Origin of the sequence: Nannocystis sp. (assembly GCF_016714285.1) — a bacterium.
Taxonomy (GTDB): domain Bacteria; phylum Myxococcota_A; class Polyangia; order Nannocystales; family Nannocystaceae; genus Nannocystis.
The window spans coordinates 1-57436 of record NZ_JADJNN010000014.1 but is presented as its reverse complement, the minus strand read 5'-3'; the positions used below and the strand labels follow the sequence as shown (position 1 = coordinate 57436).

49 protein-coding genes and 1 pseudogene (1 of these 50 cut by a window edge) are annotated in these 57436 nt (G+C 72.1%); 30 read left to right on the top strand and 20 right to left on the bottom strand.

The window, feature by feature from the left end; translation table 11 throughout:
• Positions 1-537: the end of a prolyl oligopeptidase family serine peptidase gene (locus tag IPJ59_RS23580; RefSeq protein ID WP_293273391.1), read on the top strand. It extends 1626 nt beyond the left edge of the window; only the last 537 of its 2163 coding nucleotides appear in the window; its start codon lies beyond the left edge, outside the window; its stop codon occupies positions 535-537.
• A gap of 147 nt (positions 538-684) precedes the next feature.
• Here IPJ59_RS23580 and IPJ59_RS23575 read toward each other — a convergent pair whose 3' ends face one another.
• A complete protein-coding gene (locus IPJ59_RS23575; RefSeq protein ID WP_293273390.1) occupies positions 685-2706 on the bottom strand; it encodes an eCIS core domain-containing protein in 2022 nt (673 codons plus the stop codon).
• A 70-nt stretch (positions 2707-2776) separates the two neighbouring features.
• Positions 2777-2971: a hypothetical protein gene (locus tag IPJ59_RS23570; RefSeq protein WP_293273389.1), complete on the bottom strand. Its 195-nt coding sequence runs from the start codon at positions 2969-2971 to the stop codon at positions 2777-2779.
• Between the two features lie 170 nt (positions 2972-3141).
• Here IPJ59_RS23570 and IPJ59_RS23565 point away from each other — a divergent pair, with 170 nt between their 5' ends.
• From IPJ59_RS23565 to IPJ59_RS23550, 4 genes are read left to right on the top strand one after another with little or no spacing between them, the layout of a single operon-like run.
• Positions 3142-3537 carry a VOC family protein gene (locus IPJ59_RS23565; protein ID WP_366524668.1) on the top strand — a complete coding sequence of 132 codons (396 nt, stop codon included), beginning with the start codon at positions 3142-3144 and terminating at the stop codon, positions 3535-3537.
• Positions 3538-3560: 23 nt separating this feature from the next.
• Positions 3561-4421, top strand: a complete 861-nt coding sequence (locus IPJ59_RS23560) for a peptidylprolyl isomerase (RefSeq protein WP_293273387.1) — start codon at positions 3561-3563, stop codon at positions 4419-4421.
• Positions 4421-5389 carry a HupE/UreJ family protein gene (locus IPJ59_RS23555; protein ID WP_293273386.1) on the top strand — a complete coding sequence of 323 codons (969 nt, stop codon included), beginning with the start codon at positions 4421-4423 and terminating at the stop codon, positions 5387-5389. The genes IPJ59_RS23560 and IPJ59_RS23555 overlap by 1 nt, the downstream gene beginning before the upstream one ends.
• Positions 5386-7248 (top strand): DUF3604 domain-containing protein, encoded by a 1863-nt coding sequence (locus IPJ59_RS23550; RefSeq protein ID WP_293273385.1) that lies wholly within the window; start codon positions 5386-5388, stop codon positions 7246-7248. The genes IPJ59_RS23555 and IPJ59_RS23550 overlap by 4 nt, the downstream gene beginning before the upstream one ends.
• 51 nt (positions 7249-7299) lie before the next feature.
• On the opposite strand, the gene IPJ59_RS23545 is transcribed toward IPJ59_RS23550, so the two are convergent.
• The 5 genes from IPJ59_RS23545 to IPJ59_RS23525 all read right to left on the bottom strand — a co-directional run bounded on the left by IPJ59_RS23545 (position 7300) and on the right by IPJ59_RS23525 (position 11035).
• Positions 7300-7701 (bottom strand): hypothetical protein, encoded by a 402-nt coding sequence (locus IPJ59_RS23545; RefSeq protein WP_293273384.1) that lies wholly within the window; start codon positions 7699-7701, stop codon positions 7300-7302.
• A gap of 119 nt (positions 7702-7820) precedes the next feature.
• Complete coding sequence (locus IPJ59_RS23540) at positions 7821-8921, bottom strand: POTRA domain-containing protein (RefSeq protein ID WP_293273383.1); 1101 nt, start codon at positions 8919-8921, stop codon at positions 7821-7823.
• Entirely contained in the window at positions 8922-9461 is a 540-nt protein-coding gene (locus tag IPJ59_RS23535; RefSeq protein WP_293250671.1) for a SurA N-terminal domain-containing protein, read from the bottom strand.
• Positions 9458-10600 (bottom strand): acyl-CoA dehydrogenase family protein, encoded by a 1143-nt coding sequence (locus IPJ59_RS23530; protein WP_293250668.1) that lies wholly within the window; start codon positions 10598-10600, stop codon positions 9458-9460. The genes IPJ59_RS23535 and IPJ59_RS23530 overlap by 4 nt, the downstream gene beginning before the upstream one ends.
• Before the next feature lie 3 nt (positions 10601-10603).
• Positions 10604-11035, bottom strand: coding sequence for a thioredoxin family protein (locus IPJ59_RS23525; RefSeq protein ID WP_293273382.1), 432 nt, complete (start codon positions 11033-11035; stop codon positions 10604-10606).
• 94 nt (positions 11036-11129) lie between these two features.
• On the opposite strand from IPJ59_RS23525, the gene IPJ59_RS23520 reads away from it, so the two are divergent.
• From IPJ59_RS23520 to IPJ59_RS23500, 5 genes are all read left to right on the top strand, one after another.
• Positions 11130-11900, top strand: coding sequence for an alpha/beta hydrolase (locus IPJ59_RS23520; RefSeq protein WP_293250662.1), 771 nt, complete (start codon positions 11130-11132; stop codon positions 11898-11900).
• Between the two features lie 163 nt (positions 11901-12063).
• Positions 12064-12852, top strand: a complete 789-nt coding sequence (locus IPJ59_RS23515) for a L,D-transpeptidase family protein (RefSeq protein WP_293273381.1) — start codon at positions 12064-12066, stop codon at positions 12850-12852.
• Between the two features lie 209 nt (positions 12853-13061).
• The gene (locus IPJ59_RS23510) at positions 13062-15104 is read left to right on the top strand and encodes a hypothetical protein (protein ID WP_293273380.1); all 2043 of its coding nucleotides are present in this window, start codon (positions 13062-13064) and stop codon (positions 15102-15104) included.
• Positions 15105-15154: 50 nt separating this feature from the next.
• Positions 15155-16111: a ferritin-like domain-containing protein gene (locus tag IPJ59_RS23505; protein WP_293273379.1), complete on the top strand. Its 957-nt coding sequence runs from the start codon at positions 15155-15157 to the stop codon at positions 16109-16111.
• A 41-nt stretch (positions 16112-16152) separates the two neighbouring features.
• The gene (locus tag IPJ59_RS23500) at positions 16153-16908 is read left to right on the top strand and encodes a hypothetical protein (RefSeq protein WP_293273378.1); all 756 of its coding nucleotides are present in this window, start codon (positions 16153-16155) and stop codon (positions 16906-16908) included.
• Here IPJ59_RS23500 and IPJ59_RS23495 read toward each other — a convergent pair.
• Positions 16809-18011, bottom strand: coding sequence for an inorganic phosphate transporter (locus tag IPJ59_RS23495; protein ID WP_293273377.1), 1203 nt, complete (start codon positions 18009-18011; stop codon positions 16809-16811). The two genes, IPJ59_RS23500 and IPJ59_RS23495, sit on opposite strands and share 100 nt — an antisense overlap.
• Position 18012: 1 nt before the next feature.
• Positions 18013-18651 (bottom strand): DUF47 domain-containing protein, encoded by a 639-nt coding sequence (locus IPJ59_RS23490; protein WP_293250643.1) that lies wholly within the window; start codon positions 18649-18651, stop codon positions 18013-18015.
• Positions 18652-18750: 99 nt separating this feature from the next.
• On the opposite strand from IPJ59_RS23490, the gene IPJ59_RS23485 reads away from it, so the two are divergent.
• The 3 genes from IPJ59_RS23485 to IPJ59_RS23475 are packed head-to-tail and all read left to right on the top strand — an operon-like array spanning position 18751 to position 20901.
• A complete protein-coding gene (locus IPJ59_RS23485) occupies positions 18751-19548 on the top strand; it encodes a mechanosensitive ion channel domain-containing protein (RefSeq protein ID WP_293273376.1) in 798 nt (265 codons plus the stop codon).
• A 19-nt stretch (positions 19549-19567) separates the two neighbouring features.
• Positions 19568-20278 carry a metallophosphoesterase family protein gene (locus IPJ59_RS23480; protein WP_293273375.1) on the top strand — a complete coding sequence of 237 codons (711 nt, stop codon included), beginning with the start codon at positions 19568-19570 and terminating at the stop codon, positions 20276-20278.
• Positions 20279-20298: 20 nt separating this feature from the next.
• Positions 20299-20901, top strand: a complete 603-nt coding sequence (locus IPJ59_RS23475; protein WP_293273374.1) for a hypothetical protein — start codon at positions 20299-20301, stop codon at positions 20899-20901.
• 49 nt (positions 20902-20950) lie between these two features.
• Here the strand turns inward: IPJ59_RS23475 and IPJ59_RS23470 are convergent, their stop codons facing one another.
• Entirely contained in the window at positions 20951-22507 is a 1557-nt protein-coding gene (locus tag IPJ59_RS23470) for a DUF4215 domain-containing protein (RefSeq protein ID WP_293250631.1), read from the bottom strand.
• A gap of 191 nt (positions 22508-22698) precedes the next feature.
• On the opposite strand from IPJ59_RS23470, the gene IPJ59_RS23465 reads away from it, so the two are divergent.
• The gene (locus tag IPJ59_RS23465; RefSeq protein ID WP_293250628.1) at positions 22699-23445 is read left to right on the top strand and encodes an esterase family protein; all 747 of its coding nucleotides are present in this window, start codon (positions 22699-22701) and stop codon (positions 23443-23445) included.
• 7 nt (positions 23446-23452) lie between these two features.
• Positions 23453-24076 carry a hypothetical protein gene (locus tag IPJ59_RS23460; RefSeq protein ID WP_293273373.1) on the top strand — a complete coding sequence of 208 codons (624 nt, stop codon included), beginning with the start codon at positions 23453-23455 and terminating at the stop codon, positions 24074-24076.
• On the opposite strand, the gene IPJ59_RS23455 is transcribed toward IPJ59_RS23460, so the two are convergent.
• The 4 genes from IPJ59_RS23455 to IPJ59_RS23440 all read right to left on the bottom strand — a co-directional run bounded on the left by IPJ59_RS23455 (position 24066) and on the right by IPJ59_RS23440 (position 29990).
• A complete protein-coding gene (locus IPJ59_RS23455; RefSeq protein ID WP_293273372.1) occupies positions 24066-25904 on the bottom strand; it encodes a hypothetical protein in 1839 nt (612 codons plus the stop codon). The two genes, IPJ59_RS23460 and IPJ59_RS23455, sit on opposite strands and share 11 nt — an antisense overlap.
• A gap of 28 nt (positions 25905-25932) precedes the next feature.
• A complete protein-coding gene (locus tag IPJ59_RS23450) occupies positions 25933-27621 on the bottom strand; it encodes a hypothetical protein (RefSeq protein ID WP_293273371.1) in 1689 nt (562 codons plus the stop codon).
• Positions 27585-29003 (bottom strand): hypothetical protein, encoded by a 1419-nt coding sequence (locus IPJ59_RS23445; protein WP_293273370.1) that lies wholly within the window; start codon positions 29001-29003, stop codon positions 27585-27587. The genes IPJ59_RS23450 and IPJ59_RS23445 overlap by 37 nt, the downstream gene beginning before the upstream one ends.
• Positions 29004-29192: 189 nt before the next feature.
• Positions 29193-29990, bottom strand: a complete 798-nt coding sequence (locus IPJ59_RS23440) for a BtpA/SgcQ family protein (protein WP_293250616.1) — start codon at positions 29988-29990, stop codon at positions 29193-29195.
• Between the two features lie 66 nt (positions 29991-30056).
• Here IPJ59_RS23440 and IPJ59_RS23435 point away from each other — a divergent pair, with 66 nt between their 5' ends.
• Positions 30057-31235 (top strand): hypothetical protein, encoded by a 1179-nt coding sequence (locus tag IPJ59_RS23435; protein ID WP_293273369.1) that lies wholly within the window; start codon positions 30057-30059, stop codon positions 31233-31235.
• 27 nt (positions 31236-31262) lie between these two features.
• Here IPJ59_RS23435 and IPJ59_RS23430 read toward each other — a convergent pair whose 3' ends face one another.
• On the bottom strand, positions 31263-33350 hold the full coding sequence (locus tag IPJ59_RS23430) for a YfaP family protein (protein ID WP_293273368.1): 2088 nt from the start codon (positions 33348-33350) through the stop codon (positions 31263-31265).
• A 188-nt stretch (positions 33351-33538) separates the two neighbouring features.
• On the opposite strand from IPJ59_RS23430, the gene IPJ59_RS23425 reads away from it, so the two are divergent.
• Entirely contained in the window at positions 33539-34315 is a 777-nt protein-coding gene (locus tag IPJ59_RS23425; RefSeq protein ID WP_293273367.1) for a YkgJ family cysteine cluster protein, read from the top strand.
• Positions 34316-34390: 75 nt separating this feature from the next.
• Here the strand turns inward: IPJ59_RS23425 and IPJ59_RS23420 are convergent, their stop codons facing one another.
• Entirely contained in the window at positions 34391-35374 is a 984-nt protein-coding gene (locus IPJ59_RS23420; protein ID WP_293273366.1) for an exonuclease/endonuclease/phosphatase family protein, read from the bottom strand.
• An 82-nt stretch (positions 35375-35456) separates the two neighbouring features.
• Here IPJ59_RS23420 and IPJ59_RS23415 point away from each other — a divergent pair, with 82 nt between their 5' ends.
• From IPJ59_RS23415 to IPJ59_RS23395, 5 genes are all read left to right on the top strand, one after another.
• Positions 35457-37973, top strand: a complete 2517-nt coding sequence (locus IPJ59_RS23415; protein WP_293273365.1) for a serine/threonine-protein kinase — start codon at positions 35457-35459, stop codon at positions 37971-37973.
• Positions 37974-37983: 10 nt separating this feature from the next.
• Positions 37984-39171 carry a PEGA domain-containing protein gene (locus IPJ59_RS23410; protein WP_293273364.1) on the top strand — a complete coding sequence of 396 codons (1188 nt, stop codon included), beginning with the start codon at positions 37984-37986 and terminating at the stop codon, positions 39169-39171.
• 57 nt (positions 39172-39228) lie between these two features.
• Positions 39229-40329 carry an AAA family ATPase gene (locus IPJ59_RS23405; RefSeq protein ID WP_293273363.1) on the top strand — a complete coding sequence of 367 codons (1101 nt, stop codon included), beginning with the start codon at positions 39229-39231 and terminating at the stop codon, positions 40327-40329.
• Between the two features lie 10 nt (positions 40330-40339).
• Entirely contained in the window at positions 40340-41029 is a 690-nt protein-coding gene (locus IPJ59_RS23400; RefSeq protein ID WP_293250595.1) for a DUF4276 family protein, read from the top strand.
• A gap of 122 nt (positions 41030-41151) precedes the next feature.
• Positions 41152-41772, top strand: coding sequence for a hypothetical protein (locus IPJ59_RS23395; RefSeq protein ID WP_293273362.1), 621 nt, complete (start codon positions 41152-41154; stop codon positions 41770-41772).
• A 33-nt stretch (positions 41773-41805) separates the two neighbouring features.
• Here IPJ59_RS23395 and IPJ59_RS23390 read toward each other — a convergent pair whose 3' ends face one another.
• Positions 41806-43194, bottom strand: coding sequence for an ATP-grasp domain-containing protein (locus IPJ59_RS23390; RefSeq protein ID WP_293273361.1), 1389 nt, complete (start codon positions 43192-43194; stop codon positions 41806-41808).
• A 62-nt stretch (positions 43195-43256) separates the two neighbouring features.
• On the opposite strand from IPJ59_RS23390, the gene IPJ59_RS23385 reads away from it, so the two are divergent.
• Positions 43257-44411, top strand: a complete 1155-nt coding sequence (locus IPJ59_RS23385; protein WP_293273360.1) for a tail fiber domain-containing protein — start codon at positions 43257-43259, stop codon at positions 44409-44411.
• Positions 44412-44789: 378 nt separating this feature from the next.
• Here the strand turns inward: IPJ59_RS23385 and IPJ59_RS23380 are convergent, their stop codons facing one another.
• On the bottom strand, positions 44790-49064 hold the full coding sequence (locus tag IPJ59_RS23380) for a tetratricopeptide repeat protein (protein ID WP_293273359.1): 4275 nt from the start codon (positions 49062-49064) through the stop codon (positions 44790-44792).
• Between the two features lie 307 nt (positions 49065-49371).
• Between IPJ59_RS23380 and IPJ59_RS23375 the strand changes: the two genes are divergently transcribed.
• Positions 49372-49971 (top strand): hypothetical protein, encoded by a 600-nt coding sequence (locus IPJ59_RS23375; protein WP_293273358.1) that lies wholly within the window; start codon positions 49372-49374, stop codon positions 49969-49971.
• Positions 49972-50047: 76 nt separating this feature from the next.
• Here the strand turns inward: IPJ59_RS23375 and IPJ59_RS23370 are convergent, their stop codons facing one another.
• On the bottom strand, positions 50048-50935 hold the full coding sequence (locus IPJ59_RS23370; RefSeq protein WP_293250574.1) for a class I SAM-dependent methyltransferase: 888 nt from the start codon (positions 50933-50935) through the stop codon (positions 50048-50050).
• Positions 50936-51055: 120 nt separating this feature from the next.
• Between IPJ59_RS23370 and IPJ59_RS23365 the strand changes: the two genes are divergently transcribed.
• Together IPJ59_RS23365 and IPJ59_RS23360 are read left to right on the top strand one after the other, a co-directional pair.
• The gene (locus IPJ59_RS23365; protein WP_293273357.1) at positions 51056-52354 is read left to right on the top strand and encodes an MgtC/SapB family protein; all 1299 of its coding nucleotides are present in this window, start codon (positions 51056-51058) and stop codon (positions 52352-52354) included.
• Between the two features lie 122 nt (positions 52355-52476).
• On the top strand, positions 52477-54459 hold the full coding sequence (locus IPJ59_RS23360; RefSeq protein WP_293273356.1) for an SDR family oxidoreductase: 1983 nt from the start codon (positions 52477-52479) through the stop codon (positions 54457-54459).
• Positions 54460-54475: 16 nt separating this feature from the next.
• On the opposite strand, the gene IPJ59_RS23355 is transcribed toward IPJ59_RS23360, so the two are convergent.
• Positions 54476-54937 carry a hypothetical protein gene (locus tag IPJ59_RS23355; protein WP_293273355.1) on the bottom strand — a complete coding sequence of 154 codons (462 nt, stop codon included), beginning with the start codon at positions 54935-54937 and terminating at the stop codon, positions 54476-54478.
• 22 nt (positions 54938-54959) lie between these two features.
• Between IPJ59_RS23355 and IPJ59_RS23350 the strand changes: the two genes are divergently transcribed.
• From IPJ59_RS23350 to IPJ59_RS23335, 4 genes and pseudogenes are all read left to right on the top strand, one after another.
• Entirely contained in the window at positions 54960-55967 is a 1008-nt protein-coding gene (locus tag IPJ59_RS23350) for a cytochrome P450 (RefSeq protein ID WP_293273354.1), read from the top strand.
• 10 nt (positions 55968-55977) lie between these two features.
• Positions 55978-56382 carry a SpoIIAA family protein gene (locus IPJ59_RS23345; protein WP_293250563.1) on the top strand — a complete coding sequence of 135 codons (405 nt, stop codon included), beginning with the start codon at positions 55978-55980 and terminating at the stop codon, positions 56380-56382.
• Positions 56379-57002: an STAS domain-containing protein gene (locus tag IPJ59_RS23340; protein WP_293250560.1), complete on the top strand. Its 624-nt coding sequence runs from the start codon at positions 56379-56381 to the stop codon at positions 57000-57002. The genes IPJ59_RS23345 and IPJ59_RS23340 overlap by 4 nt, the downstream gene beginning before the upstream one ends.
• A gap of 118 nt (positions 57003-57120) precedes the next feature.
• A pseudogene (locus IPJ59_RS23335) lies at positions 57121-57436 on the top strand (hypothetical protein); the annotation flags it as partial.

Here is a 57436-nt window from a genome sequence, read left to right as displayed (position 1 = left end):
ATGCGCGAGCACAAGCAAAACGCCTTCGACGACTTCGCCGCCGCCGCGCAATATCTCATCACCCACGATTACACCCGCCCGCAGCAGCTCGCCGTCTACGGCGGCAGCAACGGCGGCCTCCTCGTCGGCGCCCTGATGACGCAACACCCGGAGCTGGTCCGCGCGGTCGTCTGCGCGGTGCCCCTCCTCGACATGCTCCGTTACCACCGCTTCGGCGCCGGCCGCACGTGGATCCCCGAATACGGCGACCCCGACATCGCCGCCGAGTTCGCCTGGCTCCACCCCTATTCACCCTACCACCATGTCCCAAAGGACAGCCCCCTCCCCGCCCTCCTGATGCTCAGCGCCGACAGCGACGACCGCGTCGACCCCATGCACGCCCGCAAATTCACCGCCGCCGTGCAGCACGTCAGCGATCGCCCGGCCTGGCTCCGCGTCGAGCGCAACGCCGGCCACGGCGGCGCCGATCTCGTGCAGCAGACGATCGCCCGCGAGGCCGATGCGCTGGCGTTCCTGCTGGCCGAGCTCGGGGCGTGAGGCCGGCAGTGCCACACGCCACATCGTACACCCGCGCCACGCCGGTGCACGGCACGACGCGACCCATCACATGAGACCTGTGTCGCTACGCGGTCGCGCGCCGGGTATGTAGATATCGCGGGCGGCCGGGTATCCGGCACCACGCCCTCACAGGGGGATCGAGTCCCGCCGTTCGCTGAATTCTCTGGCCAGCTCAGGCGGCAGCGCACCGCCGAATGCGACGTACATCGTCATGATCTCGTCGCTGTAGCTGCGCCCGTACACGAGGCCGAGGAACACCTCGGCGACGAATTCCCGCGGGTTGCCCGCGCCGTACTCGCTGACCTGACCGCAGACGGCCGCGCGCTGCGTGTCGTCTTTCAATGCCGTGAAGAACAGGCCGTGGAAGCGCTCGGGCGAATTGGCGTAATGGAAGGCGTGGCCCATCTCATGGATCATCGTCGCCACGCCGCTGGGATCGAGGACGGTCGAGGAGTACTTGTAGCCGTTGTTGAGACCGGTGTCGGCGGCCTTCCAGCGGACGGGGTCGAGCAAGGGCAGGCCGAGGGCATTCGAGCTGATGTGGAGAAAGTCGGGGGCGTGAAAGACGGCGCGCTCGGTCTTGTCCTTGACCGTGCACTCCCCACCGACGCTGAGCGTGCGGCCAAATTTCGGGAGGTGCAGGCGCAACACCGGCGGACGAAAGCCGCGGGCCGTGATCTTCTCGATCGCCGAGCGGACCGCGGCCAGCTTGGTCTCGAGGTGGACGTCACTGGGGTTGTACGTGACAGGCCAGGACACGCCCGCGAGGTCGAGCGACTCGGTGACCACCTCATCGGCCTCGTCGTTGGGCGCGTAGGCGTTCTCCAGCTCGGGGAAGCTGCTGGTGCCCGTGACCTCGTTGCGGTACTTCTCGGCCAGCTTGGCGAGGCCGGCGGCGTCGAGCTCGGAGTCCTCGATGCCCGAATCCTCGCTCTGCGCGATGATCTTGGCGATGTCGTCGGCGGCGACGGCGTTGATCCCGCCCACGGCCTCGTCGCTTAGCTCGCCAGCCGGGCCGCGCGGCCTGCTGAGCCAATCGAGGATGCTGCCCTCGTCGACATCCTCCCAGCGGTCGTCCTCGACTGTGCGCTTGGCATAGTCGGCAAAACGCGGGTCCATGGCGACGCCGACGGCGCGCCGCTCACGGCCCCGCGCCACGCGCAGCTCCTGGTCCCGAAGCCGCGCGCGCTCGTCGTGCAGCAGGGCCCGCGCGCTCGTCTCGAGGGTGTCCGCCGCGGTCTCGCGGGTGCTGGTCGTCCACCACTTCGAGGTCGCTCGCAGGCCACGCGCGTCCCGCCAGTCGTCGATCGCTGCCACGATCGCCTCGAGGGCCCTGACACGCTCAGCGAACTTGCCGGGCACACCCCGCACCTCGTCCCACTGGGCCACCGCCGCGTCGATGACGACGAACTCCGTCGAACGCTTGCTGCCGTATACATAGGACTCGCTCGTCCACAGCTCGGGCGAGAGGTCGTTCATCGCGGGGAAGCGCTGGACGACCAGACCGCCGCAGCCCTGACAGCCGCAACCGTGACCATGCAGATCGGCGAGGCGCTGGACCACCGGGGCCCGGCTGCGAACCGCGGCGGGCACGGCGAGCGGGGCCACCTCGCCGGCGACGACACGCCGCGCGGCGAGGTCGGCGGCCCGTTCAAAGCGGTCTCCGGGGTCGCTGACCCGCACGCCGCCGCCGACCTGCTTGCCGTCGACCGAACCGCGTGCCTGCTGCAAGGTGTGGCTGGCCTCGTGCGCGAGCACGTGGAGCCCCGCGGGCGTGCCCGGATCGTAACTACCGGCGCGGAAGAAGATATCGCTGCCCGTGGTGAAGGCGCGGGCCGCCAACGACCGGGCGAGACGATCGGCCGCGCCGTCGGTGTGGACGCGGACATGGTCGAGCCCGCCGCCGAGGCCGTGCTCGAGGCGCTGCTGGACATCCGTGGCCAGCCGACCACCCGCGCCGAGGCGAGCCCGGATGCGGCCGGCGAGCGTGTCGTCGCCGCCGGGGCGATGCAAGGCGCGCTGGACGGCGTCGTTGCCGATGCTCTGGTGCAGCCGCTGGATCGCCGTCGGCGACCCAGCCAACTCGGGCTCCTCCTGCCGCGCCGGGCCCGTCATCGCCAATGCCGTCGCCCTTGGTTCCTTCGCCATCGCCACCTCCCTGCGAACCACCCGAGGCTATCACAATGGCATTGTCAGCGAGCACCGGGCACGAGCGCGCTCACTGCATCCGCACGGCCCCCGTGCGCGCGTCCACGTCCGCGACCCAGGTGCGACCGAAGCCGGCCAGGCGCCGAAAGACCAGCCGCACGCGGCCAGGATGGCGCTCGTGGCCAGAGAGCGGACTGTCCATGGCCGCGACCTCGTGCATCAAGATCCCGCGGCTGATGTAGATGATCGAGCCATCCCGAACCACGGGCTGACGGCATACACCGTGACCTGCCCGAAACTCCGGCAAGCTCGCGACCGCGCCCGAGCGCCGATCGCAGGGGCGTCCCCCGCGTCCCGGTGATCGTGACGCGCCACCCCGGCCTCGCCTGCCGCGTGCGTAATCGCGCAATATCGTGTAGCGTCCCCCGAATGAGCATCCTCGACCACCTCACCCTGAATGTCCGCGACTACGCCCGCAGCAAGGCCTTCTACCAGCAGGCCCTCGCCCCGCTCGGCATCACCCTGGTGATGGAGTACGGCGAGGCCTGCGGCTTCGGCCGCGGACCCAAGCCCGACCTGTGGATCGGCGGCCGCCCGTCGAGCTTCCACACCAGCGAACAATGGGCTGTCATCACCCCGATCCACCTCGCCTTCGCGGCCCGCAGCCGCGACGAGGTCGATGCATTCCACCGCGCAGCCCTGGCCGCCGGTGGCCGCGACTTCGGCGCGCCCGGGCCGCGGCCGGCCTACCACGCCAATTACTACGGCGGCTTCATCCTCGACCCCGACGGCCACAACATCGAGGCCGTCTACCACGCGCCCGTCGCTTGAGCGCGGCCCCGCGCGGTGCCATCATGCGCCGCGTGCCGCGGCGTGTGCTCTCCGAACCCCTGGTCCACTTCGCGGCCCTCGGGCTGTTGTTCTTCGCCGTGCACGCGGCGCTGACCTGCGAACGCGGCGAGCCGCTCGCGGTCGACGGAGCCAGGGTGCAGGCGACCGGCAACGCGCTGGCGCGCCGCCTCGGCCGCGTGGCGACGCCCGCCGAGCTCGCGGAGGCGCTGCAGGTCGAGCTCGACGAGGAGCGCCTGTATCGCGAGGCGCTCGCGCTGGGCCTCGACCGGGACGACCCGATCGTGCGCCGCCGCCTGATCCAGAAGCTCCGCTTCGTGCACGAGGATCTCGCGGAACAGGGCGAGCCCGACGACGCCGCGTTGCTCGCGGTCCGCGACGCTGACCCCGCGCGCTACTCCCTCCCGGCCCGTTACGCCCTGACCCAGGTGCTCGCCGCACGCGATCGACATCTGGACCCGCGGGCAGCCGCGCAAGCGCTGCAGCAGCGCCTGCTCGCCGGCGCGGACCCGGTCGGCCTCGGCGACCTCTGTGTCCACGGCCAGCGCTTCGGTGAGCGCACCGCCGCCGCCTACGCGGGCATCCTCGGCGAGTCCTTCGCGGCTGCACTTTCGGACATGACCCCGGGGACATGGTCGATCGCCCCGTCAACCCTCGGCTGGCACGTCGTCCGCGTCGATGCCGTGCGCGCCCCGAGCCTGCCCGAACTCGCCACCCTCCGCCCGCGCCTGCGCGCCGACTGGGAGGCCGCCCGCCGTGACGCCAGCAGCCAGGCCGCCATCCGCGAGCTGCGGGCCCGCTTCCCCGCGTCGCTCCACGAGCTCCCGGCCGAGGTGGCGAGCGCCCTCGCGGAGCGCGAGCGCTGATGCATCGCTACGCCCGCAATCCGCACCGCCCGCGCCGTCGCGGGGCCTCGCTGGTCCTCGCCATCACCCCCGCGCTGCTCCTGCTCGCCGCGCCGGCCCACGCCCACGAGTTTCGTGCCGGCGTCTTGCTCGTCGACATCGACCCGGACGGCGCCCTCGAGCTGCGCCTCGAGCTCCCACCGGACGCGCCGCGCCCACGCCTCGAGCTCCCCGTCGGCTGCGAGATCGTCCGCGCCGCGCCGACCCAGCGCGCGACCTGCTCGCCCGCCGCCCTGCGCGGCGCGGTGACCGTGCACGACCTCTCACCGGAGCTCGAGCTCGTCGCCCACCTGCGCCAGCCCGGGCAGCCCGCCCGCACCCAGCTGCTGCACCACGACGCGCCCTCGCTGCCGCTGACGCCGAACCACACCGGGCTCGCCGGCTACCTCCGCCTCGGGGTCCAGCACATCCTCGGCGGCCCCGACCACCTCCTCTTCGTCGTCGGCCTCGCGCTGTGGGTCCGCGGTCTCGGCCCGCTGCTCGCCACCCTCACCGCCTTCACAGCGGCGCACAGCCTCACCCTCGCGCTCGCGGCCCTCTCGCTGGTCCGCCTGCCTCAGCCGCCGGTCGAGGCCTGCATCGCCGTCTCGCTGGTGCTCCTGGCCCGCGCGATCGTCCGCGGCGACCTGTCCCAAAGGACACCCTGGCGCTTCGCCGGCGCCTGCGGCCTGCTCCACGGGCTCGGCTTCGCCGGCGCCCTCGCCGACATCGGCCTCCCGCCCGACGCCGTCGTCGGCCCCCTCGCGGCGTTCAACCTCGGCGTCGAGCTCGGTCAGGTCGTCGCCCTCATGCTCGTCGGCCTCGTCGCCGCCGCGCTGCTGCGCCTGGCCCCGCGCGCGCCGCTGCGGCTGCTCACCGCATATCTCATCGGCGGACTCGCCACCACCTGGACCGTCCTGCGCCTGCTCGCCCTCGGGAACCCCGTATGACCCGCCTCGCATTCCTCCCCCTCGCCCTCCTGCTGGCCTGCAACAGCGAGCCCCCGCGCCACTACGACGATCCACGCGAGCCCTGCGCGGACCACAATCCCCGGCGCAACCTCTACTTCGGCGACCTCCACGTGCACACCGCATATTCCTTCGACGCGTGGATCTCCGACGTGCGCACCGACCCCGCCGGCGCCTATCGCTTCGCCCGCGGGGAGACCGTCGCCGGCGAGCGCCTCCCGCGGCCGCTCGACTTCGCGGCCGTCACCGACCACGCCGAGTACCTCGCCGAGGTCGAGGGCTGCACCACGCCCGGCTCCGCGATCTACGACACCGACCGCTGCGTGGGCTTCCGCGCCGCCGAGCAGAGCGCGCTGGTCCAGTTCGGGCTCGGCCTCAACACCGAGACCCCCAAGCGCTTCGACGACCTCTGCGGCCCCGGCGGCATCGACTGCCCGGCCCGCGCCGCCGCCGTGTGGCAGCGCGTCCAGGACGCCGGCGAGCAGGCCTACGACCGCAGCGCCGCCTGCGAATTCACCAGCCTGATCGCCTACGAATGGTCGGGCGCCCGCGAGCTCGCCAACCTCCACCGCAATGTCATCTTCCGCACTCGCAACGTGCCCGCCGCCCCGATCAGCCACTTCGAGGCGCCGACCGCCTTCGAGCTGTGGACCCGCCTCCAGTCCGAATGCCGCGAGGGCCTGCCCGGCTGCGACGTGCTGGCGATCCCGCACAACAGCAATTGGAGCAACGGCAATATGTTCGTACCCGAGACCCCCGCCGGCAGCGACCCGGCGACCCTCGCCCAGCTGCGCGCCGACCTCGAGCCATTGCTCGAGGTCTATCAACATAAGGGCGACTCGGAGTGCATGAACGGCATCAGCGGCCTCGGCGAGCCCGACGAGCTGTGTGACTTCGAGAAGCTGCGCACCGGCGCCGTCGAGGACTGCGGCGAGGCCGCTGGCAGCATGGGGATCGTCGCCCGCGGCTGCGTGTCGCGGCTCGACTTCCTGCGCGGCGTCCTGCTCAAGGGCATGCAGGAGCAGGCCAAGCTCGGCGTCAACCCCTATCGACTCGGCGTGATCGCCAGCACCGATACCCACAATGGCACCCCCGGCAAGGTCGAGGAGGTCAATTACAGCGGACACTTCGGCAACCTCGAGAGCGACCCGGTCGCGCGCCTGACCGCGGCGATCCCCGCCGGCCCGCGCAACAGCGGCGGCGGCCTGGTCGCCGTGTGGGCCGAGGAGAACAGCCGCGAGGCGATCTTCGACGCATTGCGCCGCCGCGAGGTCTACGGCACCAGCGGCCCGCGGATCGCCGTGCGTATGTTCGCCGGCTGGGACTTCCCCGCGGATCTGTGCGAGCGCGCCGACCTCGTCGAGGTCGCCGACCCGCGCGGCGTGCCCATGGGCGGCGTGCTCGGCGAGCGCCCGCAAGGCGCCGCCCCGCAGATCGTCGTCGCCGCCCAGCGCGACGTCGGCACCCCCGAGCAGCCGGGCACCGGCCTCGCCCGCGTGCAGATCATCAAGGGCTGGCTCGACGCCACCGGCGACGGCCACATCGCCGTATTCGACGTCGCCAGCGCCGCCGAGCCGGGCAGCGTCGACGAGATGACCTGCGAGCCCAAGGGCGCCGGCGCCGACGCGCTGTGCAACCTGTGGACCGACCCGAACTACGACCCCGCGTCACCGACCTTCTATTATGCGCGCGTGCTCGAGAACCCGACCTGTCGCTGGAGCTGGCGCGATTGCCTGGGCCTCCCGGCGAGCGAGCGCCCGCCGATCTGCGACGATCCAAGCTTGCCGCGAACCATTGAGGAGCGAGCCTGGACCAGCCCGATCTGGGTCGACCCGAGCTGATCCCGGCGATGCCCGGGTCGCGCCGGGTCAAGCCGAGCGCATGGCGTCACGCTATTTCGTGTAGGTGCCGCCGCTGCCATCGCGCAGCGTCACGAGGTTCGTGCACGAGTTCTTGAACACCGAGTATTGATCGGAGAGCAGCGGGCCGACCGTCGACGGATCGATCGTCAGTGCGACCGAGTTACCCGTGATGACGAAGGTCGCGTCGCCGCCGATCGACGAGTTCCCGCAGCTGACCGGATCTCCCTGGGGGTTGAAGCAGTTGGCCAGCGTGTGCGCCTTGTCCGGAGCCTCGAAGCTCACCTGCCCCTGCCAGCTGTCGACGACCGGCGTCTTCCACGTGCCATAAAGCTCGCTCGCGGCGACGGCGTAGGGGTTGTCGACGCAAGGCGCCGGGCCCCCGGCGCTGGCGAAGCCGAGGCAGAAGATTGCGAGCAGTCGTCGGTGCATCATGGAGAATCCCCCATCGATTGGGCCACGGATGCGCCGAGCCGGCAAGCGGCGCGGCCGGCAAAGGCTGCACCGCGCCAGCGCTCGCTTTGGGCCGCTCAGCGAGCCAGCATCCCCCGTGGTCAGCGATCCGGGTGTTTCTCCACCGCGAACGACAGCTCGATCGTCGCCCTCGCCGCGTCGCGCACCGTCCGCGGGGTCACCTCGACGCGCTCCCCGCGGGCCTCGTAGTACAGTTTCAGGCGCGCCACGTCGTCGGCGACCGCGCTGCGGGCATACGCCTGGCCCGCCCGCGCCTGCACCACCTCGGCGAGCAGCTGCGCCTCGATCGCCGCCGCGATCCCGGTCGTGTGCAGCGCCGCAAACGTATACACCCGGCCCTCGTCGATGACGAAGGTCAGCGGCAGCGCGCCGTCGGCCGCGCCCCCCTCCTCGACCATCACCCGCGCGTCGAGCATGCCACGCGAGCGATACGCCGCGAGCAGGCGCTCGCACGCCTCCCGGGCCCGCGCCCGGACCAGGGGGCGACCCGCGAGCAGGCTGTGGACCTCGCGGCGCTCCGCCTCCAGCGCCTTGCCCTGCCCGCGAAAGTTCACGGCGGCGACGCGCCGCTGCGGCCCCGCGTCGACCGTGATCCGCAGGCGCACATCGCCGGTCGGCAGCGCCAGGGCGGCGTGATCCACTCGACATTCGCTGTGCCCCTGATTCACGTACTCCTCGCGCACCAGGCGGGTGATCGCATGGACCCGGCGGATATCGAGGGGAGCGTCCGGGTTCAACGAATTGGCGACGAGCTCCGCGGCCACGCCCCGATCGTCGCCCACAAACACGACCTCACGCAGACGCGGCCGCTCGCGCACTGCATATAACAACAGCAGCCCGCGCGCCGTCGCTTGCCCATACGCCGCGACATCGTCGAAGCGGCCGAGCCCGTACAGCAGCGCCAGATCCTCGCGCACCCGCGTCGGGTCGAGCGGCTCACCCGCCTGCACCTGCAGCGAGCGCTCGGCGCTCGCGCGCGACTCGAGGCTGACCCCGAGCACACACACCCTGGCGATCGCCGTCCCCCAAAACCCGTCCGGCGGAGCAACTGTGGCCTCTGCGAGCGCTTCAGGACAGGGAACCTGCGTCGACACCGGCGGCGCCGCCTTCGGCGGGATCAGCGGGCCACGGCAGGCCAGCAGGCCCAGGCACGCCGACAGCAGCCCCGTGTACCCCCGCATTCAGCGGACCTCGATGAACGCCCGACTGCGCAGCGCCTCGACCAGGATCCGCCGCTGCGCGGCATACGCGGCAGTATGGCTCGCCTCGTCCGGAAAGAGATAGGGGTCCATCGCCTCCGTGTGGCTGATCAACCACTTCTGCTCGAGGAGATAGCTTCGCAGCTGCGCCTCGTATTCCTCGTAGCTCATGCCCGCTCGTCGGATCTGCGCCTCGAGCCCGGCGCTGTCGATCCCATTCATGTCGCGGACCATCGCCAGCGCCCCGGCGAGCTCGGCCTCGGTCACGGCGATGTGCAGGCGCGCCGCGTCGGCGGCGATGAGCGCCTCCTCGATCATCTGCGCGAGGACCTCCCGCTCCAGCGCCTCGCGCTCCGCCGGGCCCGCGTCCGCGTGCTGGGTCAGCTGCGGCCGGGCGCGCGCGATCACCTCGCTGCGGAAGATCAGCGCGTCATCGACGATCGCCGCGATCCCGTCGATCGGCGCCACCCCCTCAAAGGCCGGCGCCGCCAGCAGCAGCGCCAGCGTCAGCGCCTGGATCACAGCCCCATCTGCTTGGCGATGATGATCTTCATGATCTCGTTGGTGCCCGCGTAGATCCGCTGCACCCGCGCGTCCATGTAGGCGCGCGCAATCGGGTACTCGAGCATATAGCCATACCCGCCGTAGAACTGCAGGCAGGTGTCGACCACCCGCCCCACCATCTCGGTGTGCCACAGCTTGGCCATCGAGCACTCCTTCACCAGGTATTCGCCGCGCATGTGCTCCTCGACCAGGCGGTCGAGGAACACGCGCCCGATCTCCACCTCGGTCGCGCACTCGGCCAGCTTGAACTGCGTGTTCTGGAACTTGGCGATCGGCTTGCCGAAGGCCTTGCGGTCCTGCACGTACTTCAGCGCGTCCGCGAGGACCACCTCCGCGGCCGCCTGCGAGCCCGCCGCGACCACCAGGCGCTCCTGCTGCAGCTTCTGCATCAGCATCAAGAAACCACCGCCGGGCGGGCCGAGCATGTTGTCGGCCGGCACCCGGCAGTCCTCGAAGGCCAGCTCCGAGGTGTCCTGCGACGCCATGCCCATCTTCTTCAGCTTCTTGCCCTTGTGGAAGCCCGGCGTGCCCGCCTCCACCGCGAACAGCGAGAGGTTCTGGTGCGGGTTATCCCCGGACTCACTGCGCGCCGCCACCACGCATAGATCGCAGAGGATCCCGTTGGTGATGAAGGTCTTGGCGCCGTTGAGCACATAGTGATCGCCGTCGCGGCGCGCCGTGGTCGCGATCGCGGCCAGGTCGGAGCCGGTGCCTGGCTCGGTCATGGCGATCGCCGTCACGATGTCACCCGACACACAGCCCGGCAGGTAGCGCCGCTTCAGCGACTCGCTGCCGAAGCTCGCCAGGTACGGCACCACGACGTCGCTGTGCAGCGAGATCGCAAGGCCCGACTCGTAGACCCGCGCCTGCTCCTCCATGATCACCAGCGAGTGCAGGAAGTCACCGCCCGGGCCGCCGTCCTGCTCGGGCAGCCACGGGCACAGCAGCCCGGCCGCGCCGGCCTTGCGCCACACCTCGCGGTCGACGATCCCCGCCTCGGCCCAGCGCTCCTGGTGCGGCACCACCTCGCGGGCGAAGAAGGCGCGGACGCTCTGGCGGAAGATCTCGTGCTCGGGGGAGAAGAGGGTGCGTTTCATGGCTCAGAGATACGGCGCGACGACGTTCTCCAGATCGGCGCCGAACACCGCGCCAGTCTGGCGGCGGACCAGCCCGCCATCCTTGTATACACAGAGCAGGGGGATCCCGCGCACGTCGAGCGCACGCGCGAAGCCCTGGTGCTCCTCCGTGTTGAGCTTGACCACGATCAGCGCCCCCGCGTGGCGCAGCGCCAGCGCCTCCACGTGCGGCGCGAGCTGGCGACACGGCCCGCACCACGGCGCCCAGAAGTCGACCAGCACCGGCACCGGCGACGACTCGATCAGCCGCTGCAGCGCCGCGTCATCGACCTCCGCCGGATGGGCCGAGAGCCGGCCGCTGCAGCGGCCGCACTTCGGCCCCTCGCGCAGGCGTTCGGCCGGGATGCGGTTGATCGCCCCGCAGGCGGCGCAACGCAGGTGCAGCTTGTCGGCCATGCGGGAGCACGCTATGCCCGCGCCGCGCCGCTGACAAGGCCCCCGGGCGCGCCAGCCTTGCGTCCCGCACGATCGGCCTTAAACCCTCGCAGCCATGACCGCCCACGCCCTCGACACACTCGGCCCCTTCAAGGTGCCGTGGCTGACCGGCGAGCGCCGCGTCCGCGTGTATGTGCCGCGGCCCCTGGCGCCCGGCGCCCGCCTGCCGGTGCTCTACATGTTCGACGGGCAGAACATCTTCGACGACGGCCCCTCGTTCTGCGGCGGCTGGCACCTGCACGAGACCGCCGCCGCCCTGGCCGCCCGCGGTCGCACCATGCCGGTCATCGTCGGCATCGATCACGGCGGCCCGCGCCGCATCGACGAGCTCTCCCCATTTCGCTGCCGCATGAGCCGCGGCCAGCTGCCGCGCCTGATCACCTGGATGCGCAAGACCCTCATGCCGCGGATCCAGCTCGACTACCCCGTGCGCAGCGACCTCGCCGGCACCGCGATCGGCGGCGCCTCGCTCGGCGGCCTCGCGGCCCTGCACACGCACCACCGCCACCCGGATCTGTTCGGCGCGGCGCTGGTGATGTCGCCGTCGCTGTGGCTCGCGCGCGGCAAGATGTTCCGCGAGCTCGGCAAGCACGGCCGCCCGTGGACCACGCGGATCTACCTCGACGCCGGCGCCAAGGAGCCCCGCATGCTGCGCGACGCGGCCCGCCTCGCCGACGAGCTCCACCGCCGTGGCCACGGCGCGCACGACCTGCTGTGGCGCCCCGACCCGCAGGGTCGCCACGGCGAAGCCTGCTGGCGCCGCCGCGCCCCGGCCGCGCTCGAGTTCCTGTTCTCACCCGACCACGCCCGCGAGCGCGCCGCCTGAAACCTCGGTGTGGGCAATCACGATTGCCCACACATCGCCACGCGCCACGACCCGGGCCTAAAACGTCGAGGCCAACAGCCACGCGAGCCCGCGAGCCCTCGCATCCGCGCCCGTGCGATCGACCACGTGAGACCGTCGAGCTCGCCGCCGCGTTGCAGCCGGCATGTCGCGTCTGCCTCGCCTCGCCCTGCTCGCCGCGCTCCTCGGACTCGCCGCACCCGCGACCTCCGCCGACGCTGGCGACTTCGCCGCGAAGCAGCGCCGCTATCCGCGGGTCAAGGCCGCCGCCGCCGACCGCCTCGCCGCCGTCGAGACCAGCTTCCGCGACGTCGGGGCCGCCTGGCCCCCGCGCGGTGTGTACATTCGCGGCTTCAAGACCGAGGGCCAGGTCGAGCTGTGGGCCGCCACCGCGAAGCCGGACGAGGCCTGGGTCCTGGTCCGCAGCTTCGAGGTCTGCGCCGCCAGCGGAGCGCTCGGTCCCAAGCGTCGAATGGGCGACCTCCAGGTCCCCGAGGGCTTCTATCATGTCAGCCTCTTCAACCCCGTCAGCGACTTCCACCTGTCGCTGGGGGTCAGTTACCCCAACGCAGCCGACCGCTTTCACAGCCGCGGCCACGCGCCCGGCAACGCGATCATGGTCCACGGCAATTGCGTGACGATCGGCTGCCTCCCGCTGCAGGACGGCCCGATCGAGGATCTCTACCTCGCCGCGATGATGGCCCGCGACGCCGGCCAGCAGACGATCCCGATCCACATCTTCCCCTGTCGCCTCGACGAGCAGAGCTGTCAGGATCAGCTCGCCACCCTCGCCGCCACGCGCCCCGACCTCGCCGACTTCTGGGCCGGCCTGCGCCCCGGCTACGACGCCTTCACCGACACCGGCACCCCGCCGGTCGTGCGGGCCAACCGCGACGGCAGCTACACTCTCGTCCGTCCGCGCACCCGCAGCTGAGCCGCCGCTGAGCCCCGCTGCCACACGGCAAGCTCGTCCCTCCGCGCACCCGCAGCTAAGTCACCACGCCCCGCCGCTGAGCCCCGCCGCAAGCTCGTCCCTCCGCGCCCGCAGCTGAGCCGCCGCGCCTCACCCGTGCACCCGTCTGCACGCCGCAGCCGCGAGCCCGCGAGTGGTCGGCACACACCCCGCTGGTTTATCCTCGCGCCGTGTCTCGTTCGCCCCTGTCCCTCTCCTGCGCGCTGCTCGGCGGCGTCACGCTCACCGCCTGCCTGAACCCGGGCGGCACCGACCTCAGCACGACCGCCGGCAGCACCGGCGCCAGCGACAGCGCCAGCGACACCGGCACACCGACCACCGGCGACACCACCGGCGAGCCGCCGATCGACGAGCCACCGCCGGCCCAGGAGTGGCCCACCCTCGACTGCGACCCGTTAGTCCCCAGCTACTGCGCCTTCCCCTTCCCCTCCAACGTGTTCACCGCCGCCGACGCAGCCAGCCCGACCGGCCGCCGCCTGGCCCTCAGCGACACCCTGATCCCCGACGGCCGCAAGAACGCCAGCGGCCCGCCCGACGTGTGGAACAAGGCCGACGGCTTCTCGCCCGGCCTCGCTATGATGGCCCACCTCCCCGGCGCCACGATCACCGGCCTGCCCGATCCGCTGCATATCGCCGACTCGCTCGCCGGCGACTCGCCGACCGTGCTCATCGACGCCGCCACCGGCGAGCGCGTGCCCCACTACGCCGAGCTCGACGCCTCGCACGCCGACGACGCCCGCCGCACCTTCGTGATCCGCCCGGTCATCCGCCTGAAGGACGCCACCCGCTACATCGTCGCGATCCGCGGGGTCGTCGACGCCGCCGGCGAGCCGCTCGCCCCCTCGCCCGCCTTCCAGGCCCTGCGCGACCTCCAGCCCCTCAGCGACGAGCCCTCCGTCGACGCCCGCCGTCCGCTCTACGCCGACATCTTCAAGCGCCTCGGCAAGATCGGGGTCGGCCGCGACGACCTCCAGCTCGCCTGGGACTTCACCACCGCCAGCCGCGAGCACAACACCGCCGGCATGCTCAAGATGCGCGACGAGGGCCTCGCCATGGTCGGCCCCGACGGCCCCGCCTTCGAGATCACCAAGCTCACCGCCGACCCGAGCCCCGAGATCGCCCTGATCGTCGAGGGCATGATGACGGTGCCGAGCTACCTCGATCAGCCCGACCAGCCCGCCCACCTCGTGCTCGGCAAGGACGGCCTCCCGACCCAGAACGGCACCGCCGAGTTCGTGTTCACCGTCGTCATCCCCGCCAGCGCGCGCATGGCCCCCGCCGCCGCCCTGCAATATGGCCACGGCCTGCTCGGCTCCGGCGGCGAGGAGATCCAGTACGACTACCGGGTCGCCTTCGCCAACCAATACAACTACGCCCTCTTCGCCGTCGACTGGATCGGCATGGCCGAGAGCGACTACCTGCATATCGCCGACCTCGTCGACAAGGGTCGCCTCAACGACTTCATCACCGTCGTCGACCGCGGCCAGCAGGGCATCCTCAACAGCCTGCTCGCCATGCGCCTCGTCACCGGCGGCCTCGCCAAGCACCCCGACCTCCAGGCCAAGAACGGCCCGATGATCAAGAGCGACGAGCGCTACTACCACGGTAACAGCCAGGGCGGCATCTTCGGCACCACCTACATGGCCCTCACCACCGACGTCGAACGCGGCATGCTCGGCGTGCCCGGCATGCCGTACAGCCTGCTGCTCAACCGCAGCAAGGACTTCGACGAGTTCTTCGTCCTGCTCAAGAACGCCTTCCCCGACCCGATCGACCTCCAGCTGGTGCTCGGCCTGTACCAGATGCTGTGGGACCGCACCGAACCCGCCGGCTACGCGCCGTATGTCCGCACCAACAACCTGCCCGGCACGCCAGCCCACGAGGTCCTGATCGAGGTGGCGATCGGCGATCATCAGGTCAGCACCCTCGGCGCCCACATCCTCGCCCGCACGATCGGCGGCGTCCCCAACCTCGCCCCGAGCAACCGCACGATCTGGGGCCTCGACGAGCTCATGGGCCCGCTGCAGGGCTCGGCCATGATCGAGTACGACTTCGGCCTCGCCCCCGAGCCCACCCAGAACATCCCGCCCGACGACGGCGAGGACCCGCACGGCAAGGTCCGCAAGCTCGCCAGCGCCCAGAAGTCGCTCGATCAGTTCCTGCGCACCGGCACGATCGAGTCGTTCTGCGACGGCCCCTGCGACCCGGAGTGAAGCCGACGCCGGCGCTTGCGCGGCGCCAGCGTTTGCTCGAAGCTCGGCAGATGCGCATGCATCTGCTGGTCGCCGCCACCCTCGCCGCCGCCGGCTGCAGCGAAGTCTCCACCGGAGACTGCGACGCCATGCAGGAGGACTTCACGCTCGACCCGCAGATCACCGCGGCGAGGCTGAAAGAGCTGCTCACCGAGTTCGGCGCGACCGACCCCGCCGAGCTCGACTGCGACGCCGTCTGCACGAGCCTCTACCGTCGCGGTGACAAGAGCAGCTGGGAGGTCATCGTCACGAGTTGCACGCTCAGCATCGCCGACGATGCGATGGGTGACCCCGCGGGCACCATCGCCTGCGACGGCGAGGCCGCCGAGTATTACTGCCTCGGCCGCCGCCCCCTCGGCCACATCGAACATTCACTCGCCGATGCCGGACTGCCCACATTCCTCGCCCACTGCGCCCGCCTCGAGGCCGCCTCCGTGCTCGCCTTCTCCCAGCTCGCCGAGCGCCTGCAGCTCTGGGGCGCCCCCGCGGCGCTGATCGCCCGCTGCCGCCAGGCCGCCGCCGAGGAGGCGAGTCACGCCGAGATCCTCGGCGCCCTCGCCCGCGAGGCCGGCGCGACGGTCCTACCCGCGACCCAGCACGACATCCCCGTCGACATCGCCGCCGCCGCCCGCGACAACGCGATCGAGGGCTGCGTGCACGAGGCCTGGTCCGCCCTCAGCTGCGCCGTCACGGCCCGCGGCGCCGCCACCCCGGCCCTGCGCGCCGCCTTCGCCCGCCTCGCCGCCGACGAGGCCGGGCACGCCCAGCTCGCCTGGGATCTACACACATGGTTCTTGGGACAGGTCACCACATACCAGCGCAGCGAGATCGTCGCGGCCCAGCGCGCCGCGATCGCCGGCCTGCCCGCCCTCGCACGCGCCCAGTCCCGCGCCGCCCCGCCCGCCCTCGCCCTGCCCGACGGCCGCCTCGCGACCCGCTTCGCTATTGGCCTCGCCCGCGCCGCCTGATCGCCACGCATCCGACCACTCCCGGACCCCGCCTGATCATCATGCATCTACCCACTCCCGGACCCCGCCTCGCCTGCGCCCTCGCCACGCTCCTCGCCTGCGGCCCCGCCATCGGCCCCGGCCCGGAGACCAGCGCGACCACCGACGCGAGCACCACCCAGACGGTCGCTAGCACCAGCGGCGCCTCGACGAGCGACACCACCAACCCCACCACCACCGCCACGCCGACCACCGATCTGAGCACCACCGACGCACCCGCGAGCACCAGCACCTCTGCCACCACCGACGCCGAGACCGGCGCCGACCCGCTGTGCGAGGGCGCAGGCATGACCTCGCTGCCCGGCGTCACGATCGAGTTCCCGCCGCAGGACTGCAGCTTCACCCTCGCCGAGGCCGCCGCCGGCCTCGGCATCGACTTTACTGTCACGATCGCCGACCCCGTCGACAAGGTCACACCATCCCCCGGCGACGCCGGCGGCTGCGAGCAGCCCGGCCCCAGCGGCCTGATCCTGTTCGCCGAAGTGCTCGGCAACGACCAGCACTACTGCATCTGCGACCAGGGCCTGTGCCCACCGGGCGGCACCGCGATCACCCTCGCCGCCGGCATGTACCCCGGCACTTTCATGTGGACGGGGGAAAACTGGAGCGGCCCCTCGGACACCAACAACCCGAAGGGCCCACCCTTCCCGCCCGGCACCTACGAGCTGCGGATCGTCGCGCGCGGCCAGTGGCTGCCCTTCGGCGAGCCCCAGCCCTTCGAGGTCCTCGGCACCTTCCCGATCACGCTGACGCCCTGACACCCTCGCCTCAAGGCCGCGTCGCGCATGTCCATGCAGCCATGCCGTCGCAGCGTCGCAGTGTCGAGGTCCCAGGCCGCGTCGCCGAATACCGCCCGCAGCCCGTACAGCGCCGCGTAGGCGAAGCCCGCGCTCATCGGGATCGTCAGCACCCACGCCAGCACGATGTTGCCGGCCACGCCCCAGCGCACCGCCGACAGCCGCTTACTCGCGCCGACGCCCATGATGCACGCGCTGATGCAGTGCGTCGTCGACACCGGCACGCCGAAGGCGCTCGCGGTGAGGATCGTCGCCGTGCCGGCGGTCTCGGCCGCGAAGCCCTGCAGCGGGGTGATGCGGATGATCTTGGCGCCCATCGTCTTGATGATGCGCTTGCCGCCCGCCATCGTGCCGAGCCCGATCGCCGCGGCGCAGGCGAGGATCACCCACTGCGGCACGTCCTTGCCATCGGGCAGCATCCACGCCGGCATCGCCGCGTGCCCGGCCGCGATGTAGGCCACCAGCGCGAGGGTGATGATGCCCATCGCCTTCTGTGCGTCGTTCGACCCGTGCGAGAAGGCCATCGCGCAGGCCGAGACCAGCTGCAAGCGTCGCGAGCCGCGCTGCACCGCCGCCGGTCGCATGCGCCGGACCAGCCACAGCAATCCGACCATGAACAGGAACGCGATCGTGAAGCCGGCCAGCGGCGAGGCGATCAGCGGGATCAGCACCTTGGTGCCGAGCGTGCCCCAGTTGAACGCCGACAGCCCCGCGTGAGCGACCACCGCGCCCGCGAGCCCGCCGATCAGCGCGTGCGACGAGCTCGACGGGATCCCGTACCACCAGGTCAGCAGGTTCCAGATGCTCGCGCCGATCAGCGCCGCCAGCACCACCACCTGGGTCACGATCGCCGCGTCGGCGAAGCCCGCCGCGATCGTCTTGGCCACCGCCGTGCCGGTCATCGCCCCCGCGAAGTTGAGGATGCCGGCCAGGATCACCGCCGTGCGCACCGGCAGCACCCCGGTCGACACCACCGTGGCGATCGCGTTGGCCGCGTCGTGGAAGCCGTTGATGTAGTCGAAGATCAGCGCGGCGATGATCACCGCGATGAGCAGCCCGAGCATGCTAACCATGCTTCACCGCGAGATTCTTGAGCCGCTCGGCGACCGTCTCGCACCTGTCGATCGCGCTCTCCAGGTCCTCCAGCACCTCCTTGTCGCGCAGCAGCACCTTGGCGTCGATGTCAGGGTCGTGGAACAGCGCCCCGACCGCGTTGCGAAACACTTGATCGCCCTTCTTCTCGTGGTCCTTGATCACCCGCCCGGCCGCGATCAGGGCCGCGTAGTCGTGCCGGCGCAGCGCCGGCAGGGCCTCACGGATCACCCCCGCCATCACCACCAGGAGCTCCATCAAGGCGACCATCGGCGGGGTCGGCTTCGGCACCCCGAACAGCACGAAGGTCCGCGCCGTCAGGTTGATCAGGTCGACGATGTCGTCGATCGAGGCGCACAGTAGCTGGATGTCCTCGCGGTCGATCGGCGTGACGAACACCCGCGCCAGCTGCTCCTCGGTGTCGTAGACGATCGCGTCGGCCTTGTGCTCGATGTCCTGGACCAGCTCACGGATGCGCTCGGCCGAGTCGCCCTTCCCGAACTCCGCCAGGGCCTTCGCCGCCTCCTCGAGCAGCACGCCCTGCTGCTCGATCAACGTGTAGAACACGTCCTCTCGCGGCAGGATCCATCGGATGACGTCTTGTAGGCCCATGGGCGCTTCTCCGCGCGGGACCCTATCCGACCCCCCCTGTGCCTGTCCATCACGGGATCGCGCGGCCACCGCGCGGAGCCTTCGTGGCATCCTGACGCCATGTTCAGCGGCACCGCCCTGGTCGCCTCGCTGCTGCCCATCCTGTACGTGGGTGGGCTGCTGACCGCGGGCTTCGCCGTGAGCCTGCTGCTGCGCCGGATCTCCCACGTCGGCGCCTTCCGCCAGCTCCACCCGTGGATCCCGCTGCTGCACATCGCCGTGTGGGGCCCGATCGTCTTCATCCTCGAGGGCCGCCTGGTCCCCGACTTCGACGGCCCCCGCGCCCTCGGCCGCGCCCTCGGCCTGGTCGTGCTGGCGATCGCCGCCCTGCCCTGGCTGCGCAACGTCTTCCACGGCCTCGTGTTCGCCCTGGAGCTGCGCTACCACATCGGCGACGACCTCCAGGTCGGCCTGGTCAAGGGCCGCGTCGTCGCCCTCGGCGTCCGCGCCCTCACCCTCCGCGCCCCCGACGGCACCGACGCGATCGTCCCCTACGAGCGCTTCACCAGCGAGACCGTCATCCGCCTCAACGTCGTCTCGCGCGACACCCCCTGCGAGATCGAGGTCGAGATCCCCGCCGACCTCGAGCCCGCACGCGCCACCCTGCTCGCCCGCCAGGCCGCCGCCCTCAGCCGCTTCGCCTCACCCCGCGTCGCGCCCGAGGTCTACCTCGCCCCGCTCCACGGCAGCGTCACCCGCCTGTGCCTGCGCATCCGCGGCTTCCTGTTCGACCGAGAACACGAGGAGCGCTACCGCAGCGACGTCGTCGAGCGCCTGCACGCGAGCTTCACCGCAGCCAATCACAGCGCCAACCACGGCGCCAGCCACGACGAGCCCCGCGACCACGCCGGCCTCTAGCCCCTGAGCACCCGCGGCCATGCGCATCGCAGCCCTGTCCGACTTTCACATCGGCGCCCACGGTTACATGGACGAGTTTCGCCACCGCGAATCCGCCTTCCTCGCCTTCCTCGACCAGCTCGAGGGCAGCCACGATCGCATCATATTGGTCGGCGACATCTACCAGACCGAGCACGCGCTGCTGCCCGGCCGCCGCGTCGCCGCGGCCGAGCTGGCCCGCGCGAGGGCCCGCGTGCCCGCGCTGTGCGAACGCCTGCGCGGCCCGCAATATCACTACATCCACGGCAACCACGACGCCGTCGCCGGTCCCGAGCTCGGCGCCCCCGAGACCCTGGAGATCAGCGCCGACGGCTATCGCGTCCTGTTCATCCACGGCCACCAGTTCGACCCCGTGTTCCAGCGGGCCCGCGCCGCCGCCCAGGCAGCCACCTGGTTCACCGGCCGCCTGCGCCGCGCCGGCCTGCGCCCGCTCGCGCAGTGGTTCGAGGGCCGCGACGTGGCGATCAAGCACCGCCGCTTCGGCCACATCGACGGCCCCTACGCCCGCGCCGCGCGGGCCCTCCTGCGCGAGCACGCGGCCGACCTCGTCGTCATGGGCCACACCCACGTGCCGCACCTGCACCGCTTGCCCGAGGGCCGCATCGTCAACACCGGCTCCTGCGCTCGCGGCCGCCGCACCCACGTCACGATCGACACCGCCGCCCGCAGCGTCGAGATCCACCGCGCATAGTTTCCTGTTAGCGTGCCCGGATGCCCCCCAGGACAGGATCACCCCCGGTCCCCCGCACGCACGCCGTCCTCGGCCTCACCCTGTTCGCCACGATCGCCCTGCCGATCACCCAGGGCGGCGAGAGCCTGCTCGACATCCTGCTGCCGCTGCTGCGCGAGAGCCCGCTCGGCGGCCTGACCGTCCTGGTGATGATCGCCTGCCCGCAGCTGTTCGGCCTCGCCGTCGCCGTCGGCCACCTGCTGCGCGACGAGCAGACCGCGATCCCCTTCGTCCAATTACCGATATCGGTGATGCAGGGCATGATCTTCCTGATCGGCGTCAGCCTGATCTCCGCGCCGAAGCCCGTCGCCGCGCTCAGCTTCATCGGCTTCGCATTCGTCAGCAGCGGCTATTACCTCTACGCCTCGGCCGAGGCCGCTGCCAGCGCGCGCGGCGGCCTCTCGCTGCGCTGGCTGGTCCGCTGGGGCGCGCTGCTCATCGCCGCCACCGGCCTGTGGCTGCGCATGCAGGCGCTGCGCGGGCTGCACATGGGCATCGCCCTCGACGTGGCGGTCGCCGCGGCCCTGCTGCTGCTCGCGCTCAATGCTCGCACTCCCGTCGCCGCGCGCCGGACGGCGTCGTAACGACGCAATCACGGCAGCGCGGGACGTATCATCGCAGTGTCGCCCGCGCTCACGGCTTGAGCGCCACGCACAGGCCGTTCTGGTTGTTCGCGGTGTTCCCCTGCACGCACCACTGGCCGTTCTGCGCCCCGCAGGCGCCGAGCCACTTGTTGCCCATGTACTGGAACACGCCATTGAGCGCGGGGCAGCCCGGGGGGGACTGCCCGTTGCAGGTGAACTGCGCCAGGCCCAGCATCGGGTTGCCGCACGACACCTCGTTGCCGGTCTGCGTGCAGATGTTGTCGTTGTAGGCGCAGGCGTCGACCGACTGGCACGGCGCCTTGAGGCCGCAGGCCTCGCAGGCGGCGCGGACGTTGTTGTCGGTCATCTGGCCGACGACGGGGACCTTGTAGTATTTCCAGCCGTTCCAGGTCGACACGAACACCGCCTGCGGACACGCCTGGCTCTTGCAGGTATTGCTGCACGCGTCGTTGTCGACCATATTGCCGTCGTCGCACTCCTCGACGCCGGCCTGCACGAAGCTATCACCGCACTTGGCGGTCTTGCAGCCGGTGACGCAGGCGTCGGTGTTGAGCATGTTGCCGTCGTCGCAGGTCTCGCCCGCGGCCATGTTCACAACCTTGTCGCCGCACATGGCCGGCGTGCAGTCCTTGTCGCAGGCCAGCGAATCGCCGCCGTCGTCGCAGGTCTCGCCGGCGGCCTTGTTGAGCAGCTTGTCGCCGCACATCGGCGCCGAGCAGTCGCTGTCGCAGGTCTTGGTCTCCAGCTTGTCGTCGCAGGTCTCGACGCCCATCTGGATGAAGCCATCGCCGCACTTGGCGTTGATGCACATGGCGCTGCAGGCGTCGGTGTCGTCCATGTTGCCGTCGTCGCACTCCTCGGGCGCCTGCACGATCTTGTCGCCGCAGGACGCCAGGGCGCAGGTGTTGCCGCAGGCGTCGTCGTCGATCATGTTGCCGTCGTCGCAGGCCTCGACGCCCACCTCGATCAGGCCGTCGCCGCAGGCGGCCGCCTTGCACACACCGACGCAGGCGTCGCTGTCGTCCTTATTGCCGTCGTCGCACTCCTCGACGTCGACCTGCACCGAGCCGTCGCCGCAGGTGGCGGCGACGCAAGTGCTGAGACAGGCGTCGGTGTCCTCCTTGTTCCCGTCGTCGCACTCCTCCATCCCGGCCAGCACGGCCCCGTCGCCACACTTGGCGACCACGCAGGTGCCGAGGCAATCGTCGGTGTCCTCCTTGTTGCCGTCGTCGCACTCCTCGGTCCCGGCCAGCACGGCCCCGTCGCCACACTTGGCGGCGACGCAGGTGCTGAGGCAATCGTCGGTGTCATCGGCGTTGCCGTCGTCGCACTCCTCGCCGTCGCCGACGGCGCCGTCACCACAGACATTGCCGCCCTCGGTGACGCCGCTGGTCGGCGTGGTCACGGTGACGGACACGGCGCCGCCAGTCGACTCACTCGCAGCGCTGGTGGAGCCCATCTCATCGGTGGTGACGGGCAGGGTCGTGAACCCGCTCGCGCTGACCTCCTCGCCCCCGCCGCAGGCGGAGGCGACGAGTCCGAGGGAGGCGAGCGCAAGCGTGAAGACGCGGGTGCGTAGGAGCATCCTGCGAGCCTCTCGCAGGTCCGTCAGCCCCGGCAAGGAGTAAGGTCGCTCCTGCGGCGGCCGGGCTTCTGTCCGGCCTCAAGGCCGCGCTGCCGCGCTGCACGACATCGCGGCGCCGATGGGTGGCCTGCAGCCCGCGGTCGGGCACGAGCGGCCTGGACAATCGAGCGCGCGATCCGCTAAAAAACCGCATGCCGCCTCGCCACATCCTGCTCGACAGCCCGGCCATGGGCCGCAAGGTTCACCTGTGGTGTTATGGCCACTTCGGGCCGCCGGTGATCGTGTTCCCGTCCGCCGCCGGCTTCGCCCACGAGTGGGATCGCCAGGGCATGCTCGAGGTGCTCGCGCCGCTGATCAACGGCGGCCGCGTCAAGCTCTACTGCCCCGAGAGCAACGTCTCCGAGGTGTGGACCGCCAAGGACAGCACGCTCGCCCAGCGCATGCGGCGCCACCAGGCCTACGAGCGCTTCGTCGCCGACACTCTGGTCCCCTTCGTCCGCGAGGACTGCCGCTGGCCGGACGCGCCGATGACCGCCGTCGGTTGCAGCCTCGGCGGCACCTACTCGGCCCTGTTCGCGCTCAAGGAGCCTGGCACCTTCAAGCAGGCCCTGTGCATGAGCGGCCGCTATCTCACCACCGAGCTGACCAACGGCGAGAACAGCCAGGAGCTGTACTTCAACAACCCGCTGGCCTTCCTGCCCGGCCTGCAGGGCGAGCACCTCGATCGCGTCCGCAAGAGCACGCACATCACCCTGGTGTGCGGCCAGGGCCCCTACGAGGAGGGTTGCATCGAGGAGACCATCGCCCTCGCCCGGCTCCTGCGCGACAAGCAGATCCCCAGCGAGGCCGATATCTGGGGCCGCGACTCGCGGCACGACTGGGACTACTGGAAGAAGCAGGTCGCCATGCACCTCCCGCGCCTGCTCGCGCGCATGTGAGGCCGGCATGAGCGAGGCCGGACGCGCCGCGTGGCTGGCCTGGAAGCTCCGGACCTTCGGCGATGAGAAGTCGATCTGGCACGACGGCCTCGGCGTCGAGCTCGTCACCCGCCTCCGCGGCGCCGCCCGGGCCGACGCGCTCGCCATGCTGCGTCAGGGCCTCGCGCTCGGCGACGTCCACGCCGCACGGGCGCTCGCGGCGATGGACGACCACGACTCCGCCGCGGCCGTGCGCGCCGCTCTCGATCGCAGCGCGGGCAACGAGCGCGTGTGGCTGGCCGTCACCCTGCACCAGAGGCACCGCGAGCCCGCGCTCGCCAGCCACCTGATCGCCGTCCTGCAGGCGATCGACCCGCAGCAGTCCTGGGGCGCCGGTCGCTTCGACGCCGCGATCGGCCTGCGCCACTTCGCCGGCCGGGACGCCGAGGCCGCCCTGCTCGTCGCCGTCGCCGACGCCCAGTACCTCGTCCGCTACCACGCCTGCGAGTCGCTGATCTTCCGCTGGAAGATCAAGCCGCCGTCGATCACCAAACACCCCGACATCTTCGCCGAGATCCGCGACGACGCCGGTGATCACGCCCTCGCCCGCGAGCGCCTGCGAGCGCTCGCCCGGCGCCGACCTATCGCTTGAGGCCGCGATACTTGAACTCGATCTCGAGCGGCTCATCGAGCGCCAGCAGGCGCTCGAAGTGGACCTCGCGGCCCTGCAGCGGCAGGCTCACCGGCACCGGCACCGCGCCGTCGCCCAGCGAGCCCGTGTTGGCCTGGGTCTGGGCCTGCTGATTCACCTCGGGGTTGGCGGTCTGCACATAATTCATGTCCTCCGCCGGGATCGGGTTCGATAGATACCGGACCTTGCGCAGCGTCCCATCGACCGTGAAACGGCGCACCTTGGCGTCGAGCGGCGCATACACGGTCCACGCCACGTAGGTGCTCGGCGCGTCGGGCCGCGGCAGCTCGGCCTTGAAGTCGCCGCGCCCACCGGCGCTGGGCGCCGCCCCGGCCTCGACGTACACGATCTCGACCTCGAAGGCCGCCAGCTCGCCGCCCGCGGCCTGCGAGCGGACCAGCGGCACCATCACCCGTGCGTCGCTGGCCCGCGCCGGCTGGACCGCGCGCCCGCCGACCGAGGCGCTCCACAGCTCGGCGCCCTTGGGCAGCGCCAGGCGCAGGAACTGGCGCCGATTGTTGCGGATCCTGTACTTCACCGAGGTCAGGCGCCGGCCCTCGCGGGTCCACATCGTCCGCGCCCGCGTCTCGTCGAGCAGCGTCACCAGCACGTCGACATCCTCGTGCTGCGACGCTGACAGCGGGATCGCAACCTCGCCCGCGAGGTACTTGTAGCCGAGCAGCACCGGCTGGCTCGTGATCCCGAGGATCGCCGCCGGCAGCGCGCGCACATCGACGGGCGTCGCGTTGCTGACCTCGCCGGCCTTGATCTCGAGGTTGCCGCGCGACTCGACGCCGACGAAGCCCTTGACCCGGTCGACCCCGACGGGCCCGGCGATCGGCGCGGCCAGGCCCTCCGCCTTCGGCCCGATCACCCGCTCCATCTCGAAGCGCAGCGGGTACACGCCCTTGGCCGCGTAGTTGAGCGTGACGTTGAGGTTGCCCTCCGGGTCGAGCTTCCAGTCGCGCACGCCGTTGCCGATCACGTCGAGCATCTGCATGCCCTTGGGGATCTTGAGCTGCAGGCGCTCCACGCCGGCGAACAGGATCGTGTAGTTCACCGTGGTCGTCGCCCGCATCAGGCCGTCGCCGAGCGCGACCAGCGTGTGCACCTCGGCGAACACCCGGGCGGCCTGCTGCGCCGCCTTCGGGATCTCGCGCTGCCAGCGGATCGCCAGCGAGCCGGTCGACGGCAGCGTCGCCTCGACCACCCGCTTCTCGCCGAGCACCTTGTCCGACTGCAGCTTGGCGTTGGTCACCGTGAAGTCGAGGTCGTCGCGCGCCGGCACCGACAGCTGCGTGGTCGTCGCGCCCGCCGGCACCAGCTGGAACTCGAGCCCGCTCGCGCCCTCGGCCGAGGTCACCGCGACCGCGAAGGTCAGGTCCAGCATCAGCGCCCCGCGCTGCTGCGTGACCAGCGTGTAGTAGCCGTTCTCGATCACCACGTCCGCCTCGGCCGCGCCGATCTTGGCCGACTCGAGCGCCACCGTGGCCGGCAGCACCGGCACCTTGACGAAGCCCTTGCTGCGCAGCACGTCGATCCGCAGCTTGGCGCTGAACACCGCCGCGTAGGGCTCGCCGTCCTTGAGCTGGACCTCGCCGACGTAGCGCGCCGACGAGATCGCAAAGTCGAGCGGCGCCTGCACCTCCTCGGCCCGGTTCTTCTCGTAGAGCTTGAGGAACTCGTCGAGCTTCATGATCACGCGCTCCGGCTCCTGGACGGCGCGGACGACGGGGCTGGCGAACACAACGGTGAGCAAGGTGGCGAGGCTGACGAGCGAGCTGCGCATGGCTGTCCTTTGGGTCATGTCGAACGATTCAGTCACGAGAAATGAGTGGTTCGCGGGCCGACACCTCGACCGCGTGGGCGGCGTCGGCCGGCAGCAGCAGGCGCTGATACAGCACCGCCTCGCCGATCGCCGGCACCACCACCGATAGCGCCGACGCGGTCACCACCGGCGCGGGCAGGCCCTGCGGCTCCGGCTTCTTCTCCGCCGGCCCGGCCGCGCCGACCGGCTTCGCCGGGTCCATCGGCTTCGGCGAGTCCGCGGTCATCGTGTCGCGCTTGCTGCGACGACTCGCGCGCGCCTGGCGGGCCCGCCCGAACAGGCCCCCGCGGCTCACGCCCGGCAGGCTGATGGTCTCGGCCACGATCGGCGCGGGCGCAGGCGGCGGCGTCAGCTGCGTGGCGTTGGCCCCGTCCACCTGGTACCGCGACTCGGCCCCGGTGGTACCCGCGAGGCGCACCCCCACCGCGTCCTTGGTGGCGGTGGACGTCACGTCGAGCACCGCCGTGAAGGAGCGGTTGGTGCCGCCGACCGGCAGGTCCACCGCGGCCGGCGTGGTCACAGCCGCCTGCTCCTCGGGCGGCATCTCGATCGGCTCCGGCGTCACGACCTCGCCGCCCCGCCCCTTCACGCCCTGCCCGGGCGACCGCACATTGCCCTCCCCCACGTCGGCCGACGTGACCGGGGCGTTGCGCGACTCGCTCGTCGGCGCCTCGTCGAGCTCGAACATGTAGCCGTCGCCGTCCTGGTCGCTCGCGCCGTTGCTCTCCTCGGCGTCGCGCGGCGGCGTCTTGTTGTCGCTGACCGGTCGCCCGCCATCATCGTCGCCGAAGCTGCTCGTCGGCGTCGACTTGCTCGCGCCCCCGGCCTTGCCCTTGAACCCGAACTTGCGCCGGCTCTTGCTCGCGACCTGGACCTGGCGCACCGCCCTGGCCTCCTTCTTGGTCACCTCGAGCTCGCTCTGCAGCGCCGCGTTGACGCTCGACTGCTCGACCGACTCGCGCTGCTCGAGCTTCGCCAGCTTGTCGCCGACCTCGAGCGCCTTGCGATACTGGCTCTCCGCGGCCTTGTAGTCGCCCGCCTGCCGGCTCTTCTCGGCCTCCTGCTGCAGCGCCTGCACAGCGACCTGGTCGTCGACCGCCCGCGCCCGCGCCTGCTCGCGGATCCGCCGGTTCACGCTCTCGTCCTGCTTGCCGGCGTTGGCCTTGCCGTCCTTCTCCTTGCCCGAGATGAGGTCGAGGTTGCCCTGCAGGCGCTCGATGTTCTCGTTCTTCGCCCCCAGCGCGCGCAGGCGATCGAGGTCCGCCTGGGCCTTGTCGAAGTCGTTGCCGAGCCAACCTTTCACCGCGCTCTGGAACAGCGCGTCGGCCTCGGCCGCCCCGACCTCGCCGACCCCGAGCCCGTAGTGGATGCCCTCGCCGCGGGTGAACGCCGCCACCACTTCGCCCTCGCCCGGCTTCAGCCGCGAGCGATAGCCCGGCGGCAGGTGCAGCGTCACCCGCGTCACCGCCACCGGCGCGTCGAGCCGCGGCAGCGGCAGCTCCCGCTTCTCCCGCCGCGCCCACGCGCCCGCGGCCGCGTCGCCGAGCAGCGCCACCTCGACCGGGAACGACAGCAGCCCCGACACCGTGTCGACCGACCGCTGCAGCGGCACCCGCCACGCCCCGTCGCGGTCGCGGGCGATCACCGCCGTCTCGCCGGCCACCCGCACCCCGAGCACCGAAAACCCTGAGGCGGGCGGATCTTCAGCGACGCCGCCCGCTCGTTGCGGACCTCGTAGTGCGCCCGCATCAGCGCCCGCCCCTCGCGGCTGGTGGCGATCGTGTAGGCCGCGACATCGACCACCACCGGCGGCCCCTCGATCGGCACGAAGCGCAGCAGCTCGAGCTCCCCGCCGACCCCGCCGCCGCTGGCGATGAACGCCGCCGTCGGCGTGCCCTCGACCAGCCCCTGACCCCACACCGGCAGCGCCGCCGCCGAGCTCGGGGTCCACCCCGTCGCCGTCGGCACGGCCTCGACCTCGCCGTCGCGCGCGAGCTGCAAGCTGGTCTCGGCCCGGAACACCTCGTCGAAGCGGATCTGCGGCAGCGCCACCCGCGACTCGGTCGCCTTGCCGATCGCCGCGCTCCAGCGCAGCTCGAGCTCGAGCCGCGTGCTCACCGGCGCCTGCAGCTCGACCCGTATTGTCTCGCCATTGCGTTGCACGGCCCGCACGCCGGGCCCGGTCACCTCGGCGTCCGCCGGCAGCCCCGGCGCCGCGAACTGCACCGCCGACACCGCCCCGCGCCGCAGCTCCCACACCAAACGCCCGCGCCCGCGCAGCTCCGCGTCGCCGACCGTCAGCCCGAGCCCCGCCCGCGCGACCACTACCGCCGCCGCGTCCCCGGGCGCCGCCGGAGCTGCCCCAAAGGACAGGTCAAGCTGCCCCGCCGCGGTGAGGAAGCGCAGCGGCACGTCACCCGCCGGCCCCTGCGGCGCCGCAGCTGCGCCCGCAGCATCGGCACCTGCACCCGCACCCGGCGCACCCGCACCGGCACCCGCACCCGTACCACCTCGCGCCGCACCACCTCGCCTGCGCGTCGGCGCAGCCACGGCCCTCGGCGCCTGCCGCTCGAGCGGCGTGGCCTCGCCCGGCGCCTGCAGCAGCGGCACCAGCCCGGCCGGCGCGCTCGCCTCGAGCTCCCCGCGCACGGCCGGCAGCAGCAACAGCCGCAGCGCCGCGCGCACCGGGTCGCCTGGCACGAACGCGACAACCTCGATCGTCGCCTGCCCGCTCACCTGCCCGGTCACCGTCACCCCCTCCGAGCCCACCGCCGTCGCCGCGGCCCGCCCGTCCCACAGCACCGACTCGACCCGCAGCCCCGGCATGTCCCCGAGGACCTGTCCCGAGAACCATGCCCTCGGGGACAGGGAGCGCAGGGTCCAGCGCGCGCGCAGCAGCACCCCGTCGGCGACCGGCGTCACGCTCACGACCCGGGCGGCCGCCCACGCCGGGACCGTCACCTCGGCCGGGCTGTGGCGCAGCGCCTCGAAGCTCGGCCGATCGAGCTCGACCCAGTTCGGCGCGGGGGCCAGCGCCAACGCGATGATCAGCGGCAACACGCCCGCGGACGCTCGCACAAACCACGGCACAGGGGAACCGGACCGCGATCTTTGCCGCCCCCAGGGCCGCAGCTCCGCGCAGAACGGCGTGCGCCCGCGACCGCCACGACCGCCCCGCGCCCGCGAGCCAATGCGAAGGTCGGCGCCGCGTCACCGCGACCCGCCGCGCGACACGAACGCGAAGCCCCGCTACGCAAACACCGCCCGGAACGCCCCCGCGAAGCGCCGCGCCGCCTCGCCGTCGACCGGACCCCCTGCGCGCCCGTCGGCCCGCAGCGCGCTGCCCACGATCACCCCGTCGCACGCCCCCGCCAGCCCCGGCAACCCCTCGACCGTCGCCCCACTCGCGACCAGCACCGACGCCCACCCGGCCGCCGCCCGCACCGACTTCAGCCGCTCCAGGTCGACCGCCTCGCCGGTCCCGCTGCCGGTCACCAGCACCGCGTCGGCCAGCGCCCGCTGCACGAGGTCGCGGGTCTCCTCGCCGAGCTCGCGTGCCGCCAGCGGGGCCGAGTGCTTGACCGCCACGTCGGCCCAGATCTCGACCCCGTCGCCGCCGAGCTCGCGCCGCAGTCGCAGCAGCTCCGCCGCGCGCCCCTCGATCACCCCCTGGTCGGTCACCCGCGCCCCCGACAGCACGTTGACCCGCACGCAGCTGGCCCCCACCGCGATCGCGATCGCCAGCGCCGCGGCGGCGTCGTTGCGCAGCACGTTGATCCCGAGCGCCAGCTGCGGGCACGCCTCGCGCACCGCCAGCGCGCAGGCCGTCATCGCCGCGATCGTGATCGCCGGCACCGCGCCGCGGAAGAACGGCGCGTCGCCAAAATTCTCGACGATCACCAGGTCGAAGCCCGCCGCCACCAGCAGCCGGGCGTCGCGCGCCGCGGCCCGGGCGATCGCCCCGGCCCCATCGCTCGCGCGCGGGCTGCCAGGCAGCGGAGGCAGATGCAAGACGCCGCACAGGCGCGGCCGATGAGTCGCAGTCATGGGCGCGATCCTACCCCAGAAGCTCCGCGAGCGACCGCCCCCGATCGCCTGATACCCTGGACCGCGATGATGAAGTCGCGTGCCACCACCTGGTTGTCGCTGTCACTGTTCGCGTGCACGCCGGCGGAGCCCCCGACGCCCCCACCCTCGCCCGCACCCTCGCAAGCTCCCACCCCCGCGCCCGTGGCAGCCGCGCCCGCCGAGCCCGTGCCCGTGCACGCCGCTCCCGCGTGCAGCTACGTCGCCGAGCCCCCGACCCTGCTCCCGGCGCTGGTCCCCACCGACCCTGCCCGCGCCTGCCGCAAGCCGACCACCAAGGCACGATCGACCCTGCACGCCGAGATCCGCAAACAGTGGCACCGCAGCTGGCCCGCCGGGCGCCTGGAGATCCGCGACGGCTGCGACCGCCTCGACGAGCAGCTGGACTCCGTCGTATTCGCCAGCAGCAGCGGCCACGGCGGCTCGCTCACCCTCGGCAGCCTCGATCGCCAGGCCGACGGCGACTATGTCCTGGTCCTGCTCGCCTACAACCATTATCAGCGGGACCGCCAAAACGCCGAGAAGGACCCCTACGCCGAGGATTCGGCCGGCACGCTGCATATCTACCGCGGCGCGGTCAAGGCGAAGAAGGTGACCCCGCTGCTCGCTCGCCTGCGCGCCGCGGCCCACGTCGAGATCGAGGAGCACGAGCCACCCCCCAAGCCGGGGACAGGCTTCTCCAGCCAAGGCACCGGCAGCTCCCATGATTACCACCTCGCCCTGCGCCTCGGCGATCACGGCGGACACGGCGTCGAGCGCCACTTCGCCGGCTACGAGCGCAGCGGACCGGACCAGCAGGACGGCGTCCCCCTGCTGATCGCGCAGACCGCCCTCCAGACCCTCATCGAGGCGGTCAGCGACGATCCCAGCGCTGGCGCCGTCGACCCCAGCGACCGGTCCGCCCGCGCCGTGTTCGCCCGCCTGTTCTGGCAGGCCCACGCGCGCGGCGAGGACTACGGCTATTGGTATGTGCGCGAGCGAATGCTCGGGATGGCCGCGCTGCTGGGCTCCGCCCAGCATATGCCCGCCCTGCTCGCGCAGCTCGCCCCCGGGAAGAAGGAGCCGTCGGCCGCCCGCAGCGAGGTCCTCGCCCTCAACGCGATCGCAGCGATCACTGGTTTCGACCTCCGCCACGACCCCGCGGGCGCCCCCCGCGAGGTCGCCACCGTCGCCGCCGAGACCCTCGCCGCCTGCGCCCGCAAGTGACGTGGGCCAACTGCCCCATGCACGCGCTCAGTCCCAGCGGTCGAGCACATAGCTCGCCACCGCGTTCGCCGTGGTGACCCGCAGGGCCAGGTTCCACGGCTTTTGGTCCGTCATCCCCAGGCCGCAGGCCTCGGCCTCGTCTGCCCCGGCGATCTCGGCCGTCCTATTGAAGGCCTCGAGCGTGGCGCGGATCGCATGGAAGTCGCTGCGCAGGGTCTCGGTGAAGAAGCCGCGCCCGCGCCCAGCCGCGGTGTCACGGCAGCCCTCCAGCAGGAAGAAGGTGTGCCGGCCGTGCTGCACGAGCGGCCGCTCGCCCCACAGATTCGGCGACGAAACGATCGCGGTGACCGGGACCCACGCGCCCGCGCGGACATTCCACTGACCGGTCCCTTGCTGCTGCGGCACCGCGTGGCGCGGCGCCTGCGTCAGCCGCTGCCCGGGCTCGTAGTCGAACTCGAACACCGTCATATCCGAGGCGCCCCCGGTCTGCTGGCCCGGCGAGATCACGCCGGTGAAATGATAGATCTCGCCGCTGATCTCGACCTCGACCTTCCACGGCGTCGCCAGCCGGCTCGGCTCGTGGAAGCGGTAATTCTGCACGTAGATCCGGTAACGGCCGTGCGGCGCCGCCCCGCGGGCCCAGCGGATGTTCTCGACCGGCGTCGTCGTCTCGCCGCGCACATTCATGTCGACGTCCAGCCAGCCGCCGCAGCCCGAGCGCTTGGCCCCGAAGTAGATGTGCTCCCGCGCCGGCGTGATCACGTGCAGGTCCAGGTCGTTGCGGTTATCCCACAGCAGCGAGGCGCGAATGTCCACACCTTCATATTGTCCGCCCGCGCCCTCGACGCGGCGCTTGATCTCGGCGTCGATGCCGGCGTGGTAATACCAGCTCAGCGGATTGCGCTGGCCCTCCGCGTCCCATTGGAGGATCGGCGGGGCGTCGGCGCTGGCCGCCGTGACCAGCGCCATGAAGCGATCGGACACCGCCGGCACCTGGGCCTCAATAGCGATCGCCTCGGGCAGCACGGTGCGGACGAACTTCTCCCAGGTCAGCGTCTGCTGCGGCAGCGCCAGCTTGCCGGACGGCGACTTCGCCTTGGGCGTCAGGTGCCCGAACACGCTGCCCGGCTGCACATTCGCCTGCGCCGGCCGCGGGCGCCACAGGAAGCAGGTCAGGTCCGCGAGCCGAGCATAACGACGGTCGAGGGCCCCGGTCGCCTTGAGCGCCGCGATCACCTTCTCGGCCTGGGCGATGTTGCCGGCCGTGGGCGCGACCTGGGCCCGCATATACTGGCTCGGGGCCATCTTCTCGTCGAAGCGGCGCTTGATCGCGGCGCTGTCCAGGCCATTCGCCAGGTCCTCCAGCAGCGTGCCGATCATGCTGCTGCGCACGTGGGCGAAGCCCGCGGGGGCCGTGGCCGCCGCGCGCCAGACCAGGGCGTCCCAGTGCCGCTGCGTCTTCGCCCCCGCGAGCGAGCGGTGCAGCTCCAGCAGCCAGGTCGCCACGCCGATGCACTTCTCCGAGCGGTACAGCGTGCCCGAGGTCAGCAGCGCGTGCGCCCGCTCGACGAGCGCCTGCGGGAACTCGGCGAGCCCGCGGGCCAGCATGCCCCGATCTTCCTTGCGCTCGGCCTGCACCTGCGACGCGCTCAGCAGCGCGTGGCTGTGTGCGTGCGGTACGGTGACCGCGAAGTGCGTCCACACCGTGCCGTCGGCCTTCGCCGGCGAGACCGGCGTCCCCAGCACCTGCGTCGCCGGCACCAGCACCCCGCAGGGGTCGGCGGTGGTGACCGCCTCCGCCATCAACTTGAACGCACGTTCGAAACCCGCGGGCGCCTCACCCCACAGGGCCGAGTGCAGGCGCCCCTTATCGTCGATCGCCACCAGCGCCCCGTAACGCTCGACGAAGTGTCGACACGCGTTGCAGGTGTAGTGCTGCCGCAGCGCCGTCGGGATGTGATCGAGGAACAGCGGCCACAGCCCCGTCGCATCCGTGAAGAACAGCGGGCCCTCGGCGTGCGCCGCGAATCGCCGCTGCACAGCGGCGAGCAGGCCCGGGAACTCGTCGAATGCCTCGGGGTCAGCCTCAGAGCCAGTCAGGTCGGTGTGGTCCATGGATCTCCCTCTCGTGCCCGCGTCAGCGCCGGCGGCCGGCAAGCCTACGCCACAAGGGGCGGCGCCTGCTACGGGTGAAAACCGGCTCGGGCAGCCCCGCGCAGGCCCCTGGGGGTAATCGCGCACCGGGGCGTGGACCCGCGGGGACCAGAGTGAGAGGATGCGCCGCAGCCGGACCGGAGGTGCCCATGCAGCCCAGCGAGCCACAGGACATGCAGGCCCTCTTCGCCCGCCATGGATTTGTCCCGAGCCCGGCGTGTCCCGAGCGGTTCCTGCGAGCCCACCGCCACCTCGTGTACTTCATCTTGCGGGCATTCGAATCCGCCCCCGACACCCCCGCCGGCCTGCTCGCCGCGGTCACGGAGTGGCACCGTCGCTACGACGAGCTGGCGGACGCCCAGCCGCGCGAGCAGGTCTTCGAATTCAACGACGGCAAACGTCGGCTCCGCCTCGCCTGTCAACCGGGGTGCAATCATTGCTGCACCACGCCGGTCTCCCTGATCGCGCCGGAGGCCGCGTCGATCGCGGCATATCTTCATACCAACCTGAACCCCGAGCAAACCGCGGCCCTCGCCGCGCGGATCGGCGAGCACCGGCGAGCCCGCGAATCGGACCCGCACGGCCCCGTGATGTGCCCGCTCAACGTCGACGGTAATTGCATCGTATATGCGGTGCGACCGCTCAATTGTCGCAAGTGGCACTCCTTCGACGAGCCCGCGTGCCGCCGCGGCTTCCTCGCCAACGACAGGACCGCCTTGATCCCCCGCGGAGCCGTCCGCGCCGACGCCTCCGGCCTGATCTGGCAGAGCGCCGTGGCCGCGTTCTCCGCCCTGGGGCTCACCATCCGCGAACTCGACCTCATCCCGGCGCTGGAGATCGCGCTCCACGCGGAGCATATCGCCGCCCGCGTGCTCGCCGACGAGGCCGTATTCGCGGCAGCCCACCGCGCCTCGCCCGACGCCTGAATCAGCATATCACGACAGAAATCAGGGTAAGAATTCTCAATTCCAGGATCGAGAATTTCGTTCAGTCCAGCCGCCTCACCCGATCCACGCCCACCCGATCACCACCCCGAGCGCCTCGTGGTCCGACAGCGCGTTGCCCATCGGATCGACGAAGCTCGGGTCGATCGCCCAGCTCATCGGCGTCAACGCGATCTGCGCCGAACTGCGGTAGAGCACGCGGTCGATCCGGTACTCGTCGCCGCAGTCGAGCGCGCGGCACACGTCCGTGAGCCCCGCGCCGAGCAGCAGCGCCTGCAGGCTCGCCTCGTCCTCCTCGTCCATGTTCGTGTCCCCGGCGACGATCACCGCCCGATCCTGCGAATGCGACGCGATATATTCGACCAATTGCATGACCTGGACGTCGCGCGCCGCGATGTCCCCCGGCGAGCTGCCGGCGTCCATGTGCAGGTTGTACACGTCGACCGCGATCCCCTCCGCCAGCGTGTGCACCGAGCGGTAGAAGCCCTTGTCCGTGAGGCAGTCGGAGCCCATATCGAGCTGGCCGTTGCACTGCTTCCACGCCACCCGCTCGAGCGGGCTGAACGCGTACTGCGAGAACTCGTTGAGCCCGTCGCCGAGCACGTAGTTCTCCACGTCGAGGTCCGGGTGCGGCTCGCTCTGGTACGGGTGCTCCGCCTCGGCCGCGAGCTCGGGGTGGAACGCGAAGTCCTCCTGGACCAGCGCCAGCTCGTACTGGTTCAGCAGGGGGCTTATCTGCGGGATGTACAGGGTGGGCATCGACCCCGAAATCCCCTCGGGCAGACCGGCGACGTTGTACGTCAGCAGCTGCAGCGTCCCCTGCGTGACCGGCGGCGTCGGCTCCCCGGTGCTGCTGCCAGTTTCAGAGCCGGTGCCGGCGTCCGTGTCCGTGTCCTCGTCCCCGGTCGTCGGCGTCGGGTCCCCGCTCTCACCGGTGGCCTCCGCGGCGGTGGAGCCGGTTTCCGCCGTCGATCCGGCGTCGCCGCACGCGGTCGCCACGAGGAGAGAAAAGAGGCCGGCATGAACGACGCGAGGCATCACGCAGCGACGATAACACAGCGTTACCGTCGATCGCGGCGCGACACCCGTTGCGCATGCACAGGTCGCGGGCGATAGTCCGGCCGTGCCCCCCGGCCCATCTCCCCTGCCGAACGCCGGCGTCATGCCGCCCCGCGAGCCCCACCTCGCCACCGCGATGCACGACGACGACGACGACGCCCAGGGCTTCACCCGCGAGACGCCCCCCGTCACCCGCGTGGAGCCCCCGCGCGTGGCCGACGGCGACTTCAGCGGCCGCACCGTGATCCCCGAGATCGTCATCCCCGATCTCACCCGCCGCCCCTCCTCACCGCTCTCGGGCATCACCCACGCCCCCAGCCACGCCCCCAGCCACGCCCCCAGCTCCGGCGCCACCCGCCGCGACGCAGCGCCCACCCGCGACCTCTCGCAAGCCGTCACCCGCGGCGGGACCTCGCTGGACAGCACCCTCCCCGACGCCCTCGCTCGCCTCCGCGACTCGAGCGAGCGCCCACCGTTCGGCAACCTCCCGGACGACCTCGATCGCACCCGTGAATCCAGCGAGCGCCCGCCGCTCGTCGAGACCCGCGCCGCCACCTCCTTCACCGCGACCGCCTCCCCCGGCCGCGCCCGCGACTTCGCGACCACCGCCGCCGAGCAAGGCGACGGCCTCGACGCCACCCTCGCCGCGCGGGCGATCGACGACGAGGCCCTGCCGCGCCAGATCGGCCGCTTCGTCGTCCTGCGTCGCCTCGGCCGCGGCGGCATGGGCACCGTCTACGCCGCCTTCGACGAGCAGCTCGGCCGGCGCGTCGCTATCAAGGTCCTCCACGCCGGCGGCCGCAACACCGGCGAGCAGGCCCCGCTCACCGTCGAGGCGCGGGCCATGGCCCAGCTGTCGCACCCCAACGTCGTCCAGGTCTACGAGCTCGGCGAGCACGAGGGCGACCCCTTCATCGCCATGGAGTACGTCGAGGGTCGCACGCTCGGGGCCTGGCTCAGCGAGGACCGACCCGCGTGGCAACCCGTGCTCGCCCGCTTCATCGCCGCCGGTGAGGGCCTCGCCGCGGCCCACCGCGCCGGCATGGTCCACCGCGACTTCAAGCCCGACAACGTCCTGCTCGGCCCCGACGGTGTCCCTCGCGTCGCCGACTTCGGCCTGGCCCGCGCCAGCGCCGAGGGCGTCGCCCAGATCGCCGGCACGCCCGCCTATATGTCGCCCGAGCAGCACGAGGGCGCCCCCACCGACGCCCGCAGCGATCAGTTCAGCTTCTGCGTCGCCCTCCACGAGGCCCTCTACGGCCGCCCGCCCTTCGCCGGCGACACCTACGTCGACCGCGCCGCCAACGTCTGCGCCGGCGAGCTGCTGCCCCCGCCGAGCCACGGCCCCGTGCCGCGCCGCCTCTACGCCGCCCTCATCGTCGGCCTCGCCCGCGACCCCGCGCAGCGCCACCCGAGCATGGACGTCCTGCTCGCCGAGCTGCGCCGCTTCCTCCCGCGCCCGCACGCCACCGGCCTGCGCCTCGGCCTCGCCGCGATCGCAGCCCTGACGCTCGTCGTCCTCACCGTCGCCCTCGCCCGCACCCCGCCGCCGGGAGCCTCGCCCGCCGACGCCGCCCGCATCGCCAGGCACGCCCGCACGGCCCGCAGCGCCGCCGCCCAGGCCGCGTGGATCTACCCGGCGCCCGAGGCCAGCACCGCCGCGATCCGCGAGGTCGTCGCGCTCGAGCGGATCGCCGGCCCCGCCAGCGAGCTCGCCCACAGGCAATCCGAGGCCCTGCGCGACCACTTCGCCGCCCAGCTCGCGCAGCTCGGCCAGCGCTACTGGGACGCCGAGAAGACCCGCCCCTTCGCCCGCGACTTCTACGCCCAGACCCTGATGTTCCGCCCCGAGCACGAGCAGGCCCTGCAGCGCGGCAACTTCACCATGGGCCAGCTCGCCCAGCTGCGCGACGAGGCCGAACACAGCGGCTTCTCGCCCGCGCAGCTCGCCGCCGTCGCCCCGCTGCGGATCCTCGCCAACCCCGACGACCCGCGGCTCGCCGCCCTGCTCGCCGCCCTCCCCGTCGGCTGCGACGCCCCGATCTCCCAGCAAGACCCCGCGGCCCGCGGCTCCGGCCTGCTCGCCCCCGCGGCCGAACCACGGCCCCCCGAGCCCGAGCCCGAACCCGACCCACAACTCGGCCCCGAGCCGCCCGCCGAGCCGACCGCCGAGCCGACCGCCGAGCCGACCGCCGAGCCGACCGCCGTCAGGCCCAAACCCGCCTTCGACCCCTCCGAGCTGATCGAGGAGGCAGAGAACGCCCGCCGCCGCGGTCACGACGACGAGGCCGCCCGCCTGTTCCGCCGGGCCCTCGCCGGCGCCCCGCGCGAGGCCACCGCCCTGGCCGCCCTCAGCGACATCGCCTTCGACCGCGGCGACTTCAGCGAGGCCGCCGAGCTGGCCGCCCAGGCCGCCCGCGCCGCGCCCACGATCGGCGAACACCACACCCGCCTCGGCGACGCCTACCTCAAGCTGAAGCGCCCCGCCGAGGCCCGCGCCCAGTACGAGGAGGCCCTCGAGCTCGGCGACACCCGGGCCCGCCGCCGCCTCGAGATCGACGCCACCGCGCCCACGCCGTGAAATCATGCCCATGCCCCCGCGGATCGACCCCGAGTATTGCCCATACCTGCCCCCAGGGACAGTTACTGACAATCTGCGATACCTGTCCCAAGAGCCAGCCACGGCATCCCCGTCGCGCACGGCGATATCATCATATCTGTCCCCAAAGCCCTCCACCGAGCGCCCGCCACATTCACCACACCTGTCCCTCCGGACAGCCCCGCTTCGCCTCGCCATCGTCGCCCTCCTGACCCCCGCCCTCGCCAGCGCCGGCCCGGTCGCCACGGACCCCGTCACCGTCACCGCCCCCGTCACCCCAGCCGTCACCACCCCCGCCCCCGACCCCGTCACCACCCCCGCCGACGGCCCCCGCGCCCAGCTCCGCGTGCTCGTGCTACCCCGCCGCGAGGGCGACGCCCTCCCGCCCGCCACCGACGCGAGCCTGCGCGAGAGCCTGCGCGACGGCCTGCGCCGGGCCGGCGCCGCGCTCATCGAGGCCGCGCCGCTCGGCGCCGGCGAGTGCAGCGACCCGGCCTGCCTGGCCCGCCTGCGCGCCACCATCGGCCTGCGCTACATCGTCCGCGCCACCCTCTCCGTCGTCGACCGCGATTACAGCCTCCACCTCGAGCTCCTCGACACCCGCAGCAACACCGTCGTCGCCGAGTTCGCCGAGCGCTGCGCCCTGTGCGGGCTCGCCGAGGCCCGCGCCCGCCTCGCCGACGGCGCCGCCGGCCTGCTCGCCCCGCTGCTGACAAAGCCGGCCACGCCGGCAATGCTCGAGGTCCGCAGCGACCCGCCCGGCGCCCAGATCGATCTCGACGGACTCCCCGCCGGACGCGCCCCCTTCGAGCGCGCCGCCAGCCCCGGACCCCACCGCGTCCGCGCGACCCTCCCCGGCCACCAGATCAGCGAGCGCGAGGTCTCCCTCGTCGACGGCGAGCGCAGCACCCTGCAGATCACGCTGACCCCGACGCCCACCCCGCCGCCCAGCGGCCGCCTCCTGCTCGCCCTCGGCGTCCCCCTGGCGATCTTGGGCGTCACCCTGCTCGCCCTCGACGACCGCCGCATCCCGCTCGGCTGCACCGGCAACGACTGCCGCCGCGAGCTGCAGATCATGTGGCCCGGCGCCGCCGCCCTCACCACCGGCGCCGTGCTCACCACGATCGGCGCGATCCGCATGCACCGAGCCCGCCGCCGCAGCGCGAGCACCACCCGCTGAGCGAAGCCCACCACAACGCTTGCGCCCGCCACCACGCTGAGCGAAGCTCGCCCCGCGATGCCGAAGAGGTCCCTCGACAAGCTGACCATCCTCGGCTTCAAGTCGATCCGCGAGCTGCGCGACTTCCCGCTCACCCAGCGCAACATCCTGATCGGGGCCAACGGCGCCGGCAAGAGCAACGTCGTCGACTTCTTCCGCATGCTCCGCGCCCTCGCGCTCGACGGACTGCGAGCATTCGTCACCGCGAGCGGCGGCGGCGACGGGTTCTTCTTTGAAGGACCCAAGGTGACGCCGATGATCGAGGCCCAGGTGTCCTTTGGAGAACACGGCTTCGGATTCGGCCTCAAGCCGACCGCGAGCAGTGAATTGATGATCGACCATCTTGCTATCCTCTCGTTGAACGACGCAAACAAGACGCTGCTCCTGCCCGGTGGCACATACGAGGCATATGTCAGCGACTGGAAGCAGGACACGGCCACCCGTGTAGGCGATCGAGCGCACCACGTCTACGCCGCGATCTCGAGCTGGATCGTCTACCACTTCCACGACACCAGCATGACCTCCAAAATGCGGCGCGACGCCGACTCCTCCGACCATCGCGAGCTCGCCGCCGACGGCGGCAACCTGGCCCCCTTCCTCGCGCACCTCCACCAGCAGCACCCCACCATCTACCAGCGGATCCGCGAGACGATCCAGATCGTCGCCCCCTACTTCGACGACTTCCTCCTCGAGCCTCGCATGCTCGGCCCCCGCGAGGTCCTCCGCCTCGAGTGGCGCCAAAAGGCCAGCACCTTCCCGTTCCAGCCCTGGCAGCTCTCGGACGGCACGCTCCGCTTCATCGCCCTCGCCACCGCGCTGCTCCAGCCCGATCCGCCGGCCACGATCGTCATCGACGAGCCCGAGCTCGGCCTCCACCCCGTCGCGCTACGGGTCCTCGCGGCGCTTATCCACGAGGTCTCGGCGAACACCCAGATCGTCGTCTCGACCCAGTCACCGCAGCTCGTCGATCACTTCGAGCCCGAGGACCTCGTCGTCGTCCTGCGCCGCGACGGCGCCACCGAACTCGAGCGCATGAACGCCGCAAACCTCGAGCGCTGGCTCGAGGATTACACCCTCGGCGACCTGATCGAGAAGAACGTCATCGAGACCAACCCCTGACATGGCGCGCGTGACCCTATTCCTCGTCGTCGAGGGCTTCTCCGAAGCGGGCTTCTTTAATCCCTTCCTCGCCGAGCACCTGGCCACCCTCGGCATCGACCTCCACGTCCCCGTCATCGGCAAGGGCCCCGCCAAGGGCGGCATGAAGTTTCGCGCCTTCGACAATATGTGCCAGGAATTGGCGCGCTTCCTCGCCGATCGCCGACGTCCCTACGTATCGACATTCTTCGACTATTACGGGCTGCCGAGCGGCCAGCGCCTCGGCTGGGACTTCGTGCCGACAACCAAAGCCACACGCGGCGTCGACGGTATCGAGACAAGGCTGCGCGAGGGCGTCGTGAAGGCCGCAGGCGCCGACGCCGAGCGCTTCGTCCCCTACATACAAATGCACGAGCTCGAGGCGCTGTTCTTCGCCCAACCCGGCACCCTGGCAGAGACCCTTGGAATGCCCGAACAGACCGGGATCTTCGAGACCATCGTGACCGAGTGCAAGGGCTGCGAGTCGATCAACGACTCGCCGACCACCGCCCCTTCAAAACGGCTACAGCAGCACTGTCCGCGCTACGTCAAGGGCCGCAGCTCCGCCGCCCACGCCCCCCGCCTGGGCGCGCGGCTCGACCTGCGCGCAGTTCGAGCCGCGTGCCCCCGCTTCAGCGCCTGGCTCACGCAGATCGAGGCGCTCGCCGGTCTCCGACCATGAAACCGACGTACCGCGATCGTGTGCCCATGCGAAACTTCGCCCCGTTGGTCGCGTCGCTCGTGGCAACGCTCGCTGGCTGCCGCGCGCACGAGCCCGCCGCGCCTGCGACCCCTCCGGAGACGGTGACGCCCGCGGTCCCTCCCGAGCCCGCCACAACGTCCGCGACGGTCCCTCCGTCCGCGCCGGAACCACCACCGCAAGACCTCGCACCCGACGAGGTCCCTGCGCCCGCGCCCACCACCACCGCCGCGCCCGAATCCCCGCCAGCTCCCGCCCCGCCAGCGCCCCCCGCGATCGAGCGCTTCGTCGGCGTCTTCGCCTATTCCGGCGGCGAGGCGCAACGCAAGGCCGCCCACGCGGCGATCGACGCAGCCCTCGCCGACCTCGACCTGATCTCCCGCAGCCTGGCCCGCCGCAAGCTCGCGGAGCGCGACCCGGTGGTCCCGACGATCACCATCGAATACGCCGGCGGCAAGACCACGATCATCCGTCGAGACACCAGCATTCGCACGACCCTGGACGGCCCGGCCGTCACCGTCACCCGCGACGGCCGCAGCGCCAAGGTCAAGCACCACCTCGCCAGCGTGTCGAAGCTGGTCGAGACGATCCACGGCGAGCGCGGCACCACGACGAACACCTTCATCCTCAGCGACGACGGCGCCCATCTCACCGCCTCGACCACCATCGAGGGTGACCGCCTGAAGACACCTATCCGCTACCGCCTGAGCTACCGGAGGCGGTAGCCAGTATCTCCACACAGGGTCCCCACGCGCCCATTACCGCGAATGCCATGTCGCGCCCCAGGGGCCCAGGGTCGCCACGCGCCCAACCGCGAATGCCAGTCCGCGCCCCCCGGTGTAGGCCGTGTTGAGGGCGAGGCCCTTCCGGACATCCGGCTCGGCGGGCGACGTCGCCCGCACCACCGATCGTTCCGCTCCTACCCCCATCACCACGCGCACATTCTTCACCAGCCCGCGCAGCGCCTCGACCACCAGCGCCGTCGTCGGCGCCTTGACCACCGCGTAGCCCTCGCCCTCATAGCCCGACGCCCGCGGCTGGCCGACCTTGGGCAGGCGCGCGTCGACCACGTACTTGCCGACCTGCTCCTGCGCCGCGTCGACGCCCTCGACCGCCGTCACCATCTGGCCGCGGCCCTGGCCGCGGAAGAACGCCGCGCCGCAGGCGTAGCGGCGCTCCGGCACCTCGAAGCGGTCGAACACCATCAGCTCGATCCACTTGGCCCACATATCGACGTCGTGGGCCATCCCCATCATCGGCATCAGGTGCACACCGGGCGGGCGCGCCCCGACCTCGCTGATCACGGGTGAGCCGTCCTTGCGCAGGAACCACTCCATATGCGACATCCCGGTGCCCATGCCGAGCGCGGTCAGGGCCGCGACGTTGATCGGGCGAAACGCCGCCGCGTGCGGCTGCAGCTGCTCGCGCGGCAACAGCACGCAATATTGCATCCACGGGTTCTCGAGCACCTCGAGCGGACCCGGCAGATAGTAGCTCGACGAGTGCCACACCGGCCTGCCGTCGATCGTGATCGTCTCGAAGGTGTGCTCCTCGCCCTTCACGAACGCCTCGGCCTGCGCCGGGTTCGAGGGGGTCACGAACAGGGCCGCCAGCGCGGCCTCCAGGCCCTCGTCGTCGACCACCCGCACCGTCCCCTTCGAGCCGAGCCCCGCCGGCGGCTTGAGCACGACCGGATATCCGACCTCGGCGACGAAGCGGCGCGCCTGCTCGGCCGAACCGAGCAGCGCCTGCGGGGCCACCGGCAGGCCCGCCGCACGCAGCACCTTCTTCATCTGGTTCTTCTCGCGAAAGTTGTGCGCAACCGCCTCGCTCATCCCGGGGATGCCCACGCGGTCGCGGGCCGCCGCCAGCGGCACCTGCATCTGTTCGAGAAAACCGATCAGGCGGTCGACGCGGCCCCAGTCGCGCTTGAACGCCAGCGCCGCGGCGCCGAGCTGCTCGGCGTCGAGGCAGTCCGCGATCTGGTAGTGCCCCGCGATCGTGGAACGGTAGCGTTCGGGGAGGCGATCGATCGGCTCGTGGGTGATAAGCCCGACCCGCACATCCGCCAGCGAATTGAGCGCGGCGAGACATTGCAGGATGTTGGCGCTGTAGAATGGGGCGACGTAAAGGACGTGGGTCGACATGCGCGCGGCGGATGATGCCACGCTCGCCCCCTCCCGATCGCCCTTCTTCCACCGGAGCCACCATGACCTTACCCGTACAGCGCCCCCTCCTCCCCCTCCTCACCTTGCTCCTCACGGTCGCCTGCGGCGGCGGCGGCAAGACCAGCGACAGCGACGGCAGCTCCAGCGGCGCGTCCGCCAGCACCGGCGCGGCCACCAGCGAGAGCACCGGCCAGCCCGCCACCAGCAGCGCCGGCTCGACCGGCGGCAGCGGCTCCGACAGCGCGAGCACCGGCGCCCCCGCGAGCACCGGCGAGCCCGAAACCACCACCGTCGGCACCACCACCGTCGGTACCACCACCGTCGGCACCACCACCGACAGCAGCAGCGGCGGCGACAGCAGCGGCGGTGGCAGCAGCGGCGGTGAGCAGTGTGTCGGCCAGGGCGACAGCTGCGCCAACCCGGGGTCGCTGTGTTGCAAGGGCCTCGACTGCTGCGCCGGCGTCCCGGTCCCGCCGGGCAAGGAGTTCTGCAGCAACATGTGCCCGATAAGCGATCGCAACCTCAAGACCGAGTTCGCCGCGATCGACCCCGCCGACGTCCTGCGCCGCGTCGTCGCCCTCCCGCTCAGCACCTGGCGCTACCGCAAGGACGAGCCCGGCGTGCGCCACCTCGGGCCGATGGCCCAGGACTTCCACGCCGCCTTCGGCCTGTGGAACAGCGACACCATGATCTTCCCGCTCGACGCCAGCGGCGTGTCGATGGCCGCGATCCAGGGCCTGCACGCCCGCCTGGTCGCCGCCGAGGCCGAGAACGAGGACCTGCGCGCCCGCCTCGAGCCGCCCTCGCCCCTGATCGCAACCGCCTGCCCCGACAACGGCCGACTGCCGCGCGCCGACGACCCGCCGCCGACCGCCGGCGACCGCCGGCGCCGCCCGCCGCGACCGGGCTGGCGGAGCGCGAGCGCGAGGCGCTGGCCGAGGTCGAGGGCCGCGTCGCTAAACACGCTGATGTACGCCTGCGCCTCGAACGAACGACCCCAGCGCTTGTTCACGCCGGTGACGGCCGACTGCCACAGCACCGCGCCGGTGCGGTCGGCCAGGGTCGCGTTGACCATGATCGTCGACTCGTACACGTTGCCCTCGATCGTCCAAAAGCGGGTCATCTTCAGCTCGAGCACGTGGGTCGAGCTCTGCGGATCCGCAGCCACCGGCACGCCGAAGGCCGGCAGCACGTAGGCGACCGCCGCACGCACGAAGTCCGCCGGCGGCAGGCCCTGCGCGCCGAAGTACACCGGCGCCTTGTCCTCCTCCTCCGAGACCCCGATCTGGCTGCCCTCCGGGTGCTGATCGATCACCGGGTTGATCCACACCCGCGCGGCCGGGTTGACCGGAGGCACGCCCTGCAGCTTCGTCGTGTCGACCTGCGAGGTCGGCTGATACTGCAGGCCGAGCACCATCGTGTCGGGCGTGGAGGCGCAGGAGGGCAGCGCCACGGCGAGCGCGGCCGCCATCAGCGAGATACGTGCGAGCGAGATACGTGCGCGGATCATGGGCTCGCGAGTACCACAGCAGCGCCGCGACTGTCGACCGGTCGACCCCGCACATGCTGCCGCCTCACGACGGCACCAGACCCAGCGCCGCCGCGTGCCCGGCCAGCTGCGCCGCGAAGGGATGGTCGGCGCCGAGCCGCTGGCGCACCTGCTCGCCCGCCCGCGTCAGCACGTCGCGCGCCAGCGCCGGGTCACCCCCCGCTTGCACCACCGCCGTCGCCAGCAGCATCGCGCAGCCGACCGTCGCCTCGTCCGCCGGCTGCAGCTGCATCAGCAGCGCGAGCGCACCGTGCAGCCACGGCACCGCGTCGGCCGGCGCGCCCGCGGCCAGCAACACCTGACCCAGCCGCAGCCCGAAGCTCACCGCCTCGGCGCTGCCCGGCCCGTGCTTGCCCTGCACCTGCGGCCACAGCGTGGCCATCAGCGTCCGCGCCTCCTCCAGCCGCCCCTGGCGGATCCGCAGGCGCAGCGCCTCGCCGCGCAGATCGATCAGCACCGCGTGCTCCGCCGGCAGCTGCTTCGCCAGCTCCGCCAGCGCCGGCATCAGCGAGGCCTCCGCGCCGTCGAGCGACCCCTCCGCCGCCAGCATCACGCCCAGCTCGCAGCGCGCGATCAGGGCCTCCGGGTGCGCCGGCCCCAGCCGCATCGCCAGCCCGGCCGCCGCCTCTTGCTGATTGCGCCGCGCCGCCGCCAGCTCGCCCTGCGAATACAACACCGCCGCCAGCTGGCGCTGCGCCGTGAGGGTGTCGGCCCCGGTCGCGCCGAACACCTCGCGGCTGTCCCGAAGGACACGTTCGAGCAACGCCCGCGCCTCGGCCAGCGCCCCGCCCCGCAGCTCGATCATCGCCAGGCTGGCCGCGGCCCCGATCGTGCCCGGGTGCCGCGGCCCCGCGCTGCCCTCCCAGCGCGCCAGCACGTTGGCCTGCAGCGTCCGCGCCCCCGCGGAGTCGCCGAGCAGCGAGAGCACGTCGGCCAGGCGCTGCTCGAGGCCCAGCAGCTCCGACCGCGTCGGCGCCAGCTGCCCGCGCAGCTCCTCCACCGCCGCTTGCAGCTGCGCGTGCACCCACGGCAGCTCGTCCAGCTGCTGGGCCACGTCCATCAGCGTCATCAGCACCATCAACATCAGCGGGTGGCCGAGGCCCATGCGCGGCCGGCCCTGCGCCAGCGCCTCCGCGAGCAGCGGCCGCGCCTCCGCGTTGGCCCCCGCCCGGTGCAGCAGCTGGGCCAGGACCAGCTGGGTCGTCAGCGTCTGCGGGTTGGCCGGCCCGAGCACCCGCTGCAGCGCCGCCAGGATCTCCGTGAACTCGGCCCGCGCTCCCGCGACGTCCCCGAGGTCGCGCAAGATCGCGGCCAGCGTCTCACGCATGTGTAACAGCATCGGAGCGTCGGCCGCCCACACCGTCCGCGCCGCCGTCAACGTCGCCTCGATCGTCGACCGCGCCGCCGGCAGGTTGCCCTGCGCGTGCTGCATCTGCGCCAGCACCCCGCTCGCCTGCAGCACCGCAGCCGCCAGCGCGGCCGAGCCCTCCGCCTCGGCCAATCGACGAAGCCCCGCGAGCGCCCGCTCCTGCGTCCGGATCGCCGCCGCCACGTCGCCGCGCTGCAGCTCCGCGCTGGCCAGGGCCAGCCCGGCCTGCGCCGCCTGCAGGCTGTCGGCGCCGAAGCACCGCGCGTTCGCCTCGGCCACCGCCGCGTGCAGCAGGTACGCCGCCTCGACCTCGCCCATCAGCTGCAGCGTGATCGCCAGGTTGCCGCGAGCGCCCAGCGTGTGCGCGTCGTCCGGTCCGACGCTCGCCTCCCACGCGCGCAGGTTGGCCTCCTGCAGCCCCCGCGCCTCCTGCAGCGCGCCGAGCGAGGCCAGCGTCAGCGCCAGGTTGCCCTCCGCGGTCAAGCGCAGCCGATCGTCCGCCGCCAGGCTCGCCTGCGCCTGCGCGTACGCCCGCCGCTGCAGCGGCTCGGCCTCGCCATAACGCTGCAGCCGGCTGTACAGCATCCCCACGCGCAGCCCGAGATCGATGCCCGCGCGCCCCAGCGGCGCCGCCCGAGCCAGCAGCGCCTCCGCGTGCACCGCGACGCCCACCAGCAGCTCGAGCCGGCGCGGCTCGACCGCCTCGTTCGCGGGCAACACCGCCAGCAGCGCCTTGCAGGCGTCGGCCGGCTCCTCCGCCCCGCACAGCCCGCGCAGGAAGTCGGCCAGCACGCGGTGCATCACCCCGAAGCCCTCGCCCGAGATCCCGGTCACGAAGCTGCGCCCGACCAGCGTCGCCCGGGCCAGCCGCGACGCCGGCTCGCCGAGCGCCTTGACCAGCAGCGTCGGCAGCGGCTCCGGCCCGAACTGCGCCAGCCGCCGCGCGAGCCCCTGCGCCGCCGGCGACAGCCGCGAGTAGCTGATCCGCAGGCTCTCCACGATCGGCGACATCCCGGCCGCCGCCCCGGCCGCGCGCAGCACCTGCTGCGTCTCGTCGAGCGCCCGCGCCACCCCACCCGCCTGCATCATCGCCGTCAGCTCCGCCGCCGAGAGGTCGCCGAGGTCGAGGCTGCGCGCCAGCAGCTCGAGCGCGATCGGCAGCCCACCGACCCAGCGCGCCACCACCATCGCCGCCTCCGCCGCCATCGCCCCCGCCGGCAGCCCCGCGAGCAGCAGCGTCGCCCCGGCCTCGTCGGCGAGCGGCCCGAGCTCGATCACCTCGAGCTCCGGATCTCCCGGATGGATCCTCGAGGTCAGCAGCACCGCGACCTCGCCCCAGCGCGGGCACAAGAGCCCCAGCGCCGGCAGCTCCTGCCCCGGCTCCGGCTCCGGCAGGTGATCGAGCACCCACAGCTGCGCCTGCCCCGGCGCGTGGGCCCGCGCCGCCGCGGCCAGACGCGCCGCCACGTCCACCCCCGCGGCCTTCAGCTCGGCCAGCGCCGGCGCCTCCGGCTGCAGCCGCCGCAGCAGCGCGTGCTGCCCCGCCTCGATCCGCCCGGGCACCGACACATCGAGCCAGAACACCCCGCCCGGGTACAGCCCGCGCTCACGCCACAGCAGCTCCAGCGCCACCCGCGTCTTGCCCTGCCCGCCCGCGGCCACCAGCGCCAGCGCCACTGGCCGCGACCCCGCCGCCGCCTGCCGCCGCGTCAGCTCGCCGAGCACACCCTCGCGCCCGACGAAGCGATCGCCCAGCGAGATCGGCAGCGCGACCTCGCAGTACAGCTCCGCCTCCGCCGCCATGGCCAGCTTCGGGCTGTCCTTTGCGACCTGTCCCTCGGGACCTGTCCCCGGGAACAGCGGGCTCCCGGCCGCGCGGGCGTGCAGCACCGGCACCACCAGGTCGGCGCGCTCGGCCACCTGCGAGCAGGCCTCCGCCAGCGCGAGGTCGACCAGCCCGTGCGCCCGCAGCTGGCGGTAGAACGGCCCGCCCAGCGCGTTGGCGGTGTCGATCGAGATCCGCTCGCTCATCGCCACCACGGCCGGCGCCCCGAGCTCGCGACAAAGCCGCATCGCCAGCCCACCCAGCGCCCCCTCGGCCTCCGGCGCCGCGCTGGCACACGCGCCCAAAAACCACAGCAGCGGCAGCCCGACCTCGCCGCCCAGCCGACCCAGCCGCCGCAGCAGCTTGCTCGCCGGCGTCGCCGCGGTCGTCTCGTCGTCGTCCGCCAGATACAGCACCGTCTCGCCCGTGCTCGCGACCACCGCCCCGTGACACACAACGTGCACCGCCGCGTAGCGCCGCCGCGTCAGCTGCCCGCACAGCCCCTCGAGCGTCGGCTCCGCGACCGCCTCCGGCACCCCGAATGCCAGGACATCGCAGGGCCACGGCGCGACCGCCTCGCGCACCCCGTGCAGCGTCGCCAGCGTGTCGAACGCCGCCAGCCCGTAGTCCGCGAGGTCCGTGGGGCTGGTCACCAGCACCAGCACCCGCGGCGCCTCGCCGACCGGCGCCGCGTACACCCGGTCGCTCTCGCTGGCGACCCGCAGCGTGAACGGCGTGCGCTGGTCGCAGCGCACGAAGTCCCAGCCCTCGCCGAGCGGCGCACACAGCCGCTCCCACCGCAGCGTCCGCAGCTCCGGCGCGTCGACGGCGAGCACCACGTGCAGCCGCTCGCGCCCGCGGGCCCGCGCCCGCGTCCACGCCGCCAGCGTCGGCCCGGCGAACAGCGCCTCGCCGAGCAACAGCCCATACGCCCGCGGCGTGCTGCAGGCCCGCAGCGCCGCCAAGTCGATCACCAGCCGCCCCTCGCCGCGGATCGGCAGCGGCGTGCCCGGCAGGTCCTCCTCGACCACCACCGAGTACCCCTGCGCGTCACCAGACCCCAGCGCGATCGCCAGCACATGCGCGACATCCTCGTCCCCGGCCATGCCAGCCATCGTACCAGGACGGCCAAGAATTCACCGCCGCGCGAGCATGTCGCAAGGGACATGTCCATGCCGCGATGTCAAGCGGTCAAGCGGTCAAGCGGTCAAGCGGTCAAGCGGTCAAGCGGTCAAGCGGTCCGTCGGAGCACGCCGGCATATCTACGTAGCTCGCCAAAGTGCCATGAATCGCCGGACCGGAGCGCCGGGACGGTCGCCACCGGTCTTCCTTTGCCATTGCGGCCTCCGGCCCCCGCACGCCGTTTTCTCCCTACCTTTGCCGAGAACGCGCCGGACCATGTACCGTCCCCGCATGCAATTCTGGACACGTAACTTCTTCCCAACCCTCACCGCCGCGCTCGCGCTGGTCGCCTGCGGCGACAACGGCGGCGGCACCACGACCGACGCGGGATCGACCACCGGCGCCGCCACCAGCGGCGCGAGCACGGGCGACTCGCCGACCACCGCGGCGAGCACCAGCGGCGCCTCGGACTCCGGTTCGACCAGCGCCGACGCCTCGACAAGCGGCGACCCGCCGAGCACCAGCGAACCCGCGAGCAGCAGCGGCGCCGACGGCTCGACCTCGAACGTCACGGCCAGCAGCACCGACCCCGGCACCACCACCGGCGGCGACCCCGTGGCGGCGTGCCTCATGATGATCGACCCCGGCGACGCCTGCGGCGAGTGTGCCTGCAACAACTGCCTCGAGGACCTCCAGGCCTGTCAGGCCGACGAGGGCTGCACGGCGATCCGCATGTGCGCGCAGGACAACATGTGCGGCGGCATCGACTGCCTCGGCCCCTGCGGCGCCACCATCGACAAGTATGGCGGCTTCGGCGGCAAGTCGGCGCAATTGGGCCTCGCCCTCAGCGGTTGCATCGACGCCAGCTGCGCCAACGAATGCAACGGTTGAGCCCGACGACCGAGCCCGCACGCCGGTCCAACCGGCCGCGGGCGATCACCTATCTGCGGATCTCCGAGGCGGTCGCTCAGCCGATCCGCCGGCCCGTGATCAGGTGATACCCAAAATCCCGCCGGGCCAGGCCCAGGACCAGGCCCAGGCTCGGCGCGACGACGTTCCCCCAGCGGACCGGGCCGAGCCGCAGCCCACCGGTCCGGCGCAGCTCGGCGTATAGAAAGCGCAGCACGGTCCGCGGCACGTGCAGCATCGACGGGGCGACGCGCCACGAGATATCGCGGACCTCCAACACCTGCAGCCCGCAGGCTCGCATCGTCCGCGTGATCGCGCCGAGCTCCGCGAACTCGGGCACCGCCCAGCCCGCGCACACGCTCGCGCGCACGCGCTCGAGCCACCCGGGCAGCGGCCGCGCGTGCTTCATGAAGCCGTCGGCGATCACGAAGCGACCCCCCGGTCGCAACACGCGGGCCAGCTCGCGCACCAGCGCCGGCTTGTCCGGGCCCAGCGCATGGCAGGCGCTCTCGAGCGCGTAGGCCCCGTCGATCGAGCCGTCGGCCAGCGGCAAGCGGGTGTAGTCGGCCTCGACGAAGCGGACGCGCTCGCCGAGGCCCGCGAGCTCGGCGAGGCGCTTCGCCTCGCCGACCTGCGACGGCACGATCGTCACCCCGAGCAGCTCGAGCTGCGGGCGGCCCAGCGCGAGCTGCCGCGCCGTCGCCCCGAACCCGCAGCCGAGGTCGAGCACCCGCGCGCTTCGACCCGCCGCGAGCTCCAGCGCCGCCAGCAGCTCGTCGTTCATCGCCGCCAGCATCGGCTCGAGCCGCAGCGGGTTCATGCCGCGGCGCCAGTAGCCGAAGTGCATGTGCAACCCGCGGCTCCACGCCGCGTAGTCGGGGCCCGCGATCGTGTAGTACTCGCGGACCCGCGGGCCTTGCTCCTCACCAGCGAGGCCACCCGTCATGCCCGCGGCAGGGTCTCAGACCGCGGCCCCCCGCGCAAGCTCCGAGCCCGGGCCCACCGCCCACCGGACGCCGACACCGAGCTTTGACCGCGGCCGCGCTTCGTGGCCCAATGCAGCGACGTGGAAGCTTGGACCCTCGGGCTGGTCGAGTGCGCAGTGGCCGGCGGCATCGGCCTCTTCATCGGCCTCGAGCGCGAGCACAGCGACCGCAGCGACCGCAGCGACCACAACGAGGTGGCCAGCGATCGCTCCGAGGACCACCTCGGCGTGCGCAGCTTCGCGATCCTCTCGCTGTTCGGGTGGGTGTGCGCGCTGCTCGGCGACCACATGCCGTGGCTGCCGCCCGCCGGGATGGTGGTCACCGGGGGCCTGGTGCTCGCACACTACCTCCGCGTCGGCGACAAGGACCTCGGCCTGACCACCGAGATCGCCGCGGCCGCGACCTTCGCTCTCGGCATGCTGGTCCACCACCGGCGCGACCTCGCCGTCGCGGTCGGCCTGGTGATCACATTGCTGCTCCTCGCCAAGCCGTGGTTTCGCCGCACGATCCCGCGGCTGCGGCGGATCGAGCTGAGCGCGACCCTGCAGCTGGTCATCGTCCTGGCCGTCGTATTGCCGCTGTTGCCGGCCGAGGCGCGCGACCCCTGGGGCGTGCTCTCCCCGCGCAAGATCGGCCTGTTCATCGTCCTGATCGCCGGTATCAGCTATGCCGGCTATGTCCTCCACCGCCTGCTCGGCGCCTCGCGCGGGGTCGTGCTCGCGGGCCTCGTCGGCGGGCTCGTCAGCTCCACCGCCGTCACCGCGGCGATGGCCCAGCAGTCGCGGACCGACCCGCTCATGCTCATCCCGGGCCAGATCGCTACCTTCCTCGCCAACGCCGTGATGTTCGCGCGGGTCCTCGTCGTCGCCTCGCTCATCAACCCCGACGTCGCCCGCGTGCTCGTCGTCCCGCTCGGCCTGATGGGCGCCGTCACCCTGGCCGGCGCCGGCTGGAAGTACCTCGCGCTGCGAGACGCCGACCGCGGCGCCCCACAAGACCGCGAGCCCGCGGCGATGGCCAACCCCTTCGCCCTGGTGCCCGCGCTCAAGTGGGGCGTCCTACTCAGCGCCGTGCTGATCGCCTCGGCCGTCGCGCAGCGGCACTTCGGCGATCGCGGCCTCTACATCACGGCCGCAGCCTCGGGCCTCACGGACGTCGACGCCGTCACCCTCGCCGTGAGCCACCAGAGCAAGGAGGGGCTCGTCGCCGCTGCGGTCGCCAGTCTGGCGATCACCATCGCCGTCGTCACCAACACGCTGGTCAAGGGTGGCATGGCGCTGTTCATGGGCCGCACCGGCTTCGGTCGCCCGATCGCGCTGGTCTTCGCGCTCGCCATCACCGTCGGCGTCGGCACGGCCGTCGCCCTGCAGCTGCAATGAGCCGCTGACCGCGTCACCACGTACCGTGACGAAGCGCATGCCTCACGCCCCGACGCGGCCCGATGTCGTGCCGCTGCGACCGTCGCCCGCGATGCTACGGTCCCCGCCACCCGGTGCCCACGGTGACAGACCCCGCACAGATCCTCGTAAGGACCCTCGTCACTGGCGCGACCGGTCTCATCGGCCGACACCTCATGGCCCACCTGCTCGCGCGCGGCGGCGAGGTCGTGGTGCTCGTGCGCCCCGGCTCGCGCGCACGCCACGACGAGCTGCTCGCGCAGTGGCATCTGCTGGCCCGCTCGTCGGGGGCCCGGCTGCGCGTAGCGATCGGCGACATCGAGACCCCCGGCCTCGGCCAGGGGCTCCCCGCCGCCGGCCTCGATCACGTGTTCCACCTCGCGGCGCTCTACGACCTCGCGGCCGACGACGCCGCGCTGGAGCGCAGCAACGTCGAGGGCACGCGCAACCTGCTGACATATCTCCAGTCCGGCGGCTTTCGCGGGGTCCTGCACCACCTGAGCTCGATCGCCGTCGCTGGCGACCTCGAGGGCACGCTCCGCGAGGACGAGCTCGACCTCGGCCAGCAGCACCCCCACCCCTATCACCGCACGAAGTTCGTCGCCGAGCGCCTGGTGCGAGACAGCGGCCTGCGCGTTCGCATCTACCGCCCGAGCGCCGTGGTCGGCGACTCGCGCACCGGCGTCATCGACCGCGTCGACGGTCCCTACTATCTGTTCAAGCCGATCCTCCGCCTGCGTAACGCGCTGCCGGCCTGGTTCCCGCTGCTCGGATACCTCGAGACCTCGCTCAATATGCTGCCAGTCGATCACGTCGCGCGCGTGATCGATATCATCGCCCACCAGCGCGAGGGCGACGGCCAGACCTTCCACGTCGTCGACCCCGACCCGCCCGACTTCACCGGCACCTTCAACCTGCTCGCCGACGCCGCCGGCGCCCCGCGGATCCGGGCCAACATCGGCAAGACCCTGCGCAAATTCCTGCCCGGCGCCGCGACCATGCTCGGGCAGCTCGGCGGCCTCAAGTTCATCCGCGGCCAGATCCTCCGCGACCTCGGCATCCCGCCGCAGGTCCACGAGGCGCTCGGCCGACCCCTCCGCTTCGCCACCACAAACCTCGACCGCGCCCTCGCCAACACCGGCCTGCGCTGCCCCAGGCAGGCCGAATACGTCGAGGCCCTGTGGGACTACTGGCTGCGCCACCTCGACCCCGACCGCGATCCCGCCGCGCTCGCCCGCCGCCGCCTCGCCGGCAAGGTCGTGATGATCACCGGCGCCTCGAGCGGCATCGGAGCCGCGCTCGCCCTCCAGTGCGCCCGCGCCGGGGCCACGGTCGCCCTGGTCGCCCGCCGCGAGGCCCAGCTCGCCGAGGTCGCCGCCCAGGTGCACGCGCAAGGCGGCCTCGCCACGGCCCACGTCGCCGACCTCGCCGACCTCGAGGCCTGCGACGCCGTGGTCGCCGCGGTCCAGGCGGCCCACGGACATATCGACATCCTCGTCAACAACGCCGGCCGATCGATCCGCCGCCCCGCCGCCGAGTCGCTCGAGCGCTGGCACGACTTCGAGCGGATCCTGCAGATCAATTACTACGCACCCCTGCGCCTCATCCGCGCCGTCCTGCCGCAGATGCGAGCCCGCCGCAGCGGCCACATCGTCAACGTGCTCACCGCCGGCGTGGCCATGGCCTCCCCCAACTTCGGCGCCTACGGGGCCAGCAAGGCCGCCCTCAGCCACCTGACCGACACCCTGTACGCCGAGCTCCTCTCCGAGGACATCCACTTCACCTCGGCGTACCCGGCCTTTGTGCGCACACCGATGATGGACGCCCGCGTCTTCGACGAGCGCACCAAGGCCATGACCCCCGAGGCCGCCGCGGCGTGGATCATCGACGGCATCGTCCACCGCAAGCAGCGAGTGATGGACATGGAGACCCGGCGCCGCTGGGTCCTGAACGCCGTGCATCCCAAGGGGCTCACCCGGGTGACCAGCGCGATCTATCAAATTTACGCCGACCACCAGCCCTCGCCCGCCGCCTTCACCGTCGACCGGATGCTGCTCAAGCGCTTCATCAAGGGCAAGCCCTTCTGAGCCCCATGAACCGCCTTCACCTCACCCCGCCCGGCCACACGGGGCCGTGATCGCCGAGCGCACGATGTTCAAGGCCCTCACCAACGCCCCCGTCGATATCCGTGGTCCGCGCCCCCTGCCGATCCTCGCGGTCCCGGCCGCGGTGCTGCGATTCTTCGCCGACCCGGTCGGCCGCATGCGCGCGCTGTACGGTGAATACGGCCCGATCGCCGCGCTCGTCGATCGCAGCCCCGCGCTGATCCTCGCCTGCGGCGCCGAATACAACCGCGAGCTCCTGACCCGCCCCGATCTGTTCGAGCACAACAGCGAGATCCCCGTGCGCACGCCCCCTGGCAGCGCCCTGGCCCGCTTCAACCAGGTGCTGCCATTCCTCAACGGCGAGCTGCACCGTCGTCGTCGCCGCCTGATGCAGCCGGCCCTGCAGCGCTCCGCCACCTTGGCCCACGCGCCCGAGATCGTGGCGGTCACCGAGGACCACCCTGCGCACTTGGCCGACCGGCGTGCAGGTCGACCTCGCCGCGCTGATCCGTGCATTGACCGCCGCGGTCGTGATCCGCTGCCTGTTCGGCCTCGACCCCGGCGGCCGCGGCGACGAGCTCGCCCGCAGCGAGGCCGGACTGCTGCAGGCCCTGTCGTCCCCGCTGACCCTGGCCCTGCCCCTGCCCCTGCCCGGCACGCCCTACCGCCGCGCCCTCACCCTCAGCGCGGCGCTCGAGCGCCAGCTGCAGGCCCTCCTGGCGGCGAAGCGGGCCCAGTCGCCCGGCACCGACGTCCTGGCGAACCTGCTCGCCGCGCGCGACGAGACCGGCGCCGCCCTCGGCGACGAGGAGCTCATCGGCGAGTGCAACGGCCTGTTCGTCGCCGGCCACGACACCACCGCACAGACCCTGGTGTGGACGATCTTCCTGCTGACCCAGCACCCCGAACACCAGGCCGAGCTGCTCGCCGAATTCACCACAGTCCTCGCCGGCGCCCCCCCGCGCCCGGACGAGCTCCCGCGCCTGCAACACCTCGACCGCGCGCTGCGAGAGAGCATGCGCCTGCTGCCCGCCACGCCGATGCTGTTCATCCGCGTCTGCGCCGGCGAGGCCACGCTCGGCCCGCACACGCTGCCACGCGGCGCGCGCGTGGTCCTGAGCCCATTCATCACCCATCGCGACCCCGCGCTCTTCCCCGAGCCCGATCGCTTCGAGCCCGCACGCTGGCAGCGGATCACGCCCTCGCCATGGCAGTACTTGCCCTTCGGCGCCGGCCCGCGCATGTGCCTCGGCGCGGCCTTCGCGGAGCAGGCCCTGCGCATCATGCTGCCGATGATCCTGCAGCGATTCCGTATCACGATACCCGCCGGTGCGACCATCTCGCGGACCGTGCACGGAATCGCGCTGGCCCCCAAATACGGCCTCCCAGCCGTGCTGGCGCCCCAGGACGGCCGCCCCGTCGCGCCCGCGACGATCCGCGGCGACATCCACCAGCTTGTCCACTTGCACGGCCGCGCAGCGCCGGTATAAAGTCCACGCCTTGCCGGCTCAGTCCCCAGATTCGCCCGGTGATGTCGTCGTCGACGCGTCCGACGGCATCGTGCGGATGCGCCTGTCCGGCAGCCCCTCCGCGGCGCACCTGCGGGCGAGCTTCGTCACCCTGCGCGAGCTGCTGGCCCGCCACAGCCCGCGCCTGCTGCTGATCGACGGCAGCGGCGTGGCCAAGACCACCGGCGAGATGCGCGAGGTCCTGCGGACCGAGGCCACCAGCGTCGAGTTCGACCGCCAGGCGATCATCGGCATCCCCCCGGCCGAGCGGGTCTTCGCCCGCATCGTCGCCCGCCTCACCTTCAAGCACGACCGCATGCAGTTCTACGCCACCGAGGCCGAGGCGCTGCGCTGGCTCAACGAACTCCGGGTGAACGAGCTCCGGGGGCCGCGTTGACCGAGCTCGCGGAGCTCGAGCGCCGCATCGCCGCGATCGAGATCGCGATCGCGGCCGCGGCCACCGGCGACTTCGACGTGCGCCTGGAGATCGCCCAGGACGACGAGCTATCCTCGGTGGAGTCGAGCATCAACGTCATGCTCGAGAGCCTCCAGGCGCTGTTCGAGGAGAACCGCCGCAAGCACGCCGAGCTCGAGCGATCGCTCGCCACCATCACCGAGCAACGCGCCGCCATCCGCGAGCTGTCGACCCCGGTACTCGAGGTGTGGGACGATGTCCTGGTGATGCCGATCATGGGCACAGTGGACACCCCGCGCTGCGCCGACATCATGAGCAACCTGCTGCAGGCCGTCGCCAGCAGCCGGGCCCGCTGCGTCATCCTCGACCTGACGGGCGTCCCCAGCATCGACCGCAGCGCCGCCGACGGCCTCATCAAGGTCGTCCAGGGCGCCCGCCTGCTGGGCGCCCGCTGCCTGCTCACCGGCCTCAGCCCGGCGCTCTCGCGGACCCTCGCCGAGCTCGACGCCCCCACCGAGGCCCTGCGAACCCTGCGTAACCTCAAGGCCGGCCTGCGCGACGCCATCGCCCACCTGCGCCCCGGCAAGCCGCCCGCTCGCTGACCCCCGCCAACGGCCGCGCAATCGCTTCGCCCGGCCCCCGCGCCCCCACGCTTCTTTGCGCGGACTCTCCGCGGCACCGACCGCAGGTCCCAGCCCAGCGGCGCTAAGATATCCCGATATGCGAGGTATCGACTCGGTGCGCTCGTGGTGGCGAATTGGCGCGCAAGCGGGGCTCCTCGCCGGTATCGGCCTCGCCTTCGTCGGCGGCGCCACCCTGCCCATCGCGGTGGACGCCGCGCCCATGCCCTGCCAGAAGGAGGGCAATTGCACGTTCAAGAAGCCCCTGTTCGCCATCCTCCTCGATAACTCGAGCTCGATGAACGAGCTGCTCGACGCCAACACCACCCGCTGGCAAGCCGCCGTCGATGCCATCAGCCTGGCCGTCAACAACGACAACGGCTACATCGCCGAGAACTTCATCCTCGGCCTGATCC

Bases quoted from the DNA above. Each gene is read 5' to 3' on its own strand.
- IPJ59_RS23575 (WP_293273390.1), bottom strand. From the start codon at position 2,706: ATGGCGAAGGAACCAAGGGCGACGGCATTGGCGATGACGGGCCCGGCG.
- IPJ59_RS23560 (WP_293273387.1), top strand. From the start codon at position 3,561: ATGCGCCGCGTGCCGCGGCGTGTGCTCTCCGAACCCCTGGTCCACTTC.
- IPJ59_RS23555 (WP_293273386.1), top strand. From the start codon at position 4,421: ATGCATCGCTACGCCCGCAATCCGCACCGCCCGCGCCGTCGCGGGGCC.
- IPJ59_RS23550 (WP_293273385.1), top strand. From the start codon at position 5,386: ATGACCCGCCTCGCATTCCTCCCCCTCGCCCTCCTGCTGGCCTGCAAC.
- IPJ59_RS23545 (WP_293273384.1), bottom strand. From the start codon at position 7,701: ATGATGCACCGACGACTGCTCGCAATCTTCTGCCTCGGCTTCGCCAGC.
- IPJ59_RS23540 (WP_293273383.1), bottom strand. From the start codon at position 8,921: ATGCGGGGGTACACGGGGCTGCTGTCGGCGTGCCTGGGCCTGCTGGCC.
- IPJ59_RS23530 (WP_293250668.1), bottom strand. From the start codon at position 10,600: ATGAAACGCACCCTCTTCTCCCCCGAGCACGAGATCTTCCGCCAGAGC.
- IPJ59_RS23525 (WP_293273382.1), bottom strand. From the start codon at position 11,035: ATGGCCGACAAGCTGCACCTGCGTTGCGCCGCCTGCGGGGCGATCAAC.
- IPJ59_RS23520 (WP_293250662.1), top strand. From the start codon at position 11,130: ATGACCGCCCACGCCCTCGACACACTCGGCCCCTTCAAGGTGCCGTGG.
- IPJ59_RS23515 (WP_293273381.1), top strand. From the start codon at position 12,064: ATGTCGCGTCTGCCTCGCCTCGCCCTGCTCGCCGCGCTCCTCGGACTC.
- IPJ59_RS23505 (WP_293273379.1), top strand. From the start codon at position 15,155: ATGCGCATGCATCTGCTGGTCGCCGCCACCCTCGCCGCCGCCGGCTGC.
- IPJ59_RS23500 (WP_293273378.1), top strand. From the start codon at position 16,153: ATGCATCTACCCACTCCCGGACCCCGCCTCGCCTGCGCCCTCGCCACG.
- IPJ59_RS23495 (WP_293273377.1), bottom strand. From the start codon at position 18,011: ATGCTCGGGCTGCTCATCGCGGTGATCATCGCCGCGCTGATCTTCGAC.
- IPJ59_RS23490 (WP_293250643.1), bottom strand. From the start codon at position 18,651: ATGGGCCTACAAGACGTCATCCGATGGATCCTGCCGCGAGAGGACGTG.
- IPJ59_RS23485 (WP_293273376.1), top strand. From the start codon at position 18,751: ATGTTCAGCGGCACCGCCCTGGTCGCCTCGCTGCTGCCCATCCTGTAC.
- IPJ59_RS23480 (WP_293273375.1), top strand. From the start codon at position 19,568: ATGCGCATCGCAGCCCTGTCCGACTTTCACATCGGCGCCCACGGTTAC.
- IPJ59_RS23475 (WP_293273374.1), top strand. From the start codon at position 20,299: ATGCCCCCCAGGACAGGATCACCCCCGGTCCCCCGCACGCACGCCGTC.
- IPJ59_RS23470 (WP_293250631.1), bottom strand. From the start codon at position 22,507: ATGCTCCTACGCACCCGCGTCTTCACGCTTGCGCTCGCCTCCCTCGGA.
- IPJ59_RS23465 (WP_293250628.1), top strand. From the start codon at position 22,699: ATGCCGCCTCGCCACATCCTGCTCGACAGCCCGGCCATGGGCCGCAAG.
- IPJ59_RS23460 (WP_293273373.1), top strand. From the start codon at position 23,453: ATGAGCGAGGCCGGACGCGCCGCGTGGCTGGCCTGGAAGCTCCGGACC.
- IPJ59_RS23455 (WP_293273372.1), bottom strand. From the start codon at position 25,904: ATGCGCAGCTCGCTCGTCAGCCTCGCCACCTTGCTCACCGTTGTGTTC.
- IPJ59_RS23440 (WP_293250616.1), bottom strand. From the start codon at position 29,990: ATGACTGCGACTCATCGGCCGCGCCTGTGCGGCGTCTTGCATCTGCCT.
- IPJ59_RS23435 (WP_293273369.1), top strand. From the start codon at position 30,057: ATGATGAAGTCGCGTGCCACCACCTGGTTGTCGCTGTCACTGTTCGCG.
- IPJ59_RS23430 (WP_293273368.1), bottom strand. From the start codon at position 33,350: ATGGACCACACCGACCTGACTGGCTCTGAGGCTGACCCCGAGGCATTC.
- IPJ59_RS23425 (WP_293273367.1), top strand. From the start codon at position 33,539: ATGCAGCCCAGCGAGCCACAGGACATGCAGGCCCTCTTCGCCCGCCAT.
- IPJ59_RS23410 (WP_293273364.1), top strand. From the start codon at position 37,984: ATGCCCCCGCGGATCGACCCCGAGTATTGCCCATACCTGCCCCCAGGG.
- IPJ59_RS23405 (WP_293273363.1), top strand. From the start codon at position 39,229: ATGCCGAAGAGGTCCCTCGACAAGCTGACCATCCTCGGCTTCAAGTCG.
- IPJ59_RS23390 (WP_293273361.1), bottom strand. From the start codon at position 43,194: ATGTCGACCCACGTCCTTTACGTCGCCCCATTCTACAGCGCCAACATC.
- IPJ59_RS23385 (WP_293273360.1), top strand. From the start codon at position 43,257: ATGACCTTACCCGTACAGCGCCCCCTCCTCCCCCTCCTCACCTTGCTC.
- IPJ59_RS23380 (WP_293273359.1), bottom strand. From the start codon at position 49,064: ATGGCCGGGGACGAGGATGTCGCGCATGTGCTGGCGATCGCGCTGGGG.
- IPJ59_RS23375 (WP_293273358.1), top strand. From the start codon at position 49,372: ATGCAATTCTGGACACGTAACTTCTTCCCAACCCTCACCGCCGCGCTC.
- IPJ59_RS23370 (WP_293250574.1), bottom strand. From the start codon at position 50,935: ATGACGGGTGGCCTCGCTGGTGAGGAGCAAGGCCCGCGGGTCCGCGAG.